This is a genomic window from Bifidobacterium pongonis, from assembly GCF_019331805.1.
Classification (GTDB): domain Bacteria; phylum Actinomycetota; class Actinomycetes; order Actinomycetales; family Bifidobacteriaceae; genus Bifidobacterium; species Bifidobacterium pongonis.
In genome coordinates, this window is the sequence record NZ_JAHBBE010000016.1 from 1 (window position 1) to 54,847 (window position 54,847).

51 protein-coding genes and 1 pseudogene are annotated in these 54,847 nt (G+C 63.0%); 24 read left to right on the plus strand and 28 right to left on the minus strand.

Annotation, left to right across the window (positions count from 1 at the left end; genetic code table 11):
* The first annotated feature begins 273 nt into the window (after positions 1-273).
* Together KIH75_RS05145 and KIH75_RS05150 are read left to right on the plus strand one after the other, a co-directional pair.
* Positions 274-1,254 carry a DMT family transporter gene (locus tag KIH75_RS05145; protein ID WP_219055707.1) on the plus strand — a complete coding sequence of 327 codons (981 nt, stop codon included), beginning with the start codon at positions 274-276 and terminating at the stop codon, positions 1,252-1,254.
* Positions 1,255-1,350: 96 nt separating this feature from the next.
* Positions 1,351-3,231: a DEAD/DEAH box helicase gene (locus KIH75_RS05150; protein ID WP_219055708.1), complete on the plus strand. Its 1,881-nt coding sequence runs from the start codon at positions 1,351-1,353 to the stop codon at positions 3,229-3,231.
* A gap of 220 nt (positions 3,232-3,451) precedes the next feature.
* Here the strand turns inward: KIH75_RS05150 and KIH75_RS05155 are convergent, their stop codons facing one another.
* The 7 genes from KIH75_RS05155 to KIH75_RS05185 all read right to left on the minus strand — a co-directional run bounded on the left by KIH75_RS05155 (position 3,452) and on the right by KIH75_RS05185 (position 10,125).
* On the minus strand, positions 3,452-4,303 hold the full coding sequence (locus tag KIH75_RS05155; protein ID WP_219055709.1) for an aldo/keto reductase: 852 nt from the start codon (positions 4,301-4,303) through the stop codon (positions 3,452-3,454).
* A 174-nt stretch (positions 4,304-4,477) separates the two neighbouring features.
* Positions 4,478-5,029, minus strand: a complete 552-nt coding sequence (gene hxlB / locus KIH75_RS05160) for a 6-phospho-3-hexuloisomerase (protein ID WP_219055710.1) — start codon at positions 5,027-5,029, stop codon at positions 4,478-4,480.
* Positions 5,026-5,646 carry an orotidine 5'-phosphate decarboxylase / HUMPS family protein gene (locus tag KIH75_RS05165; protein ID WP_219055711.1) on the minus strand — a complete coding sequence of 207 codons (621 nt, stop codon included), beginning with the start codon at positions 5,644-5,646 and terminating at the stop codon, positions 5,026-5,028. Before KIH75_RS05165 ends, hxlB begins: the two co-directional genes overlap by 4 nt.
* 67 nt (positions 5,647-5,713) lie before the next feature.
* Positions 5,714-6,685 carry a sugar kinase gene (locus tag KIH75_RS05170; protein ID WP_219055712.1) on the minus strand — a complete coding sequence of 324 codons (972 nt, stop codon included), beginning with the start codon at positions 6,683-6,685 and terminating at the stop codon, positions 5,714-5,716.
* A gap of 79 nt (positions 6,686-6,764) precedes the next feature.
* Positions 6,765-7,508 carry a sugar phosphate isomerase/epimerase family protein gene (locus KIH75_RS05175; protein ID WP_219055713.1) on the minus strand — a complete coding sequence of 248 codons (744 nt, stop codon included), beginning with the start codon at positions 7,506-7,508 and terminating at the stop codon, positions 6,765-6,767.
* Positions 7,509-7,625: 117 nt separating this feature from the next.
* The gene (locus KIH75_RS05180; RefSeq protein ID WP_219055714.1) at positions 7,626-8,951 is read right to left on the minus strand and encodes a gluconate:proton symporter; all 1,326 of its coding nucleotides are present in this window, start codon (positions 8,949-8,951) and stop codon (positions 7,626-7,628) included.
* A 187-nt stretch (positions 8,952-9,138) separates the two neighbouring features.
* A complete protein-coding gene (locus KIH75_RS05185) occupies positions 9,139-10,125 on the minus strand; it encodes a LacI family DNA-binding transcriptional regulator (protein WP_219055715.1) in 987 nt (328 codons plus the stop codon).
* A gap of 318 nt (positions 10,126-10,443) precedes the next feature.
* Between KIH75_RS05185 and KIH75_RS05190 the strand changes: the two genes are divergently transcribed.
* The 5 genes from KIH75_RS05190 to KIH75_RS05210 all read left to right on the plus strand — a co-directional run bounded on the left by KIH75_RS05190 (position 10,444) and on the right by KIH75_RS05210 (position 16,277).
* The gene (locus KIH75_RS05190; RefSeq protein ID WP_219055753.1) at positions 10,444-11,016 is read left to right on the plus strand and encodes a haloacid dehalogenase-like hydrolase; all 573 of its coding nucleotides are present in this window, start codon (positions 10,444-10,446) and stop codon (positions 11,014-11,016) included.
* A 114-nt stretch (positions 11,017-11,130) separates the two neighbouring features.
* Positions 11,131-11,967: a sulfite exporter TauE/SafE family protein gene (locus KIH75_RS05195; protein ID WP_219055716.1), complete on the plus strand. Its 837-nt coding sequence runs from the start codon at positions 11,131-11,133 to the stop codon at positions 11,965-11,967.
* 1,164 nt (positions 11,968-13,131) lie between these two features.
* Entirely contained in the window at positions 13,132-14,454 is a 1,323-nt protein-coding gene (locus tag KIH75_RS05200) for a zinc ribbon domain-containing protein (RefSeq protein WP_219055717.1), read from the plus strand.
* Positions 14,455-14,579: 125 nt separating this feature from the next.
* Positions 14,580-15,326 (plus strand): helix-turn-helix domain-containing protein, encoded by a 747-nt coding sequence (locus KIH75_RS05205; protein ID WP_219055718.1) that lies wholly within the window; start codon positions 14,580-14,582, stop codon positions 15,324-15,326.
* Positions 15,327-15,464: 138 nt separating this feature from the next.
* On the plus strand, positions 15,465-16,277 hold the full coding sequence (locus KIH75_RS05210) for a histidine phosphatase family protein (RefSeq protein ID WP_219055719.1): 813 nt from the start codon (positions 15,465-15,467) through the stop codon (positions 16,275-16,277).
* A 196-nt stretch (positions 16,278-16,473) separates the two neighbouring features.
* Here the strand turns inward: KIH75_RS05210 and nagA are convergent, their stop codons facing one another.
* Positions 16,474-17,676, minus strand: a complete 1,203-nt coding sequence (gene nagA, locus KIH75_RS05215; protein ID WP_236028067.1) for an N-acetylglucosamine-6-phosphate deacetylase — start codon at positions 17,674-17,676, stop codon at positions 16,474-16,476.
* Positions 17,677-18,097: 421 nt separating this feature from the next.
* On the opposite strand from nagA, the gene KIH75_RS05220 reads away from it, so the two are divergent.
* Both KIH75_RS05220 and KIH75_RS05225 read left to right on the plus strand, forming a co-directional pair.
* Positions 18,098-18,391 carry a hypothetical protein gene (locus KIH75_RS05220; protein WP_219055721.1) on the plus strand — a complete coding sequence of 98 codons (294 nt, stop codon included), beginning with the start codon at positions 18,098-18,100 and terminating at the stop codon, positions 18,389-18,391.
* A 206-nt stretch (positions 18,392-18,597) separates the two neighbouring features.
* Positions 18,598-19,887 carry a uracil-xanthine permease family protein gene (locus KIH75_RS05225; protein WP_219055722.1) on the plus strand — a complete coding sequence of 430 codons (1,290 nt, stop codon included), beginning with the start codon at positions 18,598-18,600 and terminating at the stop codon, positions 19,885-19,887.
* A 110-nt stretch (positions 19,888-19,997) separates the two neighbouring features.
* Here KIH75_RS05225 and KIH75_RS05230 read toward each other — a convergent pair whose 3' ends face one another.
* The 3 genes from KIH75_RS05230 to KIH75_RS05240 all read right to left on the minus strand — a co-directional run bounded on the left by KIH75_RS05230 (position 19,998) and on the right by KIH75_RS05240 (position 22,379).
* Positions 19,998-20,708 carry an SDR family oxidoreductase gene (locus tag KIH75_RS05230; RefSeq protein WP_219055723.1) on the minus strand — a complete coding sequence of 237 codons (711 nt, stop codon included), beginning with the start codon at positions 20,706-20,708 and terminating at the stop codon, positions 19,998-20,000.
* A 127-nt stretch (positions 20,709-20,835) separates the two neighbouring features.
* Entirely contained in the window at positions 20,836-21,624 is a 789-nt protein-coding gene (locus KIH75_RS05235) for an ABC transporter permease (protein WP_219055724.1), read from the minus strand.
* Positions 21,621-22,379 carry an ABC transporter ATP-binding protein gene (locus KIH75_RS05240; RefSeq protein WP_219055725.1) on the minus strand — a complete coding sequence of 253 codons (759 nt, stop codon included), beginning with the start codon at positions 22,377-22,379 and terminating at the stop codon, positions 21,621-21,623. Before KIH75_RS05240 ends, KIH75_RS05235 begins: the two co-directional genes overlap by 4 nt.
* 130 nt (positions 22,380-22,509) lie before the next feature.
* On the opposite strand from KIH75_RS05240, the gene KIH75_RS05245 reads away from it, so the two are divergent.
* The 3 genes from KIH75_RS05245 to KIH75_RS05255 all read left to right on the plus strand — a co-directional run bounded on the left by KIH75_RS05245 (position 22,510) and on the right by KIH75_RS05255 (position 26,389).
* Positions 22,510-23,127, plus strand: coding sequence for a Type 1 glutamine amidotransferase-like domain-containing protein (locus tag KIH75_RS05245; RefSeq protein WP_219055726.1), 618 nt, complete (start codon positions 22,510-22,512; stop codon positions 23,125-23,127).
* Between the two features lie 136 nt (positions 23,128-23,263).
* Positions 23,264-24,712 carry an NADP-dependent phosphogluconate dehydrogenase gene (gene gndA, locus KIH75_RS05250; RefSeq protein WP_219055727.1) on the plus strand — a complete coding sequence of 483 codons (1,449 nt, stop codon included), beginning with the start codon at positions 23,264-23,266 and terminating at the stop codon, positions 24,710-24,712.
* Between the two features lie 285 nt (positions 24,713-24,997).
* The gene (locus KIH75_RS05255) at positions 24,998-26,389 is read left to right on the plus strand and encodes an MATE family efflux transporter (RefSeq protein WP_219055728.1); all 1,392 of its coding nucleotides are present in this window, start codon (positions 24,998-25,000) and stop codon (positions 26,387-26,389) included.
* An 87-nt stretch (positions 26,390-26,476) separates the two neighbouring features.
* Here the strand turns inward: KIH75_RS05255 and KIH75_RS05260 are convergent, their stop codons facing one another.
* From KIH75_RS05260 to KIH75_RS05270, 3 genes are all read right to left on the minus strand, one after another.
* Positions 26,477-27,274: an SDR family NAD(P)-dependent oxidoreductase gene (locus KIH75_RS05260; RefSeq protein ID WP_219055729.1), complete on the minus strand. Its 798-nt coding sequence runs from the start codon at positions 27,272-27,274 to the stop codon at positions 26,477-26,479.
* Positions 27,275-27,333: 59 nt separating this feature from the next.
* Complete coding sequence (locus tag KIH75_RS05265; protein WP_219055730.1) at positions 27,334-27,852, minus strand: flavodoxin; 519 nt, start codon at positions 27,850-27,852, stop codon at positions 27,334-27,336.
* A gap of 103 nt (positions 27,853-27,955) precedes the next feature.
* Complete coding sequence (locus KIH75_RS05270; RefSeq protein ID WP_219055731.1) at positions 27,956-28,750, minus strand: SDR family oxidoreductase; 795 nt, start codon at positions 28,748-28,750, stop codon at positions 27,956-27,958.
* Between the two features lie 149 nt (positions 28,751-28,899).
* On the opposite strand from KIH75_RS05270, the gene KIH75_RS05275 reads away from it, so the two are divergent.
* Positions 28,900-29,793 carry a LysR family transcriptional regulator gene (locus tag KIH75_RS05275; RefSeq protein ID WP_219055732.1) on the plus strand — a complete coding sequence of 298 codons (894 nt, stop codon included), beginning with the start codon at positions 28,900-28,902 and terminating at the stop codon, positions 29,791-29,793.
* A 79-nt stretch (positions 29,794-29,872) separates the two neighbouring features.
* Here KIH75_RS05275 and pgl read toward each other — a convergent pair whose 3' ends face one another.
* The 3 genes from pgl to zwf are packed head-to-tail and all read right to left on the minus strand — an operon-like array spanning position 29,873 to position 33,248.
* Entirely contained in the window at positions 29,873-30,664 is a 792-nt protein-coding gene (gene pgl, locus KIH75_RS05280; RefSeq protein WP_219055733.1) for a 6-phosphogluconolactonase, read from the minus strand.
* Positions 30,665-30,723: 59 nt separating this feature from the next.
* Complete coding sequence (locus KIH75_RS05285) at positions 30,724-31,680, minus strand: glucose-6-phosphate dehydrogenase assembly protein OpcA (protein ID WP_219055734.1); 957 nt, start codon at positions 31,678-31,680, stop codon at positions 30,724-30,726.
* Positions 31,677-33,248, minus strand: a complete 1,572-nt coding sequence (zwf, locus tag KIH75_RS05290; RefSeq protein ID WP_420829179.1) for a glucose-6-phosphate dehydrogenase — start codon at positions 33,246-33,248, stop codon at positions 31,677-31,679. The genes KIH75_RS05285 and zwf overlap by 4 nt, the downstream gene beginning before the upstream one ends.
* A gap of 200 nt (positions 33,249-33,448) precedes the next feature.
* Here zwf and KIH75_RS05295 point away from each other — a divergent pair, with 200 nt between their 5' ends.
* Positions 33,449-35,236, plus strand: a complete 1,788-nt coding sequence (locus KIH75_RS05295; protein WP_219055736.1) for a 1-deoxy-D-xylulose-5-phosphate synthase — start codon at positions 33,449-33,451, stop codon at positions 35,234-35,236.
* 196 nt (positions 35,237-35,432) lie between these two features.
* Here the strand turns inward: KIH75_RS05295 and KIH75_RS05300 are convergent, their stop codons facing one another.
* Positions 35,433-36,614 carry a MalY/PatB family protein gene (locus KIH75_RS05300; protein WP_219055737.1) on the minus strand — a complete coding sequence of 394 codons (1,182 nt, stop codon included), beginning with the start codon at positions 36,612-36,614 and terminating at the stop codon, positions 35,433-35,435.
* Between the two features lie 162 nt (positions 36,615-36,776).
* Between KIH75_RS05300 and KIH75_RS05305 the strand changes: the two genes are divergently transcribed.
* On the plus strand, positions 36,777-37,445 hold the full coding sequence (locus KIH75_RS05305) for a dihydrofolate reductase family protein (protein ID WP_219055738.1): 669 nt from the start codon (positions 36,777-36,779) through the stop codon (positions 37,443-37,445).
* Here KIH75_RS05305 and KIH75_RS10230 read toward each other — a convergent pair.
* Positions 37,430-38,188 carry a DapH/DapD/GlmU-related protein gene (locus KIH75_RS10230; protein ID WP_274608101.1) on the minus strand — a complete coding sequence of 253 codons (759 nt, stop codon included), beginning with the start codon at positions 38,186-38,188 and terminating at the stop codon, positions 37,430-37,432. The genes KIH75_RS05305 and KIH75_RS10230 overlap by 16 nt on opposite strands.
* Before the next feature lie 261 nt (positions 38,189-38,449).
* On the opposite strand from KIH75_RS10230, the gene KIH75_RS05315 reads away from it, so the two are divergent.
* Positions 38,450-39,664, plus strand: a complete 1,215-nt coding sequence (locus tag KIH75_RS05315; protein WP_219055739.1) for an ATP-binding protein — start codon at positions 38,450-38,452, stop codon at positions 39,662-39,664.
* On the opposite strand, the gene KIH75_RS05320 is transcribed toward KIH75_RS05315, so the two are convergent.
* The 5 genes from KIH75_RS05320 to KIH75_RS05340 form a co-directional block, all read right to left on the minus strand.
* Positions 39,633-40,412 carry a nitroreductase family protein gene (locus tag KIH75_RS05320; protein WP_219055740.1) on the minus strand — a complete coding sequence of 260 codons (780 nt, stop codon included), beginning with the start codon at positions 40,410-40,412 and terminating at the stop codon, positions 39,633-39,635. The genes KIH75_RS05315 and KIH75_RS05320 overlap by 32 nt on opposite strands.
* Positions 40,402-40,854 (minus strand): ArsR/SmtB family transcription factor, encoded by a 453-nt coding sequence (locus KIH75_RS05325; RefSeq protein ID WP_219055741.1) that lies wholly within the window; start codon positions 40,852-40,854, stop codon positions 40,402-40,404. Before KIH75_RS05325 ends, KIH75_RS05320 begins: the two co-directional genes overlap by 11 nt.
* A gap of 261 nt (positions 40,855-41,115) precedes the next feature.
* Positions 41,116-42,288, minus strand: a complete 1,173-nt coding sequence (locus tag KIH75_RS05330; RefSeq protein WP_219055742.1) for an RNA-guided endonuclease InsQ/TnpB family protein — start codon at positions 42,286-42,288, stop codon at positions 41,116-41,118.
* The gene (gene tnpA, locus KIH75_RS05335) at positions 42,285-42,728 is read right to left on the minus strand and encodes an IS200/IS605 family transposase (protein ID WP_219055743.1); all 444 of its coding nucleotides are present in this window, start codon (positions 42,726-42,728) and stop codon (positions 42,285-42,287) included. The genes KIH75_RS05330 and tnpA overlap by 4 nt, the downstream gene beginning before the upstream one ends.
* 92 nt (positions 42,729-42,820) lie before the next feature.
* Positions 42,821-43,705: a LysR family transcriptional regulator gene (locus tag KIH75_RS05340; RefSeq protein WP_219055744.1), complete on the minus strand. Its 885-nt coding sequence runs from the start codon at positions 43,703-43,705 to the stop codon at positions 42,821-42,823.
* 151 nt (positions 43,706-43,856) lie between these two features.
* Here KIH75_RS05340 and KIH75_RS05345 point away from each other — a divergent pair, with 151 nt between their 5' ends.
* Both KIH75_RS05345 and KIH75_RS10365 read left to right on the plus strand, forming a co-directional pair.
* A complete protein-coding gene (locus tag KIH75_RS05345; protein ID WP_219055745.1) occupies positions 43,857-44,705 on the plus strand; it encodes an aldo/keto reductase in 849 nt (282 codons plus the stop codon).
* 113 nt (positions 44,706-44,818) lie between these two features.
* Positions 44,819-45,043 (plus strand): annotated as a pseudogene (locus KIH75_RS10365) (aldo/keto reductase); the annotation flags it as partial.
* Between the two features lie 98 nt (positions 45,044-45,141).
* Here KIH75_RS10365 and KIH75_RS05350 read toward each other — a convergent pair.
* Together KIH75_RS05350 and KIH75_RS05355 are read right to left on the minus strand one after the other, a co-directional pair.
* Positions 45,142-46,020: a DUF3737 family protein gene (locus KIH75_RS05350; protein ID WP_338024296.1), complete on the minus strand. Its 879-nt coding sequence runs from the start codon at positions 46,018-46,020 to the stop codon at positions 45,142-45,144.
* 166 nt (positions 46,021-46,186) lie between these two features.
* On the minus strand, positions 46,187-46,702 hold the full coding sequence (locus tag KIH75_RS05355; RefSeq protein WP_219055754.1) for an NAD(P)H-dependent oxidoreductase: 516 nt from the start codon (positions 46,700-46,702) through the stop codon (positions 46,187-46,189).
* A 223-nt stretch (positions 46,703-46,925) separates the two neighbouring features.
* Here KIH75_RS05355 and KIH75_RS05360 point away from each other — a divergent pair, with 223 nt between their 5' ends.
* From KIH75_RS05360 to KIH75_RS05375, 4 genes are all read left to right on the plus strand, one after another.
* Complete coding sequence (locus tag KIH75_RS05360; RefSeq protein ID WP_219055747.1) at positions 46,926-47,753, plus strand: AzlC family ABC transporter permease; 828 nt, start codon at positions 46,926-46,928, stop codon at positions 47,751-47,753.
* Positions 47,750-48,088 carry a branched-chain amino acid transporter permease gene (locus tag KIH75_RS05365; RefSeq protein ID WP_219055748.1) on the plus strand — a complete coding sequence of 113 codons (339 nt, stop codon included), beginning with the start codon at positions 47,750-47,752 and terminating at the stop codon, positions 48,086-48,088. Before KIH75_RS05360 ends, KIH75_RS05365 begins: the two co-directional genes overlap by 4 nt.
* A 149-nt stretch (positions 48,089-48,237) precedes the next feature.
* A complete protein-coding gene (locus KIH75_RS05370) occupies positions 48,238-50,652 on the plus strand; it encodes a carbon starvation CstA family protein (RefSeq protein ID WP_219055749.1) in 2,415 nt (804 codons plus the stop codon).
* Between the two features lie 79 nt (positions 50,653-50,731).
* Positions 50,732-50,947 carry a YbdD/YjiX family protein gene (locus KIH75_RS05375; protein ID WP_236028065.1) on the plus strand — a complete coding sequence of 72 codons (216 nt, stop codon included), beginning with the start codon at positions 50,732-50,734 and terminating at the stop codon, positions 50,945-50,947.
* Between the two features lie 57 nt (positions 50,948-51,004).
* On the opposite strand, the gene KIH75_RS05380 is transcribed toward KIH75_RS05375, so the two are convergent.
* Both KIH75_RS05380 and KIH75_RS05385 read right to left on the minus strand, forming a co-directional pair.
* Positions 51,005-51,667 (minus strand): response regulator transcription factor, encoded by a 663-nt coding sequence (locus KIH75_RS05380; protein WP_219055756.1) that lies wholly within the window; start codon positions 51,665-51,667, stop codon positions 51,005-51,007.
* Positions 51,668-51,755: 88 nt separating this feature from the next.
* Positions 51,756-52,994 carry a sensor histidine kinase gene (locus KIH75_RS05385; RefSeq protein WP_219055750.1) on the minus strand — a complete coding sequence of 413 codons (1,239 nt, stop codon included), beginning with the start codon at positions 52,992-52,994 and terminating at the stop codon, positions 51,756-51,758.
* Between the two features lie 111 nt (positions 52,995-53,105).
* Here KIH75_RS05385 and KIH75_RS05390 point away from each other — a divergent pair, with 111 nt between their 5' ends.
* Together KIH75_RS05390 and KIH75_RS05395 are read left to right on the plus strand one after the other, a co-directional pair.
* A complete protein-coding gene (locus KIH75_RS05390; protein ID WP_338024297.1) occupies positions 53,106-54,095 on the plus strand; it encodes an ABC transporter ATP-binding protein in 990 nt (329 codons plus the stop codon).
* Positions 54,096-54,106: 11 nt separating this feature from the next.
* A partial coding sequence (locus KIH75_RS05395) for an ABC transporter permease (RefSeq protein WP_219055752.1) occupies positions 54,107-54,847 on the plus strand: 741 nt, incomplete at its 3' end.

Sequence of the window (54,847 nt, forward strand, 5' to 3'; positions counted from 1 at the left end):
CGCGGCGGCGTTACGTATGATGTGATCTTTGGGCGGGCTTTGTTTCGTAAAGTTCGTCATATCGGCATTCTCACAAATAGCCGATGCGATGGCCGTCATTCTCATGGATGAAAAAAGGATGAAAAACGCGGCGCGTCTCGGCCTTGGGATGTATGCGGCATGTTCTGCGGGCTTATGGCTTATGGAAGATCGACGCGCATGTCGCGGCCGGTCGACGCCTACAGTGGCAATGGCGAAATACGGAGGAGAAGAGAGGGAAAGGCATAGGATTCGATGAGCGGAACGGTGCAGGAAACGCAGGATGCGAAGGAAGTTCCGGCAGGCGGAACCGGTCAGGGTGTCGGCACGCATGAGGGCACGGTCGTGCCGAAGAACGTCGCCCGACTCATGATGCTCGTCAACGCCGCCGTATGGGGTTCGGGCTATACGATGCTCAAGCATGTGCAAGGCGTCATGACGTCCCAGTGGATGATGTTCTTCCGTATGACGGCCTCCGTCGTGCTTATGGCCATCGTGTTCCTTCCCCATCTGCGCAAGATCAGGATCGGCCGCTACATCGTGCCCGGTCTTATTCTCGCATTGACCTACTGGCTTGGCTTCCTGTTCCAGCTCAAGGGATTGGAAACCACGACGCCGGGGCGCAACAGCTTCTTCACCGACACGTACTGCGTGATGGTGCCGTTCGTCATCTGGGCGCTGACCCGCAAACGCCCCAGCGTCCAGCACATCATCGCGGCGTTCGTGTGCGCGTTCGGCATCGGACTGGTCTCCTTGGGCGGGTCCAGTGGCGGCGATCTCATTGGTCTGAGTTCCGGCGACATTCTGACGATCGTCGGCGCGCTGTTCTACGCGGTGAACCTGGTGGTCGTCGGCATGATGGGGCGGAAGTTCGACGCGGTGGCGTTGATGCTGATGGAGTTCACCTGGTGCGCGGTGGCCTTCGGCGTGGGCGCGGTGGCGTTCGATGGTGCGCCGTCGGCGTCGTGGATGCGGATCGATGTGGTGCTGTGTCTCGCGTATCTGGTGATCGGTTCGACGATCATCGCGCAGATCTTCCAAACCATCGCGGTGCAGAACCTGCCGGCCACGGAAGGATCCGTGATCCTGAGCACCGAATGCATTTTCGCCATGATCGTCGCCGTGATCTTCACGGGGGAGACGCTCACCGTGGCGTCCGTATGCGGATTCGCCGTGATTTTCGGCGCGATCCTCCTTTCGGAAGTGCAGCTTCCCGGCAAGCGCAAAGCGGAATAAGCGTGACTCGCGTGGGGGAGGCGCGAAAAGTGGACGGCATGGGGTACGGTGGGGGAGTTTGCGCAAACGGCGCAATACCTGAACCGAAAGGCCACTGTGCCCAATACCGATACTTCTTCCGAATATTTCGAATCCGACGAGCGTACCGTCGGCAATGATTCCGCTCCCACCTTCGCCGAACTCGGCGTGCCCGGAGCGCTGACGCATGTTCTTGCAAGCGACGGCAAGCGCACCGCGTTCCCCATCCAAGCCGACACCCTGCCCGATTCCCTGGCCGGTCGTGACATTCTCGGCCGTGGCCGTACAGGCTCCGGCAAGACGCTCGCCTTCTCCATTCCGCTGGTCGCCCGTCTGGCCGCAGACGAGCATGACATCGCCGCCATCGAGCGCGAGGCACGCCGCGAAGTCGATCGTCGCCGCGGCAAAGGCAAGGCGAAGGGCGCGGATGTGCCGCGTCCGCGCGCTCTGGTGCTCGCCCCCACCCGCGAACTCGCCAAGCAGATCGACGACGTGCTGCTGCCGCTCGCCCAGGCTTACGGCATGAGCACCACCACCGTGTACGGCGGTGTGAAATACTCCCGTCAGATCGCCGAGCTCAAGGCCGGCGCCCAGATTGTGGTGGGATGCCCGGGGCGTTTGGAGGATCTGCTGCGCCAGAACGCGCTCACCTTGGACTCCATCGAATGCGTGGTGCTGGATGAGGCCGACGAAATGGCCGACATGGGCTTCCTGCCCGCCGTGGAACGTCTGCTCGACCAGACCCCGAAGGACGCCCAGCACATGCTGTTCTCCGCGACGCTCGATCATGGCGTCGACAAGGTCGTGAACCGTTTCCTGCATGATCCCAAGGTGCACAGCGTCGACGACGCGACCAGCCCGGTCGACGAGATGACGCATCACGTGTTCGAGATCACCAAGGGCGACAAGCCGGAGATCGTGCGCACCCTGGCTTCCGGCACGGGCAAGCGCATCCTGTTCACCCGCACCAAGTTCCAGGCGAAGAAGCTCGCCAAGAGTCTCACCAATCAGGGCATTCCGTGCGCGCAGCTGCACGGCAACCTCAACCAGAACCAGCGCGACCGCAATCTCGCCGCGTTCGAAAGCGGCGAAGTGAACGTGCTCGCCGCCACCGACGTGGCCGCACGCGGTATCGACGTGAGTGGCGTGGAGCTCGTGGTGCAGGTCGAACCGCCGGAGGATCCGAAGGCGTTCCTGCATCGTTCCGGCCGTACCGCGCGTGCCGGTCATCAGGGCGACGTGGTCACGCTCGTACTGCCCGAGCAGCGCCGCGAAACCAGGTTCATGCTGCGCAAGGCCGGCATCAAGGTCAAGCCCATCGCCGTCACCCACAAGTCGCCGGAAGTGCTGGAACTGGTCGGCGATCGTGCGGAGAAGGTCGAAGGCTGGGAGCTTGCCCCGCTGCAGAAGAATGTCAAGCCGTTGCCGAAGAAAGGCAAGGGCGGCAAGGGCAAGGGGCGCGGTAAGCGTGCCGACGACCCGTTCGAGAATCAGTACGAGGCTCCGAAGCGCAAGGGCGGCAAGAAGCGTTCCGAAGGGAAGACCGGCCGTTTCGAGGACGCCGGTTCCGCACGTTGGGATGACCGTTTCGACGTCGAATCCGGTAGCGGTAACGGCAACCGCCGCAAGCATGACAAGCGTGATCGCGGGGACGCGGTCGGGCGCATCATCGACGAACCGCGCAAGGGCGGCAAGCGCGTGCATCGTAAGCCGATCCGCGTGGTCGAGGATCTGCGCGGCGAGGACGCGAAGCGTCACGATCGCCGTATGAACGCCAAGAAGGCGAAGTATGACGATCGTCCGGTTCGTGGGAAAGCCGACCGTGGGAATGAAGCGAAGCGCCGTGACCACGACCGCCATGACGGCAAGAGGAACGGCGGCGGCAACCGTCGCTCCGCCCAAGGGTTCCGCAAGCACAACAAGTCGAAGCGCGCGCCGTTCCGCAATTCGCCGCGGTGATTCGACCAAGCCGGACGGTTCGTCCGGCATGGAACGGCTCGTTCGGCTCGCCCGGTTCACCCGGCGTGTGATGAGCGGAACCGTGTGAGAACCGTGCGAGCGTAAGAATCGCAATGCATGAGGCCCGTCCCGCCGTTTCCTTGGATTTCCAGGAAACGGCGGGACGGGCCTCATGCGTCGCTACGGCATTCACAGCGCCGTCGGCAGTACTCGCGCCGGGCTACATCTCCTCATGCCAATGCGGGTCGAGCGCCTTGCAGCGCCCTTCGGGATTATCCAGCAGGGCGATGTCGCGCATATCCTGCTCATCCAACTCGAATCCGGCGATGTCCAGATTCGCGCGCTGGCGTTCGGCATGCATCGACTTCGGAATCGACACGTCGCCGATCTGCAGATGCCAGCGGAGTACCGCCTGAACCTCGGATACGCCATGCTTGCCCGCGATACGGCGGATCGTGGCGTCTCGCAGCATCTGGTTGGCCCTGCCCAGCGGGCTCCACGCCTCGGTGATGATGCCGTGCTCGTCGTCGTAACGACGCTGCTCGACCTGCTGGAAGTAGGGGTGCAGTTCCACCTGGTTGACGCTGGGCGTCACGCCGGTGGCGCGGATCAGCATGTCGATATGGCCGGGCAGGAAATTGCTTACGCCCACATGCCTGATCAGTCCGTCACGCTGCGCGTCGACGAGCGCCTGCCATGCCTCCACGTACAGGCCCTTGGAAGGGTTCGGCCAGTGGATCAGATACAGGTCGATGTAGTCGAGGCCGAGGCGGCACAGGCTTTCCTCGATGCACACGCGCGCCTTGTCGTACTGGTGGAAGCGCCCCGGCAGCTTCGAGGCGACGATCACATCCTCGCGCGGCACCGACGACATGCGGATCGCCTTGCCTACGGTGCCTTCGTTCTCATAGTTCACCGCGCTGTCGAGCAGCCGGTAGCCGTTCTCCAACGCCGAGGCGATGGCCTTCGCGCCGTCGAATCCGCTCACCTTGTACGTGCCGAATCCCACCGCCGGCAGTTCGAGGCCGTCATGCGATACGCGCGTGGGCAATGCCGATGATGCGTTGCTCATGTTCCCGTCCTTTCCTAGGTGTTCCTATGGTTCCCGTTTCCACGGGTTTCAAGCGTTTTTCGGTTTCGTCCGTCGATGATACGACGGTCCGGCGCCGACGCAAGGGTGCGTGACGCCGGACCGTTCCGATCGTTCCATTCGTTTCGCCGTTTCCGGATTCCGGGTGCGGCGCGCTCACTCCACGTTCGCGTGGTTCGCGTTCGCGTCGGCATCCGACACGTTGTCGCGGCGCGAGATCATCAGGCACAGGGCGTCCAGCGCGATATGCACGGACTGGTCGAACAGCGAGCTCAGCAGCTGGATCGAGCCGCCGGCCTCACCCTTCACGCGCCCCGGCACCACGATCACCGCGTCGGCGGTGGCGGCCAGAGGGGAGTCGGGCTTGGACGTCACGGCGATGACCTTCACGCCGAGCTTCTTGGCGGCTTCGGCATCCTCCACCGTGCGGCGCGTCTTGCCCGAACCGGAGATGGCCAGCAGCACATCGCCCTCATGCATGGACGGGCAGATGGTTTCGCCCATCATGTAGCTCGTGTAGCCGATGTGCATCATACGCATGGCGAAACTGCGCGCCTGGAAGCCGGAGCGGCCCTCGCCGGCCGCGTAGACGCGGGATTCCTTCGTGATCAGCGGCATGGCCTGCTCAAGGTCATGCTCGTCCATCTTGGCGATCACGCCCTGCACCTCTTCGACGATCTGGTCGAGAATACGTTCGTTGGTGTTCATTGCATTTCCTTTCTGCATGCCTCGCATGCCTCTGTGATGTCATCGGCCTTGGTGATCGCCGATCCCATGATTACGATATCGATGCCTTCCTTCGACAGGTCGGCGAGCTGGTGGCGTTTGATGCCTCCCGCGATCGCGATGTGGCCGATCTGCGGGAAGCGCTCCCGGAACGCGCGCACTTGGGCGACCGGATCGGCCACGGCCCCCGAATCCACGGAGGTGTGCAGGCAGTACACCGCGTCGCGGAAACCGCTGATGCGTTCGATGCGCTGTTCGTCGCATTCCAGCAGGTCGATCATCATCGTCCCGCCATGCTCTTCGGCGGACGCGGCGCACGCCTCCAGCGTACCCAGCGACGACGATCCCATGACGGTCAGATAATCGAACCCGCATTCGAAGCCGAGATCGAACTCGTATTTGCCCTCATCGCAGGTTTTGATGTCGCCGAGCACTTCGGTGCCCGCGGCGGCGTCGAGGATGGGGGAGAGCGCACGCACGCCGAACTCCTTGGTCAGCGAGGTCCCCACCTCGATGATGTCGGCGCGGCCGTCGAGCGCCCGCACGATCTGCGTCGCGCGTTCCACGGATACGCGGTCTATGGCGACCTGCAGTTTCATGATGTTGTCCTTTCGTTGCGAGGTTTGACGAAGATACGGGGAACGGATGTTCCGGCGCTTCCGGCTGTTACAGGGAGAGCTCCTTGCGCGGCGTGGAGGCGATGAACTCGCGCAGCTCGTCGGCGGTGGGCAGTCCTTCGGAATCGGAGACGCTGGTGACCTGGATGGCTCCCACCGCGTTGGCGCGTTCGAGCAGATGCTCGCCGTCGAGCCCTTCGAGCAGTGCGGTGATGACGCCGGAGGCGAATCCGTCGCCGGCTCCCACGGTGTCGACCACGTCGACGGTGAAGCTCGGGGCCACGGTCCTCGTGATGGAACCGTCATCGGCCTTCTCGAACAATGCCGACCCGGAGTCGCCGAGCTTGATGATGACCGTATGCACGCCCATGTCGAGGTAGAAGCGCGCGATGTCGTACGGGTCGCTGGCCCCGGAGAACAGCTGGCCTTCCTCCAGGCCGGGCATGAACACGTCGCATTCGGCGGCCAGACGGTTGGTGGCGGCGATCATGGCATCCTTGCCCGGCCACAGGGTGGGGCGCGGATTGGGGTCGAACAGCACGGTGACGCCGTGTTCGCGAGCGGCCTTCACCAGGGCGGTCACGGTGTCGTACGTGTTGGGGGCGAGCGCCGAGAAGATGCCGGTGACGTGCAGTATGCGCACGCCGTCGAAGTCGATGCCGTCCACGATGTCCGGCGTGGTGCGCGAGGCGGCCGAACCGGCGCGGAAATAGATGACCTTCGGTTCGCCGTCGCTGGAACGGACCTTGAGCTGGTAGCCGGTCGCGGCGTCGGAGGTGCGGCGGATGTCGGACGTGTCGATGCCGATGCCGTTCATGTAGTCGAGGATGAGGTCGCCCTGCCAGTCCTTGCCGAGCGTGGTCACGTAGCTGACGGAATGCCCTTGGCGGGTGACGCCGATCGCCACGTTGAATTCGGCTCCGGCCATCTGGCGGGGGAGTGTGCGTGCTTCGAGATAGGTTTCGTTCGAATCGGCGATGAGGTTCACCATGGGTTCGCCGATGGTCATGACTTCGGACATTGCTGCTCCTTGCGGTAACGATTGTGCGGGTGGTGCGTTTGTGTGGGTGGGTGCGTGTTGCAGTGCGCTCAGCGTTCGCTCAGCGTTCGGCGACGGTTTGGCGTACGAGGCTGACCTGTTCGCCGACGAGCTGTGCGGGGATGGGGAATTCCAGGAGCGCGGGGACGGTGGCGGGGAGCCTGTGCAGCATGGGCTGCCAGTCGATGCCGCCGTTCTGGAGCATGGTGGTGGCCGGGCCGTTTTCGGTGTTGCCGACGTTCTTCAGGTGGAAGATGGTGATGTGCCCGAGCAGCTGGTCGAAGGCGGTCTGCGGGTCCTCGTTGAGCCAACGCCAGTTGCCCAGGTCGAAGGTGTAGCCGATGCGTCCGCCCGCTTCGGCGATGTGTGCGAGGGTGGCGGCGGTTCCGGCGAGGGGGCCGTTCTCCGGCGTCTGGTCGTTTTCGACGCTCAAGGTCACCTTATGCGCGGCGGCGGCTTCGTCGATCGACCTGATGGTTTCCGGGCTGGCCTTGACGATGTCGCCCTGGTTGAATTTCACGTTGGCGGCGCCCATGCGTTCCGCCTCGTCGAGGAACGCTTCCAGCTGGGGGTTGGCTTCGCCGTTGACACCGAGCGGTTCGGGAACCGAGTAGAACAGCGTCAGATGGTTGTCTTCGGCGGCTTTGGCGATCGCGCGGATCTCGGCGTCGCCGGTGATGTATTCGCGGCGGACCTCCGCGAGGGTGATGCCGTGCGAGGCGATGCGGGCGAGCAGTTCGGATTGCGGCGTGCCGTCGCGCAGCGCGTCCATGTAGACGAGGGTGTTGATGCCGATGGTGGTCATGATGAAGTCCTTTGCGTGTGTGTATGCGTTATTACGTTTGTATGGGGGTGGTGGTGCGTGCGGCGGGGCGCGGTCGGCGGCCGGTTCGGCTCGGCCGCGCCCCGCCATGCGGTTCTGTTAGAACAGCAGCAGGGAGGCGAGTCCCATGATCGGGAAGGTGCACAGCCAGTAGACGGGCACGCCGTTCTTGAGGAAGGTCTTCGGTTCGAGCTCGTTGTATTCGACGGCCCACATGTTCCAGGACTGGGTGACGCAGCTGGAGATGCAGGTCATGGACGGCACCACGAGCAGCGCGAACAGGAACCATGCGTTGAACACGCCCATGCCCATGAGGATGCTGATGACGGCGGAGCCTGCGCCGTAGAGTTCCAGCGGGCCGCGGAACAGGGCGAGCGGGGCGAGGATGCACACAGCGAGGGCGAGGATCATCTCGTTGTTGGGTACGACGGAGGTCAGCGCCGGGCCGAAGTCGGCCATCACGGTGACGGCGGCGTGCTGGAAGAAGCGCAGCACGAGCAGCATGATGATGAGGCTGCCGATGTCGCCGATGGCGGTTTTCGCGGTGGAGTTGAGGATGTCGACGAAGCCCTTGTAGGTCTTCATGTGGCCGGTGCCGAAGAAGGCGATGATGGATGCCAGGAACAGTGCGGGGACGGCGTCCCACTGGAAGATGATGCTCAGGGCCACGGGCACGACGGGCAGTACGTAGGTCCAGACCGGCACCTGCGGGATTTCGGCGGTGCGTTCGGACGGGTCGCCCACTTCATAGGGCTTGCCGTTCTTGATGGCCTTCGAGTTGATGAGGATGAAGATGATCACGCCGATCATCTGCACGATCATGGCGGCGATGCCGAATCTCAGGTAGTGGGAGCCCCAGGCGATGGTCTGCCCGTCGGGGGACTTGTAATCCTGGTAGAAGGCCGCGAACTGCACGAACAGGACGCTGTTGATCCACATGGCCGCGCCGATGGAGAGGGTGAACACGGGGACCGCGACGCGCTTGGGGACGCCGAGCCTGCCGAGGATGGGGAAGAGGATCACGCCGATGGCGATGGCGGAGCCGACGCCGTATGCGCTGGTGAAGATGAGGCAGGTGACCAGGGCCATGCAGATGGTGGCGAGCACGGGGCTCTTCTCGCCGACCTTGGCGGTGCGGTAGGAGATGGAGGCGGCGATGCCGGTGTCGACCAGCACGCGGCCGAACCATGCGCCGCAGATGATCTGAATGATGGTCGACCCGTAGGTCAGCGCCGGTTGGGCGAAGGTCTCCTCGATCACGTTGAACGGCTTGCCTATGCCGAACGGGATGCCGAGGAAGTACACCAGCGTCCAAACGATGGTGAGGATGAAGAATCCGATGGTGAGGTTGCCGCCCTTCATCGCGTAGATGACGAAGCAAATGAAAGAGGCGATGAGCAGCAGGCCCATAACCCAGATAATCATTTGTTGCTCCTCCTTGAGCCTGAGTTGGTTGATGTTCATTGTATCGGCAACTGATGTTGACCGATTTAGTTTACCGTTTCCGTTTACCGGTTAACAATGAGAGTACACCAAAAACCGTTTACCGGTTAACTACGGCGTGTCAACCGGTAAACGGGACTACTTGATCAAGCCGGTCAGGGTTGGAAAATCAACGATCCGTCGAATCAAACACGCACAGGCGCGCCGGCACCTCATCCACCGAACAAGGCCCATCGAAACCGTCATAGATACGAGCGAACAACTTCCGCGCGGCGGTACGCCCCATAAGCATCGGATTCTGATCGAGGCAGGTGATACCCGGGCCACTGTACTTGGCCCACCGCTCATCCGCGAACGCGCAGATGCCGACCCGCTCACGCACCTCGGCGGAAGTCGCCTCAAGCACATCGCGCATGCTCTCCTCGTTATTGGCGAACAGGCAGACGCGCTCGCCGCCGTGGACCTCCAGGATCCGCTCGATGGCAGGACCCAGATCGTCGGCCCCGGAATCGTAGACCAGCACCTCGCCCTCGATGGAGTGGGAAGCCAGATACTCCTCGACGGCGGCACGGCGCACGGTGCGCGTGCTGATGCCCTCGCCCGGGCGGGTGACGAACACGACATAGGCAAAACCGCGGGACGCGAGATGATCGAGCATCGCCCGCACCGCACCCGCATTGTCATTGGCGACGCTGTCGTATGTCAGGGGAGTCATGATGCGGTCCAGCATGACCACCGGCTTGCGATTGGCCCTGCCGTGGAACTCGCCGAGCCAGGCATCGTTGTTGCCGACCGTGTTGACGATCAGGCCGTCGACCTGGGCATCCAGCAGCGATTCGATATTGGCCTGCTCCAGCTCGGGGCTGTTGTTCGAATCGCTCACCAGCAACTGGACGTCACGCGCCCGGCACTCCTCCTGGATGCCCTTGATGAGCAGCGAGCTGAACGGATTGCCCACGTCGGCGATGGTCACGCCGACCATATGGCTCACGGTGGCCTTGAGACTCTGCGCCATCTTGTTCGGGCGGTAGCCGAGCTCCCTGATGACCTGCTCGATCTTCGCCTTCGTCTCCGACGACATATACGCGTATTCGCCGTGCAGGTACCGGGAGATCGTGGTCTTGGAGACGCCCACGGCCTCGGCCACATCCCCCATGCTCGGCTTCCGGTTCGTCCTGCCTGCCTTCAAAGCGCACCCCCTGGTCTGCGTACTCGTGTGTTCTCCAAACAATTCTCCAAACAACAATAGCGTGCCATGCCGGTGCCGCGCGGCGATGCGGCGTCTCGAAACCGATGTCGGGCGTTGTGCCCGGGCACGGTGCCGGACCGTGCAATGCCGGCGCGTGAACAGTGAATGAACAAACGACAGGGGGTCTGCCGGAAGCCGGACGGATGCTATATTCTTGCGGAAGGCATGGGCGCGGCCGTGCGGGCGCGTCGCTTCGCCGAACTTCAAGGACGGGAGGCGTACCGGATGCGCGTATTCGATTTCGACGGCACGATCTACGACGGCGAAAGCCTGTTCGACCTGTACCTGTTCTCCGTCAGGTACGAGCCCAAGGCGCTGCGGTTCATCGCGCCGGTGATCCGGTATGCGGCCAAATACAAGCTCGGCAGGGCATCCTTCGAGCAGATGGAACGCGGCGTGAGCGGGCTGTGCGGCGACTATCTGCGTCTCATGTCGGATTCCGTCGACCTGGAACGATTGATCGAGGCGTTCTGGGAGCGCAATATGAAACGCATCAAACCATGGTATGAGCCGCGCGGCGACGACGTGATCCTCACCGCGTCGTTCGACCTGACCGTGGGGGAGGCCTGCCGCAGGCTCGGCGTCGGCCACGTGGTCGGCTCCGTGATCGACCCGGGCAGCATGTCCGTGGAATACCTGAACTTCAACGTCAACAAGCCGAAACGCCTGCGCGAACTGTATGGCGAGGACGTCGTCGTCGACGAGTTCTACACGGACAGCGTCTTCGACCAGCCGATGATCGACGTCGCCCGGCACGCCTACATGGTCAAAGGAGACAAGGTCACCCAGGTGAAGTGACCGAGGCGGCAAGCTTGAAAAGCGGCCTTCGCTGAATGGTGAACATTCGTGCCCATCCGCGAGCCGAATCGATAGACTTGGCTCTCGTTGCAAGCAAAGAGGGAGGGCGCCACCATGATCGCCGGAGTATCCGTCGTCACGCTGTTGTTGGTTCTCGTTGCCGGTATCGGCGCGGGATTCGTCGGGTACGCGGTCGGGGCGTCGTCGTTGATCTCCTACCCGGCGCTGCTGGCGTTCGGCATCCCGCCCGTATTGTCGAACACCACGAACACCGTGGGCGTGTGCGGCACCGGCATCGGCGGACTCTTGGCCGCTCGCAAGGAGCTGAAAGGGCAGGGCAGGCGCGTGGTCGCCTACGCGCTCATTGGCTTGGCCGGAGGCATCATCGGCGGACTGCTGTTGCTGGAACTACCGGCGAAGGTGTTCGAATTCGCGGTGCCGCCGCTGATCGGCTTCAGCGCCCTGCTCATCGCATTGAACCCCCGTGGCAAGGCCGCCGCGCGTGACGCCGTGGCCACGGCCCTCCCTGAATCGGAGCAGGGTGAGCGCGCCGCGAAGATCGCAGCCAAATCAGGCGACGGGAAACTGCACGATCCGTGGTGGCTGTGGCTCGGCGTGAGCTTCGTCGGCGTGTACAGCGGCTATTTCGGCGCGGCGGCGGGTACGCTCGCGCTGGCGATCCTCGATCTGGGCAGGATCGGGCCGTTCCACCAGATCAACGCGCTCAAGACGGTGGTTGGATTCGGCGCGAACATCTCCGCCGCCACCATGTTCATCATCCGCGGTTCCGTCTACTGGCCGTTCGCCATCATGATGTGCCTCGGGTGCATCATCGGCAGCGCCATCGCACCGCCAGTCACCCGCCATATTCCCGAAAACATCATGCGTGCGGCCGCCGTGATCACGGGCATCGTCCTCGCCGTGAAATTCGGCTGGAACACCTACTTCTGAGAACTTCTGAGAATTCGGCAAGCGGTCTTGGTAGGGATCCTTCTCGCTTCCCCCATTACCGAAATCAGACAAATTCAGCCCAATTCTGTCCGATTTCGAGCAAGCATCCAACCTTCACTTTCCCTCCATCGCCCCCGTTACCGAAATCAGACAAATTCAGCCCGTTTCTGTCTGAAAACGGTACGGGCCAGCCTCACTCTTACTTCTCCCCATCGCCCTCGTTACCGAAATCAGACAGAATCGGCCCATTCTTGTCCGATTCCGGACGAAGCAACCCCAACCCTCACTTTGCCTTGTCCCACCCATTACCGAAATCAGACAGAATCGGCCCAATTCTGTCCGAAAACGGTACGGGCCGTCCTCATTCTTGCTTCTCCCCATCGCCCCCCATTACCGAAATCAGACAGAATCGGCCCATTCTTGTCTGAAAACGGTATGAGGCGCCCAGTCCGTCACCGAAAACGGCTGGAACGGCCTGTTACTCGGCTTATATATGGCGGATTCGGGGGTCTGCGGAATGCTAGGTGGCTTATATATGGCACTCAAAGTGCGATATGCCGAGTATGGCGGTTGGAATTCCGCGACTTGTACTTGGGTTTTCCGGGTTTAGGTGCCATATATAAGCCACCTGGCAAAATTCAAACCCTCAAATCTGCCACAAATAAGCGAGATAACCCTTCAAGACAGCCAGAGCCAGTCCGAAGCCCCCATTCCACAATCCAGGCATTACCGGAATCGGACAGAAACGGGGCATTTTTGTCTGAAACGGTACGAATTGGTACGAATCAGCCAGAACCAGCAAAACCATCCTTTCCCAGTCCACTCGTCACCGGAATCGGACAGAATTGGGCTGATTTTGTCTGAAAACGGTAGGGGATTACTGTCCGTTTCCGGGGGCGGACGGATCTTGTCTGTTCCTGCCGGTTTTTGGGTGGGGCTGCCACATGTTTCTTCGGGTTGGCGTGTGGCGAGCCGTGGGAATGTCCGGCTGTATTCCCGGTCGGTGAGCCTGCCGAGTTTGTACACCTTGACGCGCCATGCGTTACGCACCGGGGAGTAAATTGAAGATGCCAGGCCGTTCAAGGCACGCCGTTGACGTCATCAAAGCGATGTCGGGGGTGCTCGGCGGCGCGTACGGACAACGAGATCGAAGGGGAAACTTCCATGAAGCAATGCGAGAGCTGCCGATTCGGCAATCCCGATGGGGCCAATTTCTGCCGTCACTGTGGCAGACCGTTCCAGAGCGTTCAGGACGTTCAGGACGTTCAGGACGTTCAGGACGTTCAGGACGCGGATATCCAGACGGAGACGCCCGCGGTCGACTCCGAGCCGGAAGCGGATGCTTCCACGCAGGGCGCCGTTTCCGAACCGGCAAGCGAAGGCGAGGCGTCGGCGCCGTCGACGGAACACGTCGCATCCGAAAACCAGGAAGAGAATGTTGAAGCCGTTTCGCAGGCGGATGCGCCGGCTGACGACCAGAGCGACGCGACCGTGCCGATCGCGACGGCTCAGGCGAAGGAGGATACGCCCACCACGGTCATGCCGCAGCAGCCGGTGGAAGCCCAAGGCGAGACCCAGCCGATCGCCCAGCAGCCCATCCAAGCGATTCCTCCCGTTCGGCCAGTTCCGCAGGCGCAGCCGGTCTCGCCCGTCCAGCAGGCCCAGCCCGTCCCGCAAGTGCCGCCGGTCCAGCAAGCCCCGCAGGCGCAGCCGCAGTACGGCAACCAGCAGCAGTACCAGCAGTTCCAGCAGCCGGTGCAGCAATCGTTCCAGCAGCCTGTCCAGCAAAGCCAGCAGTCATACCAGCAAGGTCAGCCGTACCAGCCCGGTCAGCCATACGCCCAGCAGCCGCAGCAGCCGTCCGCGGCCGCGATCGAGGGGCGTACCTTCTTCAACTGGCTCAGGGAGGCGCTGGTCCACCCGTCGCAGGACAAGCCGATGAAGAAGTGGTACAGCTGGGTCATCACGCTGTTCCTCAGCTTCATGATCGCGCTGAACATCGTGGTGTGGATCACCCAGGGCGCGTCCATCGTCAGCCAGCTGGACGGTTACAGCTCGGCGGTGGTGCAGACGCTGTTCGCGATGTGGATCGCCGCGTTCCTGATCCTGTATTCCTGCATCCTTTTCGCGCTGCTTGGCCGCAAGGTGCTCGGCGACCACAAGAAGTTCTCGCAGTTCCATGACGAATACGCGCGCCGCCTCATGCCGTGGGTCATGCTCGAGCTCATCGTGTTCGTGCTGAGCATCGTCCGTCTGACGCCGCTCGCGGTACTGCTGCAGTGCTTCGGCCTCGGCCTGTTCTCCATGTGGCAGCCCGTCGTCGTCGCCCAAGGCCAGTCGCAGAGCAAGCGTGACCCGCATTGGGGTTGGCTGCTTGCCATGATCGTGCAGATGGTTGCCACGGCCGCGGCGATCGTCGTCATCGTGCTGATCGTCTCCGCACTGCTCACCTCCTTCGCGGCGGGAGCCGTCAGCTACTACTACTGATATCGGGCATTCCTCGCTTCGGATCGGCCGGTCGTGCCATTTCGCTTCGGGCGCAATGGCACGACCGGCCGATTGTATAATTGTCGAGTCGTGCCGGCGAAACTGCAACGATGGAGGTCTGGCGTATGACTGTCGTCAATGAGGCGAAACTGGGATATCTCGATTTCCTGTCGCGCGAGGACCGGGTGCGGCACCACCGCTACGTCGAGGAGATGAAGCAGTACGACATGATGCGCTCCGGCGACATCAACGCGATCGCGGAAAGTTCGCGACTGTGGGATTCCGGCCTGTACGGCCACCTGTCCGACGATCCGCTGCTGAACGTGAAATACCGTTTCGTCACCACCATCACCCTGGCCACGCGTTTCGCCATCGAAGGCGGGATGGACGAGGAGGACGCCTACAACGCCTCCGACCTGTACATCCAGAACCTGGAGACCTGCACCACGCCGGAAGCCGTGCGCAGGCTGCACACCGACATGATGACCTTCTTCACCTGGGCCATGGCCGACATGCAGAAGACCGACGTGCATTCCAAGGCCGTGGGCGAATGCATGGACTACATCCACTACCATCTGCACGAGAAGATCACCGTGCCCATCCTTGCCGAGCACGTGCACCTCAACCCCACCTACCTGTCCGAACTGTTCTCCCGCGAAACCGGCACGACGATCTCGCAGTACATCACCGACAAGCGCATGGAAGCCGCGGAGAACATGCTCAAATACTCCGAATACGGTTTCGCCGAAATCGCGCGCATCCTCGCCTACCGCTCCCAAAGCCATTTCACCAAGGTCTTCAAGAAGCACAGCGGGATGACACCGGGGGAGTACCGCAGGAAATACGCCAGGAACGGCATCTGGCCCGAATAGCCACGCCTGGGTGAATATGACGTGACCCTCCCGCGAATTCTTCGCTCCGGGCGCAACACATGCCGCCACCGCCGCGCGAATCGGCTACGGTGGAGTGTGATTCGATGAAGAACATGAACATGAGTAAGGAATGAAACTATGGGAATGCCCCTTGATCTGTATGTGATCCGCCACGGCGAATCCGAAGCGAACGTGATCGTCAACGCCGGCGAGCAGGGCGATAATTCGCTGTACACGCAGGACAACGTGACCGTGCCGGACCGTTCGTGGAGGCTCACCGCCACGGGCCGCAAGCAGGCCGACTGCATCGGACGATGGCTGGTGGCCCAGCAGGAGCTGTTTGACCGCTATCTCGTCTCGCCTTACGTGCGTACGCGCGAAACGGCGGCCACGATGGCGCTGCCGAAGGCGAAATGGGAGGAGACGCGCGTGCTGCGCGAACGCTCGTGGGGTGAGATCAACACCATCACCAAAGAGGAGTTCAAGGCCAACTACAAGCGCAATTGGCTGTTCAAGAACAATGACCCGCTGTATTGGTGCCCGCCGGCGGGCGAATCCATCGCCGACGTGGCGGAGAACCGCGTGCACAACCTGCTTACCTCGCTGAACCGTAAATCCGACGCGGAATCCGTGGTGATGGTCACCCACGGCGACCTCATGCTCGCGCTGATGCTCACCCTCGAGGACCTGTCCGATGAGGAGTTCATGCATCGCGCCGATTCGCCGGATTGGCGGATCACCAACTGCACCTGCCTGCATTATTCGCGTCGCGACCCGCAGACCGGGCGTACCTGCAAGCGGTTCCGTTGGGAGCAGACCGCGCGACCGAAGATCAACGAGCTCAACGGAAAATGGGAGGTCGAAGTGGAACCGTGGCGTGAATTCAAGCGTCCGGTGCTGTCCAACGGCGACCTGGTGGACGTGGTGCATTCCGTCGACCCGCATCTGTGATGCCGTGGTGTCTGTGATGCCTGTGCTTCCATCGCGCGTCCGTAGCGTGCGTCGCGATGTGTAGGACGGCGATATGACGATCGATATGCGTGTGGCCCGGAGGGGAGTCCCGTCCGGGCCACACGCATTCGTTTTCTGATTCGGGTGTCCGGATGTGCTGGGTATCGGCAGGCCAGACGTTCAGGTGTTCGGACGTTCAGACGATTGGCCGGCCGGCGCACCATACGCGTGTCACGCGCCACGTCGACGTGTCGATGAGGTTCAGGTCGGCGGCGAAACCGGGGCGGATGAGCCCCAGAGGCGCTTCGGCGATCGCGTTCTCCACATCCAATCCGAGCGCCTTGGCCGGGGTGAGCGTGGCGGCTTCGACCGCGGCGGCCGGACTGATGCCCAAATCGAGCACGGCATGACGTACGGCATCCTCCAGGGTGAGCGTTGAACCCGCTATCGCACCGTTCGACGCGAGCCGCGCATGACCGTTGGCCACGGTCACCTCCAAACCGCCCAAACGGTATGAGCCGTCCGGGCACCCGGTGGCGGCCATCGCGTCGGTCACGAAGGCGATGCGATGCGGCGCGAGCCCGAACCCCAGCCTCGCCATGGCATCATGCACATGGAAGCCGTCGACGATGAGTTCGAGCACGACGCCATCCGATTCGACGGCCGCGGGAATCGGGCCGGGATTGCGATGGTGCAAACTGTTCATCGCGTTGAACATGTGCGTGAGCATGCCGGCGCCGGCCTCGAATGCGGCGCGTGCGGTGCGGTAATCCGCTTCGCAATGGCCGACAGCGGGCACCGTTCCGGCCGCGGAGAAACGGCGGATCGCGTCAAGGCCGTGCGGCAGTTCGGGCGCGATGGTGATTTGGCGCAGGCAGCCTCCTGCGGCTTCGAGCATGCCGTCCACCGTTTTGGGGTCCGGGTCGCGCAGATATGCCGGATCATGCGCGCCCTTACGCGATACGGCCAGGAACGGGCCTTCGAGATGCGCGCCAAGGATGTCCGGACGAACGGCGGTTTTCTCCCGTACGGTGCGCAGATTCGCATGCATGACGTCGACGGGGTTGGTGATCAGCGACAGCACCTGACGTGTGGTGCCGTGGGTCAGATGCCCGGCGCGGGCCAGGTCGATCGCGTCCGCGCCGTCGTCGAAGCTGCAGCCCCAAGCCCCGTGGGCGTGGATGTCGATATAGCCGGGCGTCAACGTCGCGCCATGCGCGTCGAGAACATGTTCGGGCGCCACGCCGTTGCCACGGCAGGCCGCCTCCAATTCCGCATCCGAGCATCCTGTGGCGGCGATCCGCCCCTCGGCGCACACCACCCAGCAATGATCCGACACGCCGATGGCATCCACCCGGCGTGCGTTGCATATGGCAAAACGTTCCGGCGTGCGCGACAACGCCTGTGCGGCGTTGAAAACACTGGCCTTGCGCGGGGGTAACGATGATTCCACAACAGCCGCCTTCCATCGGATTTTCGGAATTCGTGTTCGATCGGCATCAAATTGTCCGGTTGTAGTACATGGTATCCACCGCACGGCGTTTCGATTCGGAACTCCGGAAATTCGGGGATGCATGTATAGGGCATCCCGTTGAACCGAGGATATCGAGGAACCCTATCCATCGGGGACGCATGAATAGGGATGAGCGCGAAGGAAAGGAGCGGTCATGGGAAGACGGATACGCGGATTCCCTGCGGAACCGAATATGGCGACGCCCGGCTCCGATTCCCGAACGCAGCCTGCGCCCCGGCTTTCCCGACGCAAGCCGGGAAGGGACGAAGAACACACAAGGTAAAACCACAAGAAAGGAACCATGATCATGGCCGACAACAACAACGAACTCGAATACGCCGTGCGCCGCGACATCGACAAGGCGTACCTGTGGGACGACAACCTCGACGGCGAATATCTGAGCTGGGAGGACGGCGAGGACAACGGCACATGGTTGGCCACCGAAGCCGAGGCCCGCGCCTTCGCCATCATGGCCAAGCTGGTCACCGAGGCCGAGGACGGCACCATCATCCTGCTCGACGGCTACAGCATCGTCAGCCGCCCGGTCGTGCATGACGACGAGATCGAGCCCGACCCGGACGACGACGATCCGAACTGGTGATGATCCGGACCGCACCGCTCGGCCGGGTCGGGAATCGATCCGGCCGCCGGTGCGGCCCGCCCATATGGCGCCAGGCAGGCGACCGGCGGTGCGGGAATGGGGGAGCGACGGGACGAAACAAGAGGGGGACCATACCCTGATTACAATTGACCCTCAGTGCGCGGACGGCAAGGGCCGCGCCCTGATCCCCGAATGAGAGAAGAAAAATGAGCAATATGTTCCAATGGGCTCTGCACGGCGACGGCAAGACGCTGAAACCGGGCGAGGTCGTCGAACCCGATGAGCGTCTGACTTGGCCGCGCACCGCCGAAATCGGCGCCCAGCACGTCATCGCCATGTTCGGCGCCACCTTCCTGGTGCCGATCCTGACCGGTTTCGACCCGTCCACCACCCTGTTCTTCACCGCCATGTCCACGGCGCTGTTCCTCCTGATCAACAAGAACGTGCTGCCGAGCTACCTCGGTTCGTCGTTCGGCTTCATCGCCCCGATCACCGCGGTCACCACCGCGAACAAGGGCATCGCGGTCGCATCCTTCGGCATCATGGTCACCGGCCTGCTGCTGGCGCTCATCGGCATCGTCGTGCACTACGCGGGCGCCAAGTGGATCGACATCATCATGCCGCCGGTCGTCAACGGCGCCATCGTGGCGATCATCGGCTTCAACCTCGCCCCGAGCGTGTGGAACAACTTCAAGGCCGCCCCCGACACCGCCATCGTCACGCTGGTGGCCGTGCTTCTCGTGGCCGTGCTGTTCAAGGGTCTGCTCGGACGTCTGAACATCCTGATCGGCGTGATCATCGGCTACGCCTACGCGTGCGTCCGCAACCAGGTCGACTTCTCCGCCATCGGCAAGGCCGCATGGGTCGGCCTGCCCACCTTCCACACCCCGCAGGTCGACTTCTCCATCCTGCCGATGTTCGTCCCGGTCGTGCTCGTGCTCGTCGCCGAGAACGTCGGCCACGTCAAGTCCGTCTCCCAGATGACCGGCCGCGACTATGACGACCAGATCGGCACCGCCCTGTTCGCCGACGGTCTCGGCACCACCATCGCCGGCTTCGGCGGCGGCTCCGGCACCACCACCTACGGCGAGAACATCGGCGTGATGGCCGCCACCAAGGTGTACTCCACCGCGGCCTACTGGTGCGCCGCGGGCTTCGCCCTGATCCTGTCGCTGTGCCCGAAGTTCGGCGCGATCATCAACACCATCCCCGCCGGCGTGCTCGGCGGCGTGACCACCCTGCTGTACGGCATGATCGGCATGATCGGTATCCGCATCTGGGTGGAGAACAAGGTCAACTTCGACAAGCCGATCAACATCATGGTCGCAGCCATCACCATGATCATCGCCATCGGCCAGTTCGCGTTCACCGTCAACGGCATCTCCTTCAACGGCATCGCCATCGGCACGATCGTGGTGCTCGTCGCCTACCACGGTCTGAAGGCGATCGGCAAGTTCACCGGCACGATCGACAAGAACGATCCCGACGTGCTGTGATGCGCCCGGCTAGATAAACCATAGAAGCCCCTTCCCGAACGGTTCGGTTCACCGTTCGGGAAGGGGCTTTTCGTATATGGTATGCCGCGTGATGGCCGTATGGCCGTGGGTCAGCGGTAGTTGCGTTCGATGATGATGTCGGAGACGGTGAGGTTCGCCTCGTTGACGAGGTTGAACAGGATCACCGTGGCGAGTTCGGCCGGATCCATGAACGAATGCTGCTTGTCCAACGACACGTAGTCGTGGCTGTCACGGTAGAAGTCGGTGTCGATGCCGCCGGGGTAGACGCCCACGATCTTCACGCTGGACCCCTTGTAGGCGGCCTTCAGGCTCTGCGTGTAGCCCTTCTCGCCCCACTTGGTCGCGCAGTACACCGATTCGCCGGCGTTGCCGCGCGTCGCGGCGGTGCTCATCACGTTGGCGATCTTCAGGTCGCGCTCGCCGCAGGCCTTCAATGTGGCCACGCTCCACAGGATCATGCCCTTCAACCCCTTCAGGCACTTGTCCACGTCGGCGGCGACGTAGGCGGTCGGCTTCTTGAACGACGGTTGGCCGGCGTTGTTGATGAGCAGGTCGATATGCCCGATGCCTGCGATCCGGCCGATGGCGTCGTTCACGAACGCTTCGTCGGAAACATCACCGACGAACGCGTGGTAGCGTTCGGCTCCGAAACGTTCGACGAGTTCGGCCTGACGCTCGGCATCGAAGTCGATGCCCGCCACGATCCAGCCGCGTTCGATGAGCTGGCGTGCCAGCTCGTAGCCCAGGCCACGGGCGCTTCCCGTGACGATCGCGATGCTTGTTCCCTCTGCCGTCGTCATATCGGCTCCTTCGCTTTCTTGGCGGCATACGGCCGCTTCAAACGTTTGACGTACGGCTCCATCGTACTCCCGGCGGCCAACGGCGTGAACCATGCGGGCGGGGAGGAACGCCGGGCGGCCGCCAACGTCAGCCGACCGTCGGCCGGTACTGGTCCAGTTCGGTGAAGCACTTGCGGTATACGAGCGTCATGATGAGACCGTCGGCCAATAGGGTGAGCGCCGCGATGGAGGCGAGGACCATGAACTGGTATTTCGCCGCGTCGATCGGATCGCCGCCGGCGATGATCTGACCGGCCATCATGCCCGGCACGGTGACGATGCCCGCCGACGCCAACGACGCGGTGGTGGGCATCAGACCCAGACGGATCGACGAGACGATGCTCGGACGCGCCGCCTCCCACGCCGTCGCGCCCAAGGCCAGCAGCGTATCGACCTCGTCGCGCCGTTCGCGCATGCTTTCGAAGAACCTGCTCAAACCGACCGCCAGCGTGGAGACGGTGTTGCCCAACAGCATGCCGGTCAACGGCACCACCAGTTGCGGCGCGAACCAAGGGCGCGGGCGGATGACCAGTTCGACGACCACCGACATCATGAGGAGCATGGTGATCACCAGGCTCAACAGCACCGGCCCCACCAAACCCTTGGGCACGCCCTTGGCGCGCGACAGCGTGATCTGCACGGCAGCGACCAGCATGAACGCGATGAGCAGCATCACGAACCACGGGTTGCCCGAACGGATGACGAAGGACATGATGAAGCCCATCGCACACAATTGCAGCAGCGCACGGCACGCCGACCACAGCAGCGTGCCGCCGATGCCCATGCGCATCAGGGCGGAGATGCCGGCGGCGATGGCCACCATGACGAGCGCGACCAGCAGGCCGGTGATATCGATCGAATAATAGTTGCCGCTCATGCGAGTCCCTCCTGACGTTCCGCAAGTGTTTCGGTGAGCGTGCCGCCATCCAGGGTCGCGATCCGCGAGGCGCGCCCGTCCGGCGGCCGATGCCTGATGCGCACGATCGCCATGCCGTGCGATGCCGCCTCGGCCATGATGGAAGCCACCTTGTCCGCGTTGCCGTCATCCAAACCGGCATCCACCTCGTCGGCCAGCATCACCTTCGGTTCGGTGAGCAGCGTGCGTGCGAGACTCACACGCGCCGCCTGACCGCCGGACAGGTCGTGCGGCGCACGATCCAATTCGATGTCCTCGCAGCCGATGCCGTCGAGCATTTCCCTGATGCGCCCATCCGGCAGCAGCGCCTTAGCGCGCATGTCGGGGGATTGACGCGAACACGCCCGACGCAGCCACGGCAATACGCCGCCCTCCGCACCGGCACGGATGCGCAGCGTCCACGGCAGGCGGATCGCCTCGGCCACCGTGGCACCGGTAAGCACCGGCTTCTGCGGCAGGTACGCCACCAGACCGCGCCACTGCTGCGGCGTGAACTCGCCGGACGCGCGGCCGTCAAGCTCCAACGAACCGGACGCATACGGGTTCAACTGGGCGAACGCGGTCAGCAGACTGCTCTTGCCTGAGCCGGACGGGCCGACCAGATCGACGATCTCACCGGCTCCGATGGAGAACGACAATCCGGCGAAAATCGTTCTGGAGGAATCGGAATCAGGAACCTCGCAACGCATGTCCGAGGCGCGGAATACATATCGCATGGCATCCACCATACCCGTTAAGCGAACATACAGGATTCCATCAGGGAAGGCCGTTACCGTGAAAGCGCCCGAAAGGCCGGAAACGCAACGGACGGCCCGCAACACGGCGGCACGACGGAGGGAGGAACACATGGGAAAGCTGATGCTGGCATCGACGTTCGCGCCCGTCAGCCACATGCTGGGACGTTTGGAACCCGACCTCAAAGGCAGAACGGTCGCCTTCATCCCCACTGCAAGCATGAAGGACTCCACCGGCTTCTTCAACCGCATGGCCAAATGGAAGCTACGCGCCCTCGGCCTCAACGTGCAGGAGATCGACGTGGCCGTCGCCTCTTACCACGACATCAAAACCACCATCGCCTCCAGCAGCATGATCTACGTAACCGGCGGCAACACTTTCTATCTTCTCCAATCTCTGCGCTACTCATCGGCCGACGAACTCATCGCACAAGCCGTGCAGGAAGGCAAAACCTACATCGGCGAATCAGCCGGAGCCGTGGTGGCCGGGCCCAACATCGAATACATCAAACGCATGGACAGCGAAGACCCCGCCCCCTACCTCGACAGCAACTACGCGGGCCTGGGGCTCGTGGACTTCAGCATCGTGCCCCACATCGGCGGCCCCACCCTCGGCGAATCCGCCGCCGACATCATGCGCCACGACGACGGGACACGCACGCTGGTGCCCATACGCGACGACCAGGCGGTGCTCGTCAACGGGCCGCGCGTCGAAATCGTCGATCGTTGACGAGCCGAAGGCCGATCGCCCGTCCACACTTTCGGCAAACGCATGTCCGCCTACGCCGCCACGGCCGCATGATTGGGGAAGCGGGGTTATAGACTGTAGGACGTTTGATCAAGCCCCACTCGATGGAAGGTAACGCATGTCAGCTGAAGCAAACGTCGGCGTCGTCGGCCTGGCCGCAATGGGCGGCAGCCTCGCACGCAACCTCGCACACCATGGCAACAAGGTCGCCGTGTTCAACCGCACCTACGCCCGCACCGAAAAGCTCATGAACGAGCACGGCACCGAAGGCGAATTCTTCCCCGCCAAGACGCTCGAGGAGTTCGTCGACAGCCTCACCAAGCCCCGCACCGCCATCATCATGGTCAAGGCGGGCAAGCCCACCGACGCCATGATCGATGCGCTCGCCGACCTCATGGAGCCGGGCGACATCATCGTCGACGCGGGCAACGCCTACTTCCCGGACACCATCCGCCGCGAGAAGGAGATCAGCGCGCGCGGCCTGCACTTCGTGGGCTGCGGCGTGTCCGGCGGTGAGGAGGGCGCGTTGCTCGGACCCTCCATGATGCCCGGCGGCAGCGATGAATCCTGGAAGACCCTCAAGCCGATCTTCGAATCCATCGCGGCCAAGGCGGAAGGCGAACCGTGCGTGACCCACATCGGTCTCAACGGCGCCGGCCACTTCGTCAAGATGGTGCACAACGGCATCGAATACTCCGACATGCAGCTCATCGCCGAAAGCTACGACCTCATGCGCCGCGGCCTGGGCATGACCCCGTCCGAGATCGGCGACGTGTTCGAGGAGTGGAACAAGACCGAACTCGACTCCTACCTGATCGAAATCACCGCCGAAGTGCTGCACCAGGTCGATGCGAAGACCGGCAAGCCGCTGGTCGACGTGATCGTGGACCACGCGGGCATGAAGGGCACCGGCACCTGGACCGTGCAGACCGCGCTGTCCCTGGCCGTACCCGTCACCGGCATCGCCGAAGCCGTGTTCGCCCGCGGCCTGTCCTCCGAAGCGGATCTGCGCGAGGAAGCTGCCAAGCAGGGCTTCGCCGGTCCGGAAGGCGGCCTCGACCTGAACGACGAGGAGAAGAAGGCCTTCATCGAAGACATCCGCCAGGCGCTCTATGCCTCCAAGATCGTCGCCTACGCCCAAGGCTTCAACGAGATCACCACCGCCGCCGAGGAATACGGCTGGGACATCGACCTGGCCGCGGTGGCACGCATCTGGCGCGGTGGCTGCATCATCCGCGCGAAGTTCCTCAACCGCATCTCCGAGGCGTTCGAATCCGGCGAAGCCAACGTGTCGCTGCTGTTCGCCCCGTACTTCAAGAACGCCATCGAAACCGCCGAATCCTCCTGGCGCAACGTGGTGGCCACCGCCGCCCGCAACGGCCTGCCGACCCCGGCGTTCGCATCGTCCCTGTCCTACTTCGACGGCCTGCGTTCCCCGCGCCTGCCCGCCGCACTCATCCAGGGCCAGCGCGACTACTTCGGCGCCCACACCTACCAGCGTGTGGACCAGCCGGGCGCGTTCCACACCCTGTGGGCCGAACCGGGCCGCGAGGAGATCGAAGCCTGATTCCGGGCCCGAAACCAGCCTGATTCGATCATCGAACCGGTGAAAGCGAGGAGCCGCATGTCGCAAGACATGCGGCTCCCGCCGTCTGCACCCATACCATTCCGCAACCCTGCCGTCCCGAACCGCCAACATTCCGAACCGTCGCTCCATGCCGACCACCGGCATGGCATACGCCAAAACTCTGCCATTCCATGCGCAAACGTGATTTGCTCTTCGCCGCACCGGTATTAGAGTGCAACGATGGAGAACCATGAGAGACACGAGAAGGAACGAAGAGGGAAACGAATGGCGGGGCGACAGGAAATAGACATGCTGCACGGCGCATTGTGGGGCAAGATCCTGCGATACGCGCTGCCCGTGGCCGCCACGGGCATCCTCGAACAGCTGTTCAACGCGTCCGGCATCATGATCGTCGGCAACTTCTCGCACGGCAACGGCACCGCGGCCGTGGCGGCGGTCGGCTCCAACGCGCCCGTCACCGGGCTCATCCTCAACCTGTTCATCGGACTGGCGCTCGGCGCCAACGTGGTCATCGCCAACGCCATCGGACGCAACAGCGAGAGCGCGGTGCACAAGGCCGTGCACACATCCGTCATCGCAGCCGTCGCCGGGGGAGTGATGGTCGCCATCATCGGCGAACTCGCCGCGGCCCCACTGCTCGGCATGCTCAACGTCACCGACGAAGTGTTCCCCCTGGCGCTGACATACCTGCGCATCTACCTGCTCGGCATGCCCGTGATCCTGCTCTACAACTTCGAAGCCGCGATCTTCCGCAGCATCGGCGACACGCAGGCCCCACTCGCCGTACTCACCATCTCCGGCGTGCTCAACGTGACCTTCGGCCTGTTCCTCGTAATCGTATGCGGCATGAGCGTCGACGGCGTGGCACTCGCCACCGTGCTCGCCAACGTGGTCAGTTCCATGATCCTGCTGTACCGCCTCACGCACACGGACGCGGTGATCGGCGTGCGCCTGCGCGAACTGCGCGTCGATTGGATGACCCTGCGCCAGATCCTGCGCATCGGCCTGCCCGCCGGCATCCAGAGCGCGGTGTTCGCGGTGGCCAACATCATCATCCAGGCGGCCATCAACTCGCTGGGCACGGTGGTCATGGCCGCATCCAGCGCCGCGTTCAACATCGAGATCATCGCCTACTACATGTTCAACTCGTTCAGCCAGGCGTGCGCCACGTTCACCGGGCAGAACTACGGCGCTAGGCAGATCCGCCGCTGCCGGCGCGTGCTGGGATTGTGCGTCGTGGAGGCGTTCGTCTGCACGGCCGCCACGATCGCGCTCGTCCTGTTCTTCGGCCACGATCTGCTGGGCCTGTTCGACTCGAACCCGGAGGTGATCGCCACGGGCTTCATCCGACTGGTGCTGGTGTTCAGCGCCTACCCGTTCAGTATGCTGTACGAGGTCATGTCGGGGTATCTGCGCGGGTTCGGCATCTCCCTGGCGCCGGCGATCCTCACCATCATCGGCGTGTGCGGCGTGCGACTGACCTGGATCAGGTTCGGGTTCCCGCTGTACCGCACCTTCACGTCCATCATGATCATCTACCCGATCAGCCTGGCGGCCACCGCGGTGCTCATCGGCATTGCGACGCTCGTATACCGCCCGTCGAAGCGTTTCGCCCATCTGGAACGCGTGGAACGTGCGGAACGCGCCGTCGCCTGAACGCGGGCGGGCGGTTGGGCGGAAGAAACGAAACGGCCGCATGACGCGGAACCGGTGCGGGTTCCCATCATGCGGCCGGAAGCCGTTTCATGCGCGCCGTTGCCGCCGCGGATCGCCGCCGTTCATGCGTGCGGCGACGCGTCGGGTGAGCGTGCGGGGGACCAGACGTTCGGCCATGGCCCCGGCTTTGGTGAGATAGCCGTGGTAGGCGAGCGTGCGCCCGCGCATCATCATCCGGTAGGCGTACGCGGCGAGCTGGCGTGCGGTCGCCGGTTTGGTCAGGGTGAAGAAGTTCACGCCGTGCATGTTCGCGGCCTTGGCGAAACCGGTGGAGGTCGGCCCGGGGCATACGCAGGTCACGCTCACGCCCGTGCCGCGAAGCTCGTACGCCACGGCTTCCGACAGCGAGCGCACGAAGGCTTTGGATGCGAAGTACATGGCCATGTAGGGGCCGGCCATCATGGAGGCGACGGAGGAGATGTTCAGGATCCTGCCGTGGCCGAGTTCGCGCATGTCGCGCCCGTACCGGTAGGTGAGTTCCGCCAGGGCGGCCATGTTGAGCTGCATCATCTCATGCTGCCGCTGCCAGTCGGCATCCAGGAATCCGGTCCAGTCCGCGAACCCCGCGTTGTTGACGAGATGGTCCACGGCGAATCCGTGCGATACGGTGTAGTCGTGCAGGTTCCGTGGCGCGTCTGGTTCGCTCAGGTCGATCGCGACCGTTTCCACGCGCACGTGGTAGCGCTGTTCCAACGCGCGTTTCACTTCGTCGAGTTTGCCTTGCCTGCGTGCGGTGATGATGAGATCGTGCCCGTCCGCGGCGAACAGGGCGGCCAGTTCGCGCCCGATGCCGCTTGAAGCTCCCGTGATCAATGCGTATGCCATGTTGCCTCCTCGCTATTGATGCCTATGGTAGCCTGCCGGGTCGTGGGGCGAGGGCGGCGTCACAGGAGGCCGGAGCGTTCCAGCCATGCGTCGACGAGCCGGGCGGTTTTTGTCGTGTCGCGCTGCGCGTCGGTGCCGCGGATCGCCAGTCCGGGCTGGATGTCGGCGTCGGTGGCGTCGGCGATCGATGCGACGGAATCGCCCAGCCCGCTGCCTTCATGCGTGCAGAACGGGTGGATGGTCTTGCCTTCCCAATCGCGGCTTTCCAGGAACGAGTACACCGGCATGGGCGCGTCGCCCCACCAGATCGGGTAGCCGAGCAGCACCGTGTTGTCCGAGTCGAGCGCGTCGACGTCGCCTTCGAGCGTGATGGCCGGGCGCGCCTGACGGTTCGCCTCGTCCTGCGCCACGCGGGTGGCGGCCGTGTAATCGCTCGGGTACGGGGTGTCGCTCACGATGCGCACGATGCCGCAGCCGGTCCGTTCGGCGATAAGATCCGCCGTTTTCGCCGTGTTGCCCTCGTCGACGGTGCCGACATTGTAGTTCTCTCCCGCGTGGGAGAAGCAGACGATGATCATGATGCTTCCTTTCGTTGGATTGCCTTGTCTGTGGGACGATTCGTTGTGTGTGCGGTGTGCCGGGCGGCCGCGGCCTCGTACTGCCGTGCGTGCGGAGGCGGGTTCAGTGGGTTTTGCGGGCGAGGGCGGCGATGCGGGCCATGTCCTCGCGTACGCGTTTGGGCTGGCAGCAGTCGGGGAAGTTCGCCTCGTCGTGCACGCCGTCGACGCGGTCCGGCGTATCCGGTTCCAGCCGGGCGAACAGCGGGTCGAGCCGTTCCTGCGCCGGCCCGTGTTCGGCCACGAGCTCCAGGGTCTTATGGTCGGCCTCCTCGCAGCCGAGCGCACCCACCAGCACTTGGGCGATCTGCCTGCGCGACACCACGCCGTCGTCGGGGTTGGCGTTGCGGTGGGTGTCGCCCTGCAGGAAGACGAGCCGCTGCTGGTCCGGGTCGTTGTAGTCGAACCAGCCGGGGCGCACGATGGTGTACTCGTCGCCGCTGACGCGCACCAGCCGTTCCGAACGGCGCTTCCAATCATGCGCCTGCGAGGCGCGGTTGTAGTCGGTGTCCATGTAGGTCACGCCGATCGCGGTCATCAGCACGATGCGCACCCGGCGTCCGTCGAGCGCGAGCAGCGTGTTGCGCACCGCGCCGTAGTCGACTTTCTCCACCATGCATGGTCCGTCGTGCGCGCCCATGGTGAACACGACGCCGTCCATGCCGTCCAACGCCTCACGCAACGACGCGACGTCGGTCAGATCGCCTTGGAACACGTCGACGCGTGGGTCGAAGCGGGCGTGCGCGGCGCTGCGTACCAGCGCCCGCACCGCGTATCCGGCGCGTATGGCCTCATCCACGGCGAGCCTGCCGATGCTGCCGGTCGATCCGACGAACAGTACATGGGTCGGTCGTGTCATGGTGCCTCCTGGTCGTTGCCGTTGCCGTCGATGCCAACGTACAAGGCGCGCGACCGGATAACAAATACGAATCACCAATGAAAGGATATGCTTTCCGCGCATATACTTGAAGCGGCTGGCCGAAGCGCGGCGCAGCGGAAAGGAACCTCATGGAGATTCGCGTCTTGCGTAGTTTCATCGCCGTCGTGCAGGAGGAGGGCATCACGGCCGCAGCCGACGTGCTTCGCATCAGCCAGCCGGCGTTGTCCCGGCAGATCAAGGAACTCGAGGAGGAGATGGGCGCCACGCTGTTCGTGCGCGGCAATCGCGGCCGTGCCCTCGAACTGACGCATGAGGGGCAGCTGCTGTACCGTCGTGCCCGTGAGATCGTGGAGTTGGCGGATCGTACGAAATCGGAGATCGCGTCCGGCGAGCAGATCGAAGGCGACGTGCATATCGCCGCCGCGCAGAGCGCGGTCATGGACGTGCTCGCCAAGGCCGCCGTGCATGTGCGCGAACTGCACCCGGGCATCCGCATCCAATTGCATGACGATTTCGGGGAGAACATCGTGGAACGGTTGAACAATGGCCTCGCCGACTTCGGCGTGCTCGTCCAACCGGCGGATATGAGCCGCTACGATCATTTCGCCTTGCCGGGCGGCGATCCGATGGGGCTGATCATGCGCGAGGACGACCCGTTGGCGGCGCGCGCGTCGATCCGCCCGGAGGACATGCAGGGACTGCCGTTGTTCATGCCCCGGGGCGCGCTGTCGCGCCGCGACATCTCCGGATGGTTCGGCAAGGGGTTGCGCCCGTTCGACGTGGTGGGCAGCATGAATCTGAGCTATAACGCCAGCCGGTTCGTGCGCGCCGGTTACGGCTATGAGCTGAGCTTGGACGGCCTGGTCGACACGGCCGAGGGCAGCGGGTTGACGTTCCGCCTGTTGGAGCCGCCCGTGCACGCGTCGTTGAGCCTCGCATGGAAGAAGGATCAGCCGCTCGCCCCGGCGGCGCAGGCGTTCCTTGGCTGCGTGCGCGAGGTGGTGGACGGGATGAGGGAGTAGCCGTTCTCGAACGCGGGCGCGGCGGGGCGCCCATGTGGTGCGGGCCGAACGGCATGGGCCCGCACCACGGTGGATGGTGTCACAGTTTCGACGCGGCGCCTTCATCGATGAGCCACAGGAGTTCCTCGCCGTCGGCGTAGGAGCTCGGCGCATGCGGGTTGTTGCGCTGGGCGAAAGCCGCGGCGACGGCTTCGGCCTTGCGTTCCTCGGAGGTGAACACCCACGTGTGCTTCGACCGGGCGATCATCGGCACGGTCAGCGTCACGCGCAGCGGCGGCGGCTTGGGCGAATCGCGCACGCCGGCCACGAGCACGTCGGGATCGTCGATCTCCGCCTCGCCGTGATCGGGGAACAGGGACGCGAAATGCGCGTCCGGGCCCACGCCGAACATCGCGATGTCGAGCGCGGGCGCGGCGCCGAGCTGTTCGACGAGTTCGCGCTGGTATTCCGCGGCGGCCGCGGCCAGCACGGCGTCGGTCTGTTCGGGGGAGGAGGCGGCGATCTCATCGGGGTCGCGTCCGTCGGCCGGCATCTCGTGGATGTTCGCGGCGGGCATGGCGCCGGAAGCGATGAGCTTGCCGAACAGCGCCTCGCGGGCCTGCTTGGCGTTGCGGTCGTCATCGTCGGCGGCGACGAACCGTTCGTCGCCCCACCATACGTGCACGCGGGACCAGTCCACGGCTTCGGCCAGCGGGCTCGCACCCATGACCTCGAGCACGTGGATGCCGTCGGTTCCGCCGGTCACAGCGATGTCGACGCGCGTGCGGCCGGGTTCGGCGAGCATGTCGGTGATGGTCAGCAGCGTGCGTGCGGCCACTGCCTGGGCCAGCACCTGCGGGTTCGGATACACGATGGTCGTGCGTTCCGCCATGGTATCTCCTTGTCTGATTGTGTGGTTTCGGATTCGTATTCGTATTCGGCCTGTGCGGTTCAGCGCGCGGGCCTGACGAGATCGAGCCCCTGGGACACGACCTCGTTGTAGATCTCATCGGGGTAGAGGCGGCCGAGCTCCTCGCTGAGGCATTCCTCAAGCGTTCGCGCCGGCACGCTGATGGTCTGCGGGGACTGGCCGGGCACGCTGATCACGGCGAACCCGTCGTCCGTGGAGGGGCGTTCCAGGCTCAGCACGCCGTCGCCGCGCGTCAGATACACGCCGGTGACGGCCGTGACGTTCGGATCCTCCTCGATCATCACGGGCACGTTGAGCTTCAACCGCAGCCAGGCGGCCAGCAGCGTCAACGGCAGGTAATCCTTCTCGCCGGTCACGCGCACATTGCTCACCGGCAGGTACGGGGGCTGGTCGAGCATCGAGGCGATCATCGCACGCCATACGGTCAGACGCGTCCACGACATGTCCACGTCCTTCACGGAACGGTTGCGGCGCAGATCGTCCATCGTGCGCTGCGGGTTCGAGGAGCGCGTCGCGTCGGTGATGCGGCTGCTCGCCATGGAACCCAGCAGATCCTTCGACAGGTTCGCGGGCGCCTCGTTCGGCCACCACGCCACCACGGGCGTATCGGGCACGAGCAGCGGGATCACCAGGGTGTCGGCGTGGCGCACGAGCCCGCCGCGCGGGCGCAGCACGATGATTTCGCCCGCGCCGGCGTCCGAACCGAAACGGATCTCCGCGTCAAGGAAGGTGGAACGGGTCGCGCCATCCTCCGAGGGAACGGACCTGCGGCTGCTGGGGGCGATGGCGATCACGCGGCAGGGATGCTCGCGGCTCGCATTGTTGGCGACCTCCAGATCACGTTCGAGCGCCTCCTCATTGGTGGAGACCAGCAGGGTGAGCACACGGCCGAGCGCGGCCTCGCCACGCTCCTCATGCAATTCATCGATCTTCGCCGAGATCTCACGGGTCTCGGTGTCATGCAAGGTAATAATCACGGCATCCTCCAACGGTGTCCATCGCGGGCGAGCATCTCCACGGCCTCCTCCGGCCCCCACGTGCCGGAACGGTACGGCTGCGGCTGGCCGAGCGTCGACCAGAACTCCTCGATCGGATCGAGGATCTTCCACGAAAGGTTAACCTCCTCGGTGGTGGGGAACAGCGGCGGGTCGCCCAACAGCACGTCGAGGATCAGACGCTCGTACGCCTCCGGGGAGGATTCGGTGAACGAACGGCCGTAACCGAAGTCCATCGACACGTCACGGACCTCCATCGACGTACCACCCGGCACCTTCGCGCCGAAACGCATGGTCACACCCTCGTCGGGCTGCACGCGGATCACGATCGCGTTCTTGCCGAGCTCCTTCGTCGCGGTCGACTCGAACGGCAGATGCGGGGCGCGCTTGAACACCACGGCGATCTCCGTGACACGCTTGCCCAAACGCTTACCCGTACGCAGATAGAACGGCACGCCGGCCCAACGGCGCGTATCCACATCCAAACGGATCGCCGCATACGTCTCGGTCGTCGACTCCGGATCGATGCCCTTCTCATCCAAATAACCCACGACCTCATGCGAACCCTGCCAGCCCGCGGCATACTGGCCACGCGCCGTATGGGCCGCCAGATCCTTCGGCAGACGCACCGCGGACAACACCTTCGTCTTCTCCGCCGTCAAATCGGAAGCGGAGAAGGACACCGGCTCCTCCATCGCCGTCAACGCCATCAGCTGCAGCAGATGATTCTGAATGATGTCACGCGCCGCGCCAATACCGTCGTAATAACCGGCACGCCCCGCCACACCGATATCCTCGGCATGCGTGATCTGCACATGATCGACGTAATTGTTATTCCAGATCGGCTCATACATCGCATTGGCGAAACGAAGCGCCAGAATGTTCTGCACCGTCTCCTTGCCCAGATAATGATCGATACGGAACACGCTCGACGGGTCGAACACCTCGGAAACCACACGATCCAGCTCCTTGGCGCTCGCCAGATCATGCCCGAACGGCTTCTCGATGATCACACGACGCCAAGCACCCTTATCGGACCTCGCCAAACCGCAATCCGCCAACTGGCGCGACACCTGCGGGAACGCACGCGGCGGCACCGACATATAGAACGCATGATTGCCGCGCGTACCACGGTCACGGTCAAGCTCGGCCACGGTATCGGACAAACGTTCGAACGCCTTCGGATCATCGAACGTGCCCTGCACGAAACGAATACCCGAGGCAAGCTGCTTCCACGTCGACTCCTTGAACGGCGTACGGCAATGCGCCTGCACGTTCTCCCGAACGAAATCCTTGAAATGCTCCTCGGTCCAATCACGACGGGCGAACCCCGTCAAACCGAAGCTCGGCGGCAACAAGCCACGATTAGCCAAATCATAAATAGCGGGAAGCAGCTTCTTGCGGGACAAATCGCCCGTCACGCCGAAAATCACGATACTGCACGGCCCGGCGATACGAGGCAGACGCAGATCACGAGGATCACGCAACGGATTCGTCCACACGCCGGCCGCGTTGGATGCGGTTGAAACGGTTTCAGTCATGCGTTTCATACTAACCCCAACGCCGCACGTCACACCCGGAACATCCATTCCCACGAACAACCAAACCCAACCAACCCACGCCAGACGTTCGCCCACCGCGAACAACCCACGAATTGACTTCAACCCGACTCGAACTTCTACAGTAGAACCCAAAGCCGCCACACAGGCGACACAGCCGAAACACACAGCGAAACAGGAGAACACACCACATGACCAACTACCTCGACCACATCGACGGACCGGCCGACCTCAAACGACTCAGCCGCGAACAACTGCCGGCGCTCGCCGACGAAATCAGACACGCCCTCATCACCAAGGTCAGCGCCACCGGCGGGCACATGGGCCCGAACCTGGGCGTCGTCGAAGCGACCATCGCCATGCACTACGTATTCGACTCGCCGCGCGACAAGTTCATCTGGGACGTATTCCACCAGTCCTACACGCACAAGATCCTCACCGGCCGCAAACAGGCGTTCCTCGACCCCGCCCACTACCACGACGTCTCCGGCTACACGCACCCGGGGGAGAGCGAACACGACCACTTCGTGATCGGCCACACCGGCACCTCCATCTCCCTGGCGGTAGGCATGGCCAAAGGCCGCGACCTCAACGGCCGCAAGGAAAACGTCATCGCCTTCATCGGCGACGGCTCGCTCAGCGAAGGCGAAGCGCTCGAAGGCCTCGACAACGCCGGCGCCATGACCACCAACCTCATCATCATCGTCAACGACAACGAAATGTCCATCGCACCCAACCACGGCGGCATCTACGGCACGCTCGCCGAACTGCGCGCCACCAACGGCACGGCGGAACACAACCTGTTCCGCGACTTCGGCCTCGACTACCGGTACGTGGAGAACGGCAACGACGTCAACACGCTGATCGACGCGCTCGCCGAGGTCAAGGACATCGACCATCCGGTCGTCGTGCACATCCACACCGACAAGGGCCGTGGCCTGGAGCGCGTGAACGTCACGCGCGAGGCGAAGGAATTCGGGCATTGGATGCTGCCGCAGGCCGTGCAGGACGCCATGGCCGAGGCGGGGCCGGCGGAGGATTACGCGAGCGTGTCATGCGCCTACCTGCTGGACAAGATGAAGCGGGACAAGCGCGTGGTGGTGCTGTCCGCGGGCACGCCGGGCAACGGCGGGTTCGGTCCGAAGGAGCGCGAGCAGGCGGGCGAGCAGTTCGTGGACGTCGGCATCGCCGAACAGCATGCGGTGGCGGCGATCTCCGGCATCGCCAAGGCGGGCGGCAAGCCCGTGTACGAGGTGGCGTCCACGTTCCTGCAGCGCGCCTACGATCAGCTGCAGCAGGATCTGGCGTTGCAGGGCACCGCGGCGACCATCATCGTCGCGGGCTTCGGCGACGCCATCGGGCCGGGCGACAACACTCATTCCAACATCTTCGACATCGCCATGACGAACACCATCCCGGGGTTGACCGGTCTCGCGCCGGCCACCGTGGAGGAGTATCTGGCCATGCTCGACTGGTCCATCGACCATGCGAACCGCCCGGTCGTCATCGCCGAACCCGGCACGCTGACCCATGAGGCCGATTTGACGGTCGCTCCGCAGGAGGGTGTCGCGACGCCGTTCACCGAATCCGATCTGAAGTACCGCACGATCGTGAAGGGCTCCAAGGTCGCGATCCTCGCGCTCGGCAACTTCCTGCCGCTGGGTCTCAAGGTGCGCGGTGAGCTGGCGCAGTCCGGCATCGACGCCACCGTGATCGACCCGCGCGTCTACTCCGATCTCGACGTCGAAGCGCTCGAAGCGCTGAAGGACGATCACGACGTGGTCGTGACCATGGAGGACGGCGCACTGGTCGGCGGCTTCGGCCAGCGCATCGCCGGCTACTACGGCCCGACCGGCATGAGGGTGCTCAACTACGGCGCGGCCAAGGAGATCACCGATCTCGAACCGACCGCATCGCTGTACCAGCGCTATCGCCTCAACCCCGAACTGGTCGCCGAGGACGTGCTCAAGGCGCTGTGACGCGTTCCGGCCTGCCCGGTCGGCGGGTTTGGCCGAACATATGACGATGGCCTTCACGCAGGTGGAAACACCACCTGCGTGAAGGCCATCGTCGTAGATGAGATTTCGGCATTCGGCCAGTTGCCTTCGCACGTCCCGCCGAACGGAGCGTGCGGACGGGCGAAGCGGGCGAACGACCGATAGCCGAATGCGCGGCTCAGCGGTACCGGCGCAATCCGTCGAGGAATCGCGTGATCCCCTCGACCATGCGCGAGCGCGGGCAGGCCACGTTGATGCGCACGAAGCGCCGCCCGTCCCCGCCGTATTCGGAACCCTCGGAGAACATCACCTTGCATTCGCGCTTGAGGTAGTCGCACAGCACGTCGGTGTCGTCGGTGATCGCCGAACAGTCGACCCACAGCAGGTAGGTGGCGTGGCCTTTGGTCATGATGATGCGGCGGTCGGTGGGTGCGGATGCGTTGTACTCGTCGATCATGGCGCGGGCGGCGGCCTTGTTGCCGGCGATGTAGGCGCGCAGCTCGTCCAGCCAGGGGCCGCCCTCGTTGAACGCGGCGATCGTGGCGTCCATGGCGAAGGCGTTCGGTTCGGCCACCTCGTCCGTGTTGAGCGCCCGCCATACCTTGTGGCGCAGCACGGGGTTCGGGATCATCACGGCGGCGGTCTGCAGGCCGGCGATGTTGAACGCCTTGGTGGGTGCGATGCAGGTCACCGAGTTCATCGCGCATTCCTCGTTCACGGAGGCGAACGGTATGTAGCCGTACCCGGGGTCGGTCAGGTCGCAGTGGATCTCGTCGCTGATCACCGTCACGTGATGGGTGTGGCATAGTTCGCCGATCCGCGCGAGGGTGTCGCGCTCCCAGATCCTGCCGACGGGGTTGTGCGGGTTGCATAGGATCATCAGCGTGGTCTGCGGGTCGGCGAGCTTGGTTTCCAGGTCCGCCCAGTCGATGGCGTAGGCGCCCGCGCCGTCGTAGCGGAGGGGCGATTCGAGCACGCGGCACCCGTTGTTGATGATCGAGTTGAAGAAGATGTTGTAGACGGGCGTCTGGATGAGCACGTTCTCGTTGGGGGTGGTGAGCTTGCGGACCATGCTGGAGATGGCGGGCACCACGCCGGTGCAGAACGCCAGCGAATCCGGGTCGATGGCGAGGCCGTGCCTGGTGCCCCACCAGTCGGCGTACGCCCGGTTCCATTCCGGGGGCACCACCGAGTAGCCGAATACGCCGTGGTCGAGGCGGCGTTGCATCGCGGCGCGGATCACGGGCGCGGTGGGGAAGTCCATGTCGGCCACCCACATGGGCAGCGCGTCGCCGGCCTCCTCCCATTTGAGCGAATGGGTGCCGGAACGGTCGATCGGGGTATCGAAATCGTAGGTCATGCCTAACAACTTAGAAACCTCGCGTGCGTGAAGTCAAATGGGGCGGGAGTGCGGTGCGGACGGCACCAATGCCATGCTTTCGGGTTATGAAGACATATACGTCATGGTCATTGGACATGGATTCCATGGCGCCGTACGATGCAACGGAACGAAAGGAAACCCATGACCAAGCCTTATATCGTATGCCACATGATGATGTCCATCGACGGCCGCATCGACTGCGGCATGACCGTCAAACTCGCGGGCAATCCCGAATACTACGCCACGCTGGCGGCGTTGGACGTGCCGACGACGCTCAGCGGCAGGCGCACCGCGCAGCTGGAGATGGCGCAGCGCGGCGAATTCCACGCGAACGACGGCGAGCCGGTCGGCAGGGAATGCCATTCCCGCAAGACCGTCGCCGACGGCTACAACGTCGTCGTCGACACCAGGGGCACGCTGCTGTGGCCGGACAACGACGGCACGCTCGTCGTGATCGTCAGCGAACAGGCGTCCAAGGAGTATCTGGAATATCTCGATGAGCGCAACATCTCCTGGATCGCCTGCGGCGCGGAGCGCATCGACCTGGCCCGCGCCTGCGAGATCCTCGTCGAGGAGTTCGGCGTCAAACGCATGGGCATCGTCGGCGGCGGCACCATCAACGCGGGCTTCCTGGACGCCGGCCTGCTCGACGAGGTCAGCATCCTGATCGGCCCGGGCATCGACGGCCGCAAGGGCATGGCCGCCACGTTCGACGGCCTTCCGGAGAGCCGCGAACCGTTCGCGCTCAAGCTCGAATCGGTCACGCCGTACGACGATGGCGCGGTCTGGCTGCGCTACACCGTGAAGTGACGGCGTACCGGTTCCCCGTGCGGGAGCCGATGGAGCCGATATGGATGAGGCCGGATCCGCGTCGGGCGGGTCCGGCCTCGTCGTATCGCCGTCGCATCCGCGTATCCGTGCATCCGCATCCGCGTGTCTGCGTTCCGGTTTGCGGCGGCTTGGATGGTGCTACTCGAGCTGCTCGCCCGGGTCGAGCGTCTTGATGACCTTGGCGGGGAGCCGACGGCCACCGCGTAGTCGGGGATGTCCCTGGTGACCACCGCGCCAGCGCCGATCACGGCGTATTCGCCGATGGTCACGCCCGGGCAGATCGTGACGTTCATGCCGATCCACGCGTTGCGCTTGATGGTCACCTTGCCGTAGGTGTAGATGGAGTGGCGGGCGTTGAAATCATGGTTGATGGTGGCGATGCGTACGCCGGGCGCCACCTGTACGCCGTCGCCGAACTCGATGCCGCCTGACGCGGAGAGGATGGCCGAATGGTTGATGAACACGTTGTGGCCGAAGGTGACGCGGTTGCCGAAATCGCAGGTGAACGGCGTGAGGATGCGCACATCGTCCAGCGTGCGGCCGAACAGCTCCTCGAGATGGCCGACGTACGAGGGGTCGTCGGGCATGGCGGCGTTCGCCTTGGCGCACAGCGTGCGTGCGCGCATCATCTCCTGCATGGCCTCCATGAAATACGGTTCGCGGTTGTCGGTCGGGCCGCCCTGGTCCATCAGATCGAACACATAGCCTTCGGGATACTCCATATTGGTCCTTTCCTTGGTTTGCTTGCGGAACCATGATGGCCGAACGCAACAAAAATAGCTAAGGTGAATGCGGTATTACTTACCATGCACGCAATGAATGCAATTCGCCGTATATGCGTCGGTCGGACGCGAAAAAGCGGTTGACTTTTCCGACCATACTAGTAAAAGTCTCTCAAGATACCCCACTTTTCCGGGTATACTAGTAAAAGTCATATTTCTTGAGGTACTTTTCCGACCATACTAGTAAAAGTCAGGTGTGTTATGGAGTTGAAGCCCCGGCCGCAATATCTCGGCAAACTCGTCGCAGCCCGAGGCAACGGCCTCATCAAAGTGGTCACCGGCATGCGCCGTTGCGGGAAATCCTCGCTGCTCACGCTGTTCCGCCAATACCTGCTGCAGCATGACGTCGACGCCGACCACATCATCATGATGAACCTGGAATCGTTCCAGTACGCCTCGTTCACCTTCGAGGACCTTCACCGTGAGATAACCGGACGGATGCGCGACGATCGACGCTATTACGTGCTGCTCGACGAAGTGCAGCTCGTCGACAAATGGGAGAGGGCCGTCAACGCGCTCCACGCCGACACGGACGCTGACATCGTCATCACCGGATCGAACGCGTATCTGCTGTCCGGCCAACTGGCCACGCTGCTGTCCGGGCGCTACATGGAGATCAACGTGTTCCCGTTGTCCCTCGCGGAATTCATGGACTACACCGGCATGAGCGATTCCGCGGCGGCCTTCGAACGGTACACCCGCTATGGAGGGTTGCCGCCGGTGGTCGATCAGGGCGTCGACCAGGGTCTGGCCCATACCGTGCTCTCCGGAATCTATGACACGATCATGGTGCGCGACATCACGCAGTTCCTGCAGATCAGGAATCCCATGGTGTTCAACGATGTGGCATGCTACCTTGCCGATACGGCCGGCTCCCCGGTATCGACGTCCAAGATCGAGAACCGTTTGAGAAGCGCGCACAGGCCCGCCTCCAACGACACCATCGAACGGTATATGGAAGGCCTCGTCGGCGCGTTCCTTTTCTCCCGGGCGCAGCGCATCGATGTCAAGGGCGGCGGGTACCTGCAGGGCCTGTCGAAATACTATCCGGCCGATCTGGGCATCCGCAACATGCTGCTGGGCTATCCTTCCGGCGATTTCGGCTTCCTGCTGGAGAATGCCGTCTACAACGAGCTGAAGGTCCGCGGCTACCAGATTCGCGTAGGCAAGCTGGGAAACGCCGAGATTGATTTCGTCGCGACCCGTCGCCGCGACGATCTCACCGAGGAGCGGTTGTATATCCAGGTGAGCGCCAGCATATTGGATGAGGGGACGAGGGGGCGCGAGCTGGCGCCGTTGAGAAGCGCGCGCGACCTTTCCGTGCGCAGGATGGTGCTGACCTTGGACCGGTTCGGTCTGGGCGAGATTGGGGGCGTGAGCGTCGTCAACGCCATCGACTGGATGCTCGACGCGTAGCCCAGCCCCCGATCCGCCGGATTCGGAAGGTCCGGGAGCCGGACGGCCCTATTCGGCCGCCCAGTGGAAGTTGCCGGTGCCGGCGCCGATCTCGAACTGGTAGGACACGATGCCCAGATCGATGTTCACGCCGTAGCCGAACCCGGGGGGAGCGCTTCACCTTATCGGGGGCGACGAGTTCGAGCGTGAACGCCTGCTGGTTCATGGCGGTCGGCGCCAGGAGCGCCGCGTCCACGCCGTCGAGGAACCATTGCGGGGCGTCGAGCCCTTCGGCCACGCGCATGACCTTGCTGCGCGGCTTGGACTTGTGCGGTTCGCCCTGTTCGGCGCCGTAGCCGAGCGCGATCACCATGACGAGCTTCTCGCCGTCGCGCACCTCGTACGCGCTCGGCACCTTCTTGTAGGTGGCCGCGACCCAACGCGAGTTGAGGCCGAGCTGCTGCGCGTACAGGGCGACATGCTGGCCCCAGTAGCCCAGGTCGAAGTCGAGATGCTTCGACCTGGGCCCGATGAGCGCGATGTAGTTGCGCACGTTGGAGAAGCCGCCCACCTTGCCGGCGAGCGCGGCGAACGCCTGCGGCTCGTCGAGCACGAGCTGCATGTGCAGGTCGCCTTCCCTGTTGCATGCGTCGATGTAGTCGCGCAATGCGGCGACGGTGTTCTCGGCGATCGGTTCGGGACGGTAGTCGTGCACGCCGTGGCGGGCGCGCATCGCCTCGTCGAGCGTCATCATGGTTTCAGCGGTCATGCTGTTCCTCCTGGTTGTGGTTGGTGTGGTCGGTCGCGTACCGTCGCGCGTGGGTGAGCGCGGCGATGAGTTCGTCGATCGCGGCGGGTTCGGCGTCGAGCGTGTAATAGTTGCGCGTGCCCTCATGGCGGACGTGTACGATGCCCGCGTCCTTGAGGATCTTCAGATGATGCGATACCGCCGGTCTGGACAGGTTCGTGCGCTCCGTGATCTCCCCGACGCGCAATCCCTCGGGGCGTGGCGCGGCCTGCAGCATGGAGGTGATCAGGTGCAGGCGCGTGGGGTTGCCCAGGGCGGTCAGCGCCCGCTGGCAGCGTTCGAATTCGCCGGCGAGCGCCCGGATGTCCGCGCCGACCGGGGCCTGCCGGTTTTCGCGCCGAGACGTCGCGTCAGCCGTGCCCGCCGTGTCCGTCGCGTCCGTTATGTCCGTCAAATCGGCCATGTTCCTCCCGTCCGTGCGCCCGTGAACCCGTGCCGTGGCCGGTGTGCGGGGCGTGTTTCGTCGAATCGTTCGAACCGTTAAACCAATTATCGGCCTTCAATCCCGCTTCGGGCGTTCGGTAAAGAAATTGACGCTCCCGTGGTTGAAACCACGGGATTCCCGCGAACTGGGCTTGCTTGGATTCATACGATACGCCTGAATCCAGAGGCTTCCCATTTTTAGCGGGCTATCCCCGGTTGTCGGCCGGTTCCTCTTCTTTTGTTATGCTTTTTCTCGGCTGAGCCGCAATGCCTCGTCGCGAATGTTCAACGCGGCGTTTACGTCCCTGTCGTGTGGTGTGCCACAATGTTCGCACACCCATTCACGTTCGGATAGCCGCAACCCCTTGTACTTGCGCCCGCAGTCGTGGCAGAGTTTCGAGCTTGGATAGAACCTGTCCACTTGGACGAGGGTGCGACCATACCATTCCGCCTTGTAGGAGAGCTTGTCCACGAGGCCGCTCCACCCGTCGCGGAGTATGGAACGGTTCATCACGCGTTTGCGCGACTGGCCGTTGCGCACGGGTCTGCCGTCCGCGTCAAGATTCTTCCGTGCCTTCCGCGTCATGTTTCGCACCATCAGCGTCTCCATGCCGATGAATTGGTTCTCTTCTATCAGCCTGTGGGACAGTTGGTGCTGGAAGTTATCGCGGTAGTGGCGGAGCTTGGCGTACGCCTTGGCTACGATTGCCTTCTGTTTGCGATAGTTGTTCGACCCTTTCGTTCGACGGGACAGTTTGCGCTGCTCCCGTTTGACATCCGCCTCCAATCGGCGCAGCCGGTCCGGATAGTCGATTTTTTCGCCGGTGGACAGCGTGAGGAGATTCTTGACGCCCAAATCGATGCCGATACTGTTCTCGGCTTGCGTTTTCGGCTGGATGTCCACATCGAACAGGAGCACGAGATAGTACGTCCGGTTCTCACGTTTCACCGTCCAGCTGGACAATGATTCGATTGGATAGCGTAGCCGATCGCGTTTGCGGATGCGCACCGAGCCAAGCTTCTTGGACAACGGATACCGGTTGCCGTCCATACGGCGTATGGGCATGGTGTTGCGGAACGATTGGATGTTGTCGTTCCTTGAGGCGAAACGGGGACGATGCTTCTCGTACTGGGCTTTGCGGAAGTACGCCGACCGTGCCTTGCGGAAATCCATGATGGCGTTGCTTAACGCGTTCGACGGTATGGGACTGTCCTTAAGCCATTCGTTCGCGTTCTTCATGCCGGTCACGTTCGGATACTCGGGTTTCGGATTCGTCTTCTTGTCGTACGTGTTGAACGCCTCGACCTGCTGGTTGTAGGCGAAGCGCCTGTCGCCGAAGCACCGTTCCAACATTGCGGCTTGGGTTTCCGACGGTGTGAACGGTATGCGCTGCGCCACCTTGCGCATGGTCATTGCGATTCACGCTCCTTTAACCGTTGGTCGTCGATGTATTTGGCCACCGCATGCTCGTTGACTGAGCCGATGCTTTCCGCGAAATAGCTGGGCGACCATAGGCTCCGTTCTCCCTTGCGTTTCCAGTATTGGCTTTTCAGTTCGGGGTGCATGGCGAACAGTCGGAGACTGGAAGTGCCCTTCAACTGTTTGACGATACTGCTCACGCTGATTTTCGGCGGTGCTGACACGAACAGGTGGATGTGATCGTCCAAGCCGATCTCCATGTGGGGGATGCCGTAGCCGTGCTCGTTGGCTATCTCCCTGAGAATCGTCTTCAAATCCGAGTCGATGCCGTTCTTGAGCACCTTGCGACGGTATTTCGTACACCAGATGATGTGGTAGTTCAGATTGTATACTGAAGTCCTACCATGCGTAAACCGTTCATCGCTTGCACTCATGGGAATAATCGTAGCATATCCGCTACCATACGCAAAATTCGATACGCCCTAACCCGGCATTAAAATACCGGGTTTGCGGGCTAGAAACCTCATCAAGACGAACGTCTGGCCACCCAGTCGAACAGGTCGGCGGCGACGCCCGTGGCGTCGGCGCGGACGATCAGCCGGAACACGGCCCTGCCCATGGGATCGTCCAACGGTACGATGATGCGCCCTGCCGGAGGGTCGCCGCGGAACGGCGCGTCGGAGACGAACGTGCAGTACGGCGTGGTGTGCGCGAGTTGGGCGAACACTGTACGGTCGTGCTGTTCGATGAGCGTGGCGTGGGGGAGCGCCCGGTCCACGCGTTCACGCCAGAAACCGATGTCCGAAAGGATCAGGAACGTCTCATGGGCGAGCTGGCTCGTCGTGAGCGTTTTGAACGCGGCCAACGGGTGGCTCGGCGGCAGCGTGATCGACAGTTGCTCGCGCATGAGCGGGCAGGAGCGCACAGCCCCTTCCCGCGCGGTCGGATTATCCATACCGGACGGGTCTTCCGTACCGTCATCCTCGACGATGCCCAGGTCGAGCGAACCGTTGGAGACCATGCGGACGATATCCGCCTGGCTTAACGTTTCCGAGGTCAACGCCTCACGGGGGAACCGTTCCACCAGCAGCGCGGTGAGCTTCCACAGGGGCGCGGGCGCCACCGTGCCGACCCGCAAGGTCGTCGCACGCCGCGCCGCGGCGGCCACGGCGTCACGCATCAGCCGCTCGTCGCGCAGCAACTGCCTGGCCCAATCCACCGCGACGGCCCCGGTACCGTTCAACGTCACCCTCCTGCCCACCCGGTCGAACAGCGTGCAACCCAACTCCTCCTCCAAACGGCGTATCGAACGGCTCAACGTCGGCTGCGGCATACGCAACGCGTCCGCCGCCGCCGACATCGTCCCCTCATCGGCCACCGCAACCAACTGGCGAATCTGATCGAAATCCATGCACACCCTCCGCGGAACACGCGCCAAACCAGCGCAAACCCATAAACCGCTTATGCGCCAAACGCATAAGCAGTTCCTCGTTTCGCATTTTACCGGGCGGCATACAAAGCCCATAATCATACGCAAGACGATTAAACGAAAGGAACAACGCATGCAACGATTCACCATGAACAACGGACAGGAAATCCCCGCGATCGGCTACGGCGTCTTCCAAATGACCGGCGACGAAGTACGCGAACACATACCAGAAGCGATCAAAGCCGGCTACCGCCACATCGACACCGCCAACGCCTACTTCAACGAAGTGGCCGTCGGCGAAGCGGTCAAAACATGCGGCGTGGACCGCAAAGACCTGTTCATCACCACCAAACTCTTCCCGCAAAGCTACCCATACAGCCAGTGCGGCAAAGACATCAACGCCTCCCTGGAACGCCTCGGCATGGACTACGTCGACCTCATGCTGTTCCACCAGCCCTACGGCGACTACATCTCCGGATGGAAAGCCATGGAAGAAGCCGTCAAAGCCGGCACCGTGAAATCCATCGGCCTATCCAACTTCCCCATGCGCAAAATCCAGGAAATCCTCGACATCGCCGACATCATGCCCGCCGTACTGCAAGTCGAAATCAACCCCTACTGGAACCAGCACGAGCTCAAAACACAACTCCAAGGCACCGGCATCACCTTCGAAGGCTGGTATCCGCTCGGCCACGGCGACCGCAAACTCCTCGAAGAACCCATCATCACCGCGCTCGCAGGCAAATACGGCAAAACCGCCGCGCAGATCATCCTGCGCTGGCACCTGCAGGAAGGCAACGTCATCTTCCCCAAAACCCTCAATCCGACACACATGCGCGACAACCTCGACATCTTCGACTTCGCACTGACCGACGCCGACATGGCCACCATCAACACCCTGTCGCAAACCCCGTACTACCAGGTGCCCGACGAGCCGCCCGCATTCGTACTCACCCACAACGACTACAGCCGGCAGGTCTGAACGGCCAGCACAACCCATGCAACCCGCAACCCGCGACCCACACGAACCGCAAACACACACAGGAGGCAACACCCATGTAATACACAACGCTCAACAACGGCATAACCATGCCCATGCTCGGCTACGGCGTCTACCAGACACCCCCGGAGGAAACCGAACGCTGCGTGGCACAAGCCCTGGAAACCGGCTACCGACTCATCGACACCGCCCAAGCCTACGGCAACGAGGCAGGAGTCGGCGCCGCCATCAACCACAGCGGCATCGACCGAGGCGACATCTTCATCACCAGCAAAATCTGGGTCTCCAACATGAACTACGACCGCGCCGCCGCCTCCATCCGCAGATCAGCCGCATACCGGAACCAGCCAAGCCCGCAAAGCCATACGACCGCAAACCTCCAACCACAAGCCCGCGGGAACACGGCCGGGCGGGAACCTCACTTACCGGTGACCACCGTGACCTTGCTCGGATCGATCCGCTCCGGATCAAGCGTCAGCTCCCCGATCGCATCGGCACGAATCACACCGGACGAAGGATTGAACACACTATCGATCGTGCCACGCACATCCGCATCGACATGCGAATACTCGAACGCCAACGTCGTATTGACCAGACGGCAATCACGCAACACCAAGCCATCCACATAACACAAGCCCTGCAAACTCTCGATCGTGCAATGCTCAAACGTCACATTACGTGAATTCCACGCCAAATACTCACCCGAAATAAACGAATCACGCACCGTCACATTCTCGCAATTCCAAAAACAATCCTTCGAAATCAGCCGGGAATTCGACACCACCACATTCCGAGCGCCATCAAACGGGTAATTACCCACCAAACGCAGATTATCGGCATGCACATCCTCACAATTCATCGCCAGATAATCACCACGCGCACACACATTCTCCAACGACACATCGGAACAACCCCACAACGTCTCCTCCGCATTCACGAAATCAACGCCACGCAACGACACCCCACGACACCTACGGAAATTCTTCGGCGCCTCGAACGTGCAATCCTCCACCGCAATACGATTCGTATACCACACACCCGCGCGAGCCATCTCAAACCACGTACACCCCGAAGCATGCACATCCTCGCAATACCACAACGGATACTTCCACTTGAACGAACAATCAACCAACTCAACACCACGCGCATGCTTCAACGGCGACTCACCATCAGCGAAAACCGAATCCACATACCGCCCATCACGCGCGAAAAACTCAGCACGCTCACCAGTCAACAACGCCTGACGAACCTCAGCCTTATCACCCACACCGGCAACACCAGACACACGCTCCACCATATCCTCCTTCACATCACGCATACGCTCATACGCACAGCACAACATAGAAACCTCAAGCACTCGAAGTCAAACGGGGAGTCACATCCGCCACCAGCGAACACAACTCCCCGCAAACAAACCAGCAAGACCCGCAACCACAAGCCAACAGGTCAAACCAGCAAACACATCACGACACCAACGCAGCGGAATAACCGGCAATCACCCCATCAAGCCGCTCATCGGAAGACGAAGCAACACCCTGCACCAGGAACGGCTCCAAATACGTCGCATGCGTATGACGGAACGTCGTCTCAAACGGAGACAACAACTCCTCCATAGTGCGCACATGACTACCATCACGCGCATACGACTCCGCAGGAGAACCAGTCGACACCGCCAACATGAACTCCTTACCCTCCAACGCGCGACCACCGCCATACGCCCAACCAGCCTGCAACACCGCATCCTCCCACTGCTTCAACAAAGCCGGAGAACTATACCAATAAAACGGGAACTGCAACACAACACGATCATGCGACTCGATCAACGCCTGCTCACGAGCCACATCAACCGCAAAATCCGGATACTGCGCATACTCATCAACCACCGTCACCCCATCAACACCGGCAGCCACATCCATAAGCGCACGATTCACACGAGACCGATCCAAATGCGGATGAAACACCAAAACCAACGTCCTCAACAGACACGCCTTACCAAAACGGCTAACATTCACCGGCCATTGTAACACCACACACCACAACACCCACACCACCAACCGGCCCACACCAGCCACGCCGCCAGCCAACAACACCATATAAACGCAATCAATGACACCACAGACGTTTCCCCCACGCGCTCGCGGTTATGATGTTTCGGAAACCGGCGCACGGGGTGCCGGCGGGAGCGAAAGGAGACGGACCGGTATGCGGGCGAACAGGGAGACGCTTTCCAAGGCGTTGGGCGCGGCGGTGCCGAAAAGCCTGCCGGTGTGCATCAGCTTCCTTTTCCTCGCGATGTCGTACGGCGTGCTCATGGGCACCAAAGGGTTCTCCTTCGTATGGCCCATGTGCATGAGCGCGTTCATCTTCACCGGCTCCATGGAATTCGTCACAGTCAACCTGCTGCTCTCCGCGTTCAACCCCATCGCGGCGTTCCTGCTGGCGGTCATGATCGGAGCCCGGCACATCTTCTACGGCATCTCCATGCTCGGCAAATACCGGAATGTGGGGGCGAAGAAGTTCTACCTCATCTACGGCCTGTGCGACGAGACTTTCGCGGTGAACTCCGGAGCGAAGATCCCGCAGGGCGTGGACCACGGCTGGTTCTATTTCTTCGTCACGCTGCTCAACCAGTTCTACTGGGTGCTGGGCGCGACGCTCGGCGGACTGCTGGGGGAGCGGCTCTCATCCCTGAACACCAACGGGCTTGAATTCATCCTCACCGGACTGTTCGTGGTGGTGTTCCTGGACCAGTGGATGAATTCGGAACGCAAAAGCCACATGGCGGCGTTGCTGGGCATCGTGGTTCCGGTGATCTGCCTGACATTGTTCGGGCCGGACGGATTCATGGTCCCCTCGCTGATCGTCATGCTCGTGCTGTTCCTCGCGTTGCGGCGATACCTGGACGACCTCAAACCGGAGGATGGCGCGAACGGCGATACGGATGCGGGGGCTGGCACGACCGCGACCGTAAACGCAAACGCGACCGCAACCGCAACCGCGCTCGCCGAGGAGAAGGAGGATATCCGATGACCATGGAAACCTGGCAAGGTGTCGTGACCATCCTCATGGCCGTGATCGGCACCGTCATCACGCGATTCCTGCCCTTCATCGTGTTCCCTGAGTCGAAGCGCCCGCCGCGCGTCGTCGAATACCTGGGCAAGGTGCTGCCCTATGCCATGGGCGGCCTGCTCGTGGTGTATTCGCTCAAGGATGTGACGCTGCTCGCCGGCACCCACGGCATTCCCGAAGCGGTGGCCATCGCGGTCATCGTCCTGCTGCACGTGTGGAAGCGCAACATGCTGCTGTCGATCGCGGGCGGCACCGCCGTCTACATGCTGCTCGTGCAGGTGGTGTTCCAGGTCTGAGCGTCTCACCGCAGCCGCGTGCGTCCCATATCGTGAGAAGTAACGCGGTGTTGCGATTGACGGGCTTACGCTGTTCCATAGCCGTGGGAATGGCCCATCGTGGCCATGGCTACAAGCAACAATCCTGCAATCGAGAGAGAATAAAGAGAATGACAAGTGCAGCTAGCGCTGCCGGGGCTCGTGTGCCTGCGCCCGGCAAGCTGGAGTTCAAGGACGACTACACGCCCGCCGAGGCGGAGCGCGTCATCCGCAATTCGAAGGGTCTGCCCGTTGGCGTGAAGCCGAAGATGGTATGGACCTGGCCGAAGGCCATCATCTGGGCCGTCGTGGCGATCGTATGCGCCGTCGGCTGGTCCGTGCTGGCCGTATCGCGCGGCGAGGAGATCTCCGCCATCTGGTTCATCGTGGTGGCACTGTGCTCCTACGCGATCGCCTACCGCTTCTACGCGTACTACATCCAGATCAAGATCATGCGCACCAATGACGCGAACGCCACTCCGGCCGAACGCGTGCACGACGGCGCCAACTTCGAACGCACCGACCGCCGCGTGCTGTTCGGTCAGCATTTCGCCGGCATCTCCGGCGCCGGCCCGCTCGTCGGCCCGATCCTGGCCGCGCAGATGGGCTACCTGCCCTCCACCATGTGGATCATCCTCGGCGTGATCTTCGCCGGCGCCGTGCAGGACATGCTCATGCTGTGGATCTCCGCCAAGCGCCGCGGCCGCTCCTTCGGCCAGATGGCCACCGATGAGATGGGCAAGTTCGGCGGCACCATCCTGTCCGTGTTCCTCGTGGTCATGACCGCCATCGCCATGGCTTTCCTCGCCCTGGTCGCGGTCAAGGCCATGGCATCCTCGCCGTGGGCCGTGTTCTCCATCGGCATGACCATCCCGATCGCCCTGATTATGGGCTGCTACCAGCGCTTCCTGCGCCCCGGCCGCGTGATCGAAACCACCATCCTCGGCTTCGTGCTGCTCGTCATCGACATCGTCGCCGGCGGTTACATCGCCGATTCCCCGACGCTCGCCCCGATCTTCACCCTGACCGGCAAGCAGCTCGTCATCGCGCTGGTGATCTACTCCTTCGCCGCTGCCGCACTGCCGCACTGGCTGCTCGTCACCCCGCGTGACTACCTGTCCACCCTGATGAAGATCGGCACCCTGCTGCTGCTCGTCGTCGGCATCATCGTCGCCAACCCGATGGTCAAGGTGCCTGCGATCACCGAGCTCGCATCCCTGTCCAACGGCCCGACCTTCTCCGGCAGCCTGTTCCCGTTCCTGTTCATCACCATCGCCTGCGGCGCCCTCTCCGGCTTCCACGGCGCGGTGAGCTCCGGCCTCACCCCGAAGGCCCTGGAGAAGGAGAACCAGATCCGCATGATCGGCTACGGCTCCATGCTGGTCGAATCCTTCACCGCCATCATCGCTCTGATCGCCGCGATCACCGTCTCCCAGGGCGTGTACTTCTCCACCAACATGTCCGCCCTGCAGATCAGCAAGGCCTCCGGCGTGACCGTGTCCGCCACCTCCACCCCGAAGGAGCAGGCCGACGCCGCGGTCAAGGCCGTGAACTCCATGAAGGTCAGCAACATCAAGGGCGAGCAGATGAAGGTCACTTGGGATTCCGTCGATGAGAACGGCGATGCCAAGACCTACGAAGGCTCCGAAGCCCTGGAGAAGGCCGCCTCCGACATCGGCGAGAAGACCATCGTCTCCCGCACCGGCGGCGCGACCACCTTCGCCATGGGCATGGCGAGCTTCCTGAAGTCCTTCCTCGGCGGCCATAACGCCATGGCCTTCTGGTACCACTTCGCCATCATGTTCGAGGCGCTGTTCATCCTCACCACCGTCGACAACGGCACCCGCGTGGCCCGCTACCAGATCGGCGAGCTGCTCGGCAACGTGCGTAAGCTCGAAAAGTTCGCCGACCCGACCTGGAAGGTCGGCAACGTGATCACCACGCTGATCGCCGTGGCCCTGTGGGGCTCCATGCTGTGGATGGGCGTGGCCGACACGAACGGCGGCATCAACGCCATGGTCCCGATCTTCGGCATCTCCAACCAGCTGCTCGCCGCGGCCTGCTTCGTGCTCGTGACCGTGTGCGTCGCCAAGCTCGGCCGTACGAAGTACCTGTGGATCCCGATCGTCCCGCTCGTGTGGGATGTCGCCGTGACCTTCACCGCCGACTTCCAGAAGATCTTCGGACCGTTGAGCTACTTCACCGTGGCCGCGAACTACAAGGCCCAGATCGCCGGCGGCACGCTGAGCGGCGAAGCCCTGACGAACGCCAAGGCCGCACTGTCCAACGCGTACCTCGACGGCTTCCTTTCCGTGTTCTTCCTCATCATGATGGGTGTGTTCGTGATCGTCGGCGTGGTCGAGGTCGTGAAGATCCTCGCCCGCGGCAAGTTCGGCGTGGAAACCACCAGTGAGGAACCGTTCATGGAATCCGAATGGTTCGCCCCGTCCAGCCTGATCGCCACCAAGCTGGAGAAGAAGGTGCAGCGCGAATACAGCGCCAAGCTGCAGGAGCTGCGCCAGCAGGGTGCTCAGGCCACCGCCTGACGCCGTGTCATAACGGTTGGTTATCGTCGGTCCGAACGGTCATACGTTCGGACCGACGTTTTTCATTAAGGAAACGATTATGGGAATTGCCAGTGGAATCGCCAGCAAGGTGCGCGCCGCATGGCGGGGCATCGTCTGGTACATGCGTGAGATCAGCGGCGAGGCGCGATACGACCATTATCTGGAGCATTTCGCGCAGGAGCATCCGGGGGAGACGCCCATGAGCGAAACGGAGTTCCTGCGTGCGCGTGAGGAATACGACAAATACCATCCCAACACCAGCTGCTGCTGTTGAACGCGGCAGGCGCGGGGAACGGAACGTGAGGGCGCGGGGAGAGCGGCGGAAGAGGCGTCACCTGCCGGCGTTCAACCAGGTGATGGCCAGCTGCGTGCGATTGTCGAGGGCGAGTTTGTCGAGGATGTCGCTGATGCGGTTGCGCACCGTGCCTTCGCTCAGGAACAGCCGCGCCGCGATCTGACGGTTGTCCAATCCCTGCGCGACCAAGGCGGCGATATCGCGTTCCCTGTCGCTTAACGTGTCGAGCGCCTTGCGCAAGCCGGCGTCCACATGCCGCCCGCCCGCCGCTTCGCCGTGCTCCGGCGCGGGGGATGTCAGCTTGTCCAACACATCGGCCCCCAGCACGATCTGCCCGGCCATCACCGCCTGCACGGCCGGGCACACCGAGGCGACGTCCTGTTTGATGAGATAGCCGCGTGCGCCAAGCGCCATGGCCTGCGAGATGTAATGCCGATCGGCGAATGTGGTGAGGAAGAGGATGCGCGCGGCCTTGTCGAATTCGAGGATGCGACGTGCGGTTTCGATACCGTCCGTGCCGGGCATCTGGATGTCGATGAGCATCACGTCCGGCCGTTGCGCCGGACCGGCCGTGTACAGCGCATAGGCTTCATCGCCATCGGTGGCGGTCCACGGCACGTCGGCCGTGCCAGTGGCGCACAGAATCGTCCTCAACGACGAGCAGACGATGGGATCGTCATCGGCGATCGCGACTTTCATCATATGGTTCCTCCCATACGCAGATTCTAGCCCTGCGCCAAGCCGTCGACCATGCCTTTCCCAAGCCTTGTATGCGGTTGCGCATCCGTCACGCGCCTGCCGGCGTCGCCTCCTGCTTGGGGATGGAAGCGAACACCCGCCAGCCCGGCCCGTTCGGGCCGTACGCGCAGGTGCCGTCCAACGCCCGCACCCGGGCTTCGATATCCGCCAGTCCCATGGCGCGCGATCCTTCCGGATCGGCGTTCCCGGCCCGTTGCGCCGGTCCGCCGTCATCCTGCACGACGATCTGCCAGAACGCGGGGAAATCACGCAATATCACTTCGGCATGGGTGGCCGTGCCATGATGCACCGTATTCGCCAGCGCCTCGCGGACCAGCGCGACGCAGCATCGCGCCACCGGCGCTGGAACATCCTCGACATCATTCGTCACCCGTACCTCCAAGGCGGACGAGCAACGGCATGCCTCCCCGATCATGGATGCGAAATCGGTCCCCTCATCGGCCAGATCGTGCACGGATCGGCGCATCATCGTCATCGCCTCATGCAAGGTGCCGCCGATATCCTCCAACGAGCGTACCGCTTCCGTATCACCGCGCGCCTGCGCCACGACCTTCGACGCTTCGGTCTGCATGATGGCGCGGGTAAGCAGATGCCCCACATTGTCGTGGATGTCGCGCGCGATGCGGGTACGCTCGTCCAATGTCGCCATACGCATGGCGATATCGCGTTCCTCGGCGGATGAAGCCAGGCGTGCCGCCATATCCCGTGCCATGGCGCGACGCGCGTCCCTGGCATGGCGTGAGGAACGTGAAGCGTATGCGAGCCCACGTCTCGTATGGCCGAGCATGAAGGCGATGACGCAGAACAGGCATGTCATGCAGGCCAGCATCGCCTCACGCGACGGGGAAGCGCCCATGCCGATCGACGTTCCGGTTGCGGCCATCGCAATCAGACGGACACATGCCGGCAGCCATGCCAGTGCGGCGCATAACGCGATCACGGCGCGAATCCGCGAGGAAACGGGGAATCTCGGGTCAGGCGCGTCGTGTACGACATACCCGTCGCTGGAGGAACCGCAGCGCGAAACACGTGCGCAGGCATACGCCGCTCCGGGCAGGGCGGTCAGTAGCAGGGGGAGCGCCGCCACGGCAAGAGCGCAGCAGGCCGAAGGCAGCCATACCAGATCGCTGCGGGAGGACGCCAGCCATTGCGTCAATCCGGCGCAGCATACGGCCATCAACAGCCCGGCGACGGCGGCGACCGGCACCCCGCCGCAGCACGTCGCCGCCAAAGCCACGGCCATGGCCGTGATCAGCAGCTGCTCCACGATTTCCTTCACAGGCCCGAGTCTACTTCACCCACACCCGTGACAAATGTCACCATGCCGGGCGTTCTCGTGACCGCATTCACCGGTGTCGCACGCCACGCGCCTGCAAGAATGGAAGCACACGAGAAAGGAACCCACATGAGCGTCAACAGCGCGGTGCGCGTGGAACACCTGATCAAACGGTACGGCGATACGCTCGCCCTCGACTACTTCGACCTCGACGTGCACGAGGGGGAGATCTTCGGCCTGCTCGGTCCCAACGGTTCGGGCAAAACCACCGCGATCAACTGCATCCTCGCCCTGCTCACCTACAGCGAAGGCTCCATCAGCGTATTCGGCGAGCCACTGACCCCCACAAGCTACGACCTGAAACGCCGCATCGGCATCGTCCCGCAGAACGTCGCCGTATTCGACGAGCTCACCGTCGCCGAGAACATCGACTACTTCTGCTCGCTGTACGTGCCCGACCGCAAGCGCAGGAAGGTGCTGGTCGACGAGGCCATCGACTTCGTCGGGCTGGGGGAATTCCGCAAATTCCGCCCCAGGAAGCTATCCGGCGGCCTGCTGCGACGGCTCAACATCGCATGCGGCATCGCCCATAGGCCCGACCTCATCTTCTTCGACGAGCCCACGGTCGCCGTCGACCCGCAAAGCCGCAACGCCATCCTCGAAGGCATCCAGCGGCTCAACAAGGGGGGCGCGACCGTCGTGTACACCAGCCATTACATGGAGGAAGTGGAGCAGATCTGCGACCGCGTCCTCATCATGGATCACGGCAGGCATCTCGCGCTCGGCACCAGCGAGGAGCTCAAAGGCATGATCGAACTGGGCGAACGCATCACCGTGGAAACGCTCGACCTGGGCGAACACGGCAGGAGCGCGGGACAGGTGCTCTCCCGCATCCGGGATCTCGGATTCGTCATCGAAGCCACCTACGACGGGCGCGAACTCTCCATCCGTTGCAGGCGCGGCACGCATAATCTGCTCGACGTGCTCGACATCCTCAAAGCCGAGCACGTGAGCATCGGCCACCTCACCTCACGCCCGCCCACGCTCAACGACGTGTTCCTGGAACTGACCGGAACCGCCCTGCGCGACTGAAGGAGCACGCCATGTGGAACAGTTTCCTGGTCTGCCTCAAAGCGAACATACGAGCCAAGGCGGCGTTGTTCTGGCTGTTCGCCTTCCCCTTGATCCTCGCGACCATGTTCAACTCGATGTTCGGGCATATCGCCGAATCCTACGAACTCGGCTCCCTGAACGTCGCCGTCGTGAAGGACGATGCGTGGAGCAAGGCGACGGGCGCGCACGTCTTCGTCGACGGCATCGCGGGATTGAGCGACGGCGGTGACGGCGAAACCAGCGGCGACGGCGAGGGCATCATCGCCACGCGCGACGTCGCGGACGCAAGCGAAGCCGTAGCACTCATGCGGAACGGCACCGTGGACGGCGCCATCAACGCGACCGCCGACGGCAAACTCCACCTATCCATCAGCAAGCAGGCGGCAGGCAAGGCCGACCCCTCCGCGGGAACCAGCTCGACGCAGATCTCGCTGACCGTGCTGCGCAACCTCATCGCACGCTACAACGCCACCGACGCCACCATCAGGCACATCCTCGCCACGAACCCGCGGTCGCTCACCGATCCGTCCACGCTCGCCAAACTCGGCGCCTACGACGATTACACGAGCGAGACGACCCTGACCCATTTCAAGCCCGACGCCACGGCGCGGTACTTCTACGCGCTGTTCGGCATGGTGAGCCTCATGGCCATGTCGTTCGCCATCAACAGCATCACCTCTATGCAGGCCAATCTCTCGACGCTCGGCATCAGGCAGACCGTCAGCCCGCTG

Bases quoted from the DNA above. Each gene is read 5' to 3' on its own strand.
- KIH75_RS05300 (WP_219055737.1), bottom strand. From the start codon at position 36,614: ATGACCTACGATTTCGATACCCCGATCGACCGTTCCGGCACCCATTCG.
- pgl (WP_219055733.1), bottom strand. From the start codon at position 30,664: ATGGCGGAACGCACGACCATCGTGTATCCGAACCCGCAGGTGCTGGCC.
- KIH75_RS05245 (WP_219055726.1), top strand. From the start codon at position 22,510: ATGGGAAAGCTGATGCTGGCATCGACGTTCGCGCCCGTCAGCCACATG.
- KIH75_RS05260 (WP_219055729.1), bottom strand. From the start codon at position 27,274: ATGGCATACGCATTGATCACGGGAGCTTCAAGCGGCATCGGGCGCGAA.
- KIH75_RS05175 (WP_219055713.1), bottom strand. From the start codon at position 7,508: ATGACCACCATCGGCATCAACACCCTCGTCTACATGGACGCGCTGCGC.
- KIH75_RS05170 (WP_219055712.1), bottom strand. From the start codon at position 6,685: ATGTCCGAAGTCATGACCATCGGCGAACCCATGGTGAACCTCATCGCC.
- KIH75_RS05270 (WP_219055731.1), bottom strand. From the start codon at position 28,750: ATGACACGACCGACCCATGTACTGTTCGTCGGATCGACCGGCAGCATC.
- KIH75_RS05240 (WP_219055725.1), bottom strand. From the start codon at position 22,379: ATGCGATATGTATTCCGCGCCTCGGACATGCGTTGCGAGGTTCCTGAT.
- KIH75_RS05365 (WP_219055748.1), top strand. From the start codon at position 47,750: ATGACCATGGAAACCTGGCAAGGTGTCGTGACCATCCTCATGGCCGTG.
- KIH75_RS05295 (WP_219055736.1), top strand. From the start codon at position 33,449: ATGACCAACTACCTCGACCACATCGACGGACCGGCCGACCTCAAACGA.
- KIH75_RS05390 (WP_338024297.1), top strand. From the start codon at position 53,106: ATGGAAGCACACGAGAAAGGAACCCACATGAGCGTCAACAGCGCGGTG.
- tnpA (WP_219055743.1), bottom strand. From the start codon at position 42,728: ATGAGTGCAAGCGATGAACGGTTTACGCATGGTAGGACTTCAGTATAC.
- KIH75_RS05235 (WP_219055724.1), bottom strand. From the start codon at position 21,624: ATGAGCGGCAACTATTATTCGATCGATATCACCGGCCTGCTGGTCGCG.
- KIH75_RS05230 (WP_219055723.1), bottom strand. From the start codon at position 20,708: ATGACGACGGCAGAGGGAACAAGCATCGCGATCGTCACGGGAAGCGCC.
- KIH75_RS05220 (WP_219055721.1), top strand. From the start codon at position 18,098: ATGGCCGACAACAACAACGAACTCGAATACGCCGTGCGCCGCGACATC.
- KIH75_RS05195 (WP_219055716.1), top strand. From the start codon at position 11,131: ATGATCGCCGGAGTATCCGTCGTCACGCTGTTGTTGGTTCTCGTTGCC.
- KIH75_RS05340 (WP_219055744.1), bottom strand. From the start codon at position 43,705: ATGGATTTCGATCAGATTCGCCAGTTGGTTGCGGTGGCCGATGAGGGG.
- KIH75_RS05265 (WP_219055730.1), bottom strand. From the start codon at position 27,852: ATGATCATCGTCTGCTTCTCCCACGCGGGAGAGAACTACAATGTCGGC.
- KIH75_RS05380 (WP_219055756.1), bottom strand. From the start codon at position 51,667: ATGAAAGTCGCGATCGCCGATGACGATCCCATCGTCTGCTCGTCGTTG.
- gndA (WP_219055727.1), top strand. From the start codon at position 23,264: ATGTCAGCTGAAGCAAACGTCGGCGTCGTCGGCCTGGCCGCAATGGGC.
- KIH75_RS05180 (WP_219055714.1), bottom strand. From the start codon at position 8,951: ATGATTATCTGGGTTATGGGCCTGCTGCTCATCGCCTCTTTCATTTGC.
- KIH75_RS05320 (WP_219055740.1), bottom strand. From the start codon at position 40,412: ATGACCGCTGAAACCATGATGACGCTCGACGAGGCGATGCGCGCCCGC.
- KIH75_RS05345 (WP_219055745.1), top strand. From the start codon at position 43,857: ATGCAACGATTCACCATGAACAACGGACAGGAAATCCCCGCGATCGGC.
- KIH75_RS05350 (WP_338024296.1), bottom strand. From the start codon at position 46,020: ATGGTGGAGCGTGTGTCTGGTGTTGCCGGTGTGGGTGATAAGGCTGAG.
- KIH75_RS05370 (WP_219055749.1), top strand. From the start codon at position 48,238: ATGACAAGTGCAGCTAGCGCTGCCGGGGCTCGTGTGCCTGCGCCCGGC.
- KIH75_RS05165 (WP_219055711.1), bottom strand. From the start codon at position 5,646: ATGAAACTGCAGGTCGCCATAGACCGCGTATCCGTGGAACGCGCGACG.
- KIH75_RS05210 (WP_219055719.1), top strand. From the start codon at position 15,465: ATGGGAATGCCCCTTGATCTGTATGTGATCCGCCACGGCGAATCCGAA.
- KIH75_RS05330 (WP_219055742.1), bottom strand. From the start codon at position 42,288: ATGACCATGCGCAAGGTGGCGCAGCGCATACCGTTCACACCGTCGGAA.
- KIH75_RS05145 (WP_219055707.1), top strand. From the start codon at position 274: ATGAGCGGAACGGTGCAGGAAACGCAGGATGCGAAGGAAGTTCCGGCA.
- KIH75_RS05275 (WP_219055732.1), top strand. From the start codon at position 28,900: ATGGAGATTCGCGTCTTGCGTAGTTTCATCGCCGTCGTGCAGGAGGAG.
- KIH75_RS05325 (WP_219055741.1), bottom strand. From the start codon at position 40,854: ATGGCCGATTTGACGGACATAACGGACGCGACGGACACGGCGGGCACG.
- KIH75_RS05200 (WP_219055717.1), top strand. From the start codon at position 13,132: ATGAAGCAATGCGAGAGCTGCCGATTCGGCAATCCCGATGGGGCCAAT.
- KIH75_RS05190 (WP_219055753.1), top strand. From the start codon at position 10,444: ATGCGCGTATTCGATTTCGACGGCACGATCTACGACGGCGAAAGCCTG.
- KIH75_RS05360 (WP_219055747.1), top strand. From the start codon at position 46,926: ATGCGGGCGAACAGGGAGACGCTTTCCAAGGCGTTGGGCGCGGCGGTG.
- KIH75_RS05255 (WP_219055728.1), top strand. From the start codon at position 24,998: ATGGCGGGGCGACAGGAAATAGACATGCTGCACGGCGCATTGTGGGGC.
- KIH75_RS05225 (WP_219055722.1), top strand. From the start codon at position 18,598: ATGAGCAATATGTTCCAATGGGCTCTGCACGGCGACGGCAAGACGCTG.
- KIH75_RS05305 (WP_219055738.1), top strand. From the start codon at position 36,777: ATGACCAAGCCTTATATCGTATGCCACATGATGATGTCCATCGACGGC.
- KIH75_RS05185 (WP_219055715.1), bottom strand. From the start codon at position 10,125: ATGGGGGATGTGGCCGAGGCCGTGGGCGTCTCCAAGACCACGATCTCC.
- KIH75_RS05155 (WP_219055709.1), bottom strand. From the start codon at position 4,303: ATGAGCAACGCATCATCGGCATTGCCCACGCGCGTATCGCATGACGGC.
- zwf (WP_420829179.1), bottom strand. From the start codon at position 33,248: ATGAAACGCATGACTGAAACCGTTTCAACCGCATCCAACGCGGCCGGC.
- KIH75_RS05315 (WP_219055739.1), top strand. From the start codon at position 38,450: ATGGAGTTGAAGCCCCGGCCGCAATATCTCGGCAAACTCGTCGCAGCC.
- hxlB (WP_219055710.1), bottom strand. From the start codon at position 5,029: ATGAACACCAACGAACGTATTCTCGACCAGATCGTCGAAGAGGTGCAG.
- KIH75_RS10230 (WP_274608101.1), bottom strand. From the start codon at position 38,188: ATGGAGTATCCCGAAGGCTATGTGTTCGATCTGATGGACCAGGGCGGC.
- KIH75_RS05205 (WP_219055718.1), top strand. From the start codon at position 14,580: ATGACTGTCGTCAATGAGGCGAAACTGGGATATCTCGATTTCCTGTCG.
- KIH75_RS05375 (WP_236028065.1), top strand. From the start codon at position 50,732: ATGGGAATTGCCAGTGGAATCGCCAGCAAGGTGCGCGCCGCATGGCGG.